50 protein-coding genes and 1 riboswitch (1 of these 51 only partly in view) are annotated in these 57,671 nt (G+C 71.7%); of the genes, 33 read left to right on the plus strand and 17 right to left on the minus strand.

Annotation, left to right across the window (positions count from 1 at the left end; all coding sequences use genetic code 11):
* Positions 1–180 precede the first annotated feature (180 nt).
* A complete protein-coding gene (locus ACFYZJ_RS04370) occupies positions 181–423 on the plus strand; it encodes a bacterioferritin-associated ferredoxin (protein ID WP_388562701.1) in 243 nt (80 codons plus the stop codon).
* Here ACFYZJ_RS04370 and bfr read toward each other — a convergent pair.
* A complete protein-coding gene (bfr, locus tag ACFYZJ_RS04375) occupies positions 420–899 on the minus strand; it encodes a bacterioferritin (protein WP_388562703.1) in 480 nt (159 codons plus the stop codon). The two genes, ACFYZJ_RS04370 and bfr, sit on opposite strands and share 4 nt — an antisense overlap.
* A 152-nt stretch (positions 900–1,051) precedes the next feature.
* Between bfr and ACFYZJ_RS04380 the strand changes: the two genes are divergently transcribed.
* Positions 1,052–1,684, plus strand: a complete 633-nt coding sequence (locus ACFYZJ_RS04380; RefSeq protein ID WP_388562705.1) for a sulfite oxidase-like oxidoreductase — start codon at positions 1,052–1,054, stop codon at positions 1,682–1,684.
* Positions 1,685–1,709: 25 nt separating this feature from the next.
* Here the strand turns inward: ACFYZJ_RS04380 and ACFYZJ_RS04385 are convergent, their stop codons facing one another.
* From ACFYZJ_RS04385 to thiO, 5 genes are all read right to left on the minus strand, one after another.
* Positions 1,710–2,609 carry a deoxyribonuclease IV gene (locus ACFYZJ_RS04385; protein WP_388562707.1) on the minus strand — a complete coding sequence of 300 codons (900 nt, stop codon included), beginning with the start codon at positions 2,607–2,609 and terminating at the stop codon, positions 1,710–1,712.
* A 69-nt stretch (positions 2,610–2,678) separates the two neighbouring features.
* On the minus strand, positions 2,679–4,592 hold the full coding sequence (pknB, locus tag ACFYZJ_RS04390) for a Stk1 family PASTA domain-containing Ser/Thr kinase (protein WP_388562709.1): 1,914 nt from the start codon (positions 4,590–4,592) through the stop codon (positions 2,679–2,681).
* A gap of 99 nt (positions 4,593–4,691) precedes the next feature.
* Positions 4,692–5,486: a thiazole synthase gene (locus ACFYZJ_RS04395; RefSeq protein WP_388562711.1), complete on the minus strand. Its 795-nt coding sequence runs from the start codon at positions 5,484–5,486 to the stop codon at positions 4,692–4,694.
* Positions 5,487–5,489: 3 nt separating this feature from the next.
* Positions 5,490–5,690, minus strand: coding sequence for a sulfur carrier protein ThiS (gene thiS / locus ACFYZJ_RS04400; protein WP_388562713.1), 201 nt, complete (start codon positions 5,688–5,690; stop codon positions 5,490–5,492).
* A complete protein-coding gene (gene thiO, locus ACFYZJ_RS04405; RefSeq protein WP_388562715.1) occupies positions 5,687–6,886 on the minus strand; it encodes a glycine oxidase ThiO in 1,200 nt (399 codons plus the stop codon). The genes thiS and thiO overlap by 4 nt, the downstream gene beginning before the upstream one ends.
* Positions 6,884–6,996, minus strand: a riboswitch (TPP riboswitch). It overlaps the preceding gene by 3 nt.
* A gap of 137 nt (positions 6,997–7,133) precedes the next feature.
* On the opposite strand from thiO, the gene ACFYZJ_RS04410 reads away from it, so the two are divergent.
* The 5 genes from ACFYZJ_RS04410 (at position 7,134) to ACFYZJ_RS04430 (ending at position 11,747) form a co-directional block, all read left to right on the plus strand.
* Positions 7,134–8,360, plus strand: a complete 1,227-nt coding sequence (locus ACFYZJ_RS04410; RefSeq protein ID WP_388562716.1) for an NAD(P)/FAD-dependent oxidoreductase — start codon at positions 7,134–7,136, stop codon at positions 8,358–8,360.
* A 136-nt stretch (positions 8,361–8,496) separates the two neighbouring features.
* Complete coding sequence (locus ACFYZJ_RS04415; protein ID WP_388562717.1) at positions 8,497–8,862, plus strand: Rv2175c family DNA-binding protein; 366 nt, start codon at positions 8,497–8,499, stop codon at positions 8,860–8,862.
* A 203-nt stretch (positions 8,863–9,065) separates the two neighbouring features.
* On the plus strand, positions 9,066–9,716 hold the full coding sequence (thiE, locus tag ACFYZJ_RS04420; RefSeq protein WP_388562719.1) for a thiamine phosphate synthase: 651 nt from the start codon (positions 9,066–9,068) through the stop codon (positions 9,714–9,716).
* Positions 9,717–9,835: 119 nt separating this feature from the next.
* A complete protein-coding gene (gene metF / locus ACFYZJ_RS04425; protein WP_388562721.1) occupies positions 9,836–10,759 on the plus strand; it encodes a methylenetetrahydrofolate reductase [NAD(P)H] in 924 nt (307 codons plus the stop codon).
* 55 nt (positions 10,760–10,814) lie between these two features.
* Entirely contained in the window at positions 10,815–11,747 is a 933-nt protein-coding gene (locus ACFYZJ_RS04430) for a hypothetical protein (protein WP_388562723.1), read from the plus strand.
* Positions 11,748–11,895: 148 nt separating this feature from the next.
* On the opposite strand, the gene ACFYZJ_RS04435 is transcribed toward ACFYZJ_RS04430, so the two are convergent.
* From ACFYZJ_RS04435 to ACFYZJ_RS04450, 4 genes are all read right to left on the minus strand, one after another.
* Complete coding sequence (locus tag ACFYZJ_RS04435) at positions 11,896–13,404, minus strand: phytoene desaturase family protein (protein ID WP_388562725.1); 1,509 nt, start codon at positions 13,402–13,404, stop codon at positions 11,896–11,898.
* A gap of 450 nt (positions 13,405–13,854) precedes the next feature.
* Complete coding sequence (locus ACFYZJ_RS04440) at positions 13,855–14,487, minus strand: TetR/AcrR family transcriptional regulator (RefSeq protein WP_388562727.1); 633 nt, start codon at positions 14,485–14,487, stop codon at positions 13,855–13,857.
* A 44-nt stretch (positions 14,488–14,531) separates the two neighbouring features.
* The gene (locus ACFYZJ_RS04445; RefSeq protein WP_388562729.1) at positions 14,532–16,616 is read right to left on the minus strand and encodes a YhgE/Pip family protein; all 2,085 of its coding nucleotides are present in this window, start codon (positions 16,614–16,616) and stop codon (positions 14,532–14,534) included.
* Complete coding sequence (locus ACFYZJ_RS04450; protein ID WP_388562731.1) at positions 16,588–17,400, minus strand: ATP-binding cassette domain-containing protein; 813 nt, start codon at positions 17,398–17,400, stop codon at positions 16,588–16,590. The genes ACFYZJ_RS04445 and ACFYZJ_RS04450 overlap by 29 nt, the downstream gene beginning before the upstream one ends.
* A gap of 226 nt (positions 17,401–17,626) precedes the next feature.
* Between ACFYZJ_RS04450 and ACFYZJ_RS04455 the strand changes: the two genes are divergently transcribed.
* The 3 genes from ACFYZJ_RS04455 to ACFYZJ_RS04465 all read left to right on the plus strand — a co-directional run bounded on the left by ACFYZJ_RS04455 (position 17,627) and on the right by ACFYZJ_RS04465 (position 19,747).
* Entirely contained in the window at positions 17,627–18,166 is a 540-nt protein-coding gene (locus ACFYZJ_RS04455; protein ID WP_388562733.1) for an SAV_6107 family HEPN domain-containing protein, read from the plus strand.
* Between the two features lie 150 nt (positions 18,167–18,316).
* Positions 18,317–19,087: a methyltransferase gene (locus tag ACFYZJ_RS04460; protein ID WP_388562735.1), complete on the plus strand. Its 771-nt coding sequence runs from the start codon at positions 18,317–18,319 to the stop codon at positions 19,085–19,087.
* A 276-nt stretch (positions 19,088–19,363) separates the two neighbouring features.
* On the plus strand, positions 19,364–19,747 hold the full coding sequence (locus ACFYZJ_RS04465) for a DUF3040 domain-containing protein (RefSeq protein WP_388562737.1): 384 nt from the start codon (positions 19,364–19,366) through the stop codon (positions 19,745–19,747).
* A gap of 342 nt (positions 19,748–20,089) precedes the next feature.
* Here the strand turns inward: ACFYZJ_RS04465 and ACFYZJ_RS04470 are convergent, their stop codons facing one another.
* The 4 genes from ACFYZJ_RS04470 to ACFYZJ_RS04485 form a co-directional block, all read right to left on the minus strand.
* The gene (locus ACFYZJ_RS04470) at positions 20,090–22,591 is read right to left on the minus strand and encodes a DUF3488 and DUF4129 domain-containing transglutaminase family protein (protein ID WP_388562739.1); all 2,502 of its coding nucleotides are present in this window, start codon (positions 22,589–22,591) and stop codon (positions 20,090–20,092) included.
* Positions 22,588–23,946 carry a DUF58 domain-containing protein gene (locus ACFYZJ_RS04475; protein ID WP_388562741.1) on the minus strand — a complete coding sequence of 453 codons (1,359 nt, stop codon included), beginning with the start codon at positions 23,944–23,946 and terminating at the stop codon, positions 22,588–22,590. The genes ACFYZJ_RS04470 and ACFYZJ_RS04475 overlap by 4 nt, the downstream gene beginning before the upstream one ends.
* The gene (locus ACFYZJ_RS04480; protein ID WP_388562743.1) at positions 23,946–24,974 is read right to left on the minus strand and encodes an AAA family ATPase; all 1,029 of its coding nucleotides are present in this window, start codon (positions 24,972–24,974) and stop codon (positions 23,946–23,948) included. The genes ACFYZJ_RS04475 and ACFYZJ_RS04480 overlap by 1 nt, the downstream gene beginning before the upstream one ends.
* A 283-nt stretch (positions 24,975–25,257) precedes the next feature.
* On the minus strand, positions 25,258–25,800 hold the full coding sequence (locus ACFYZJ_RS04485; protein ID WP_388562745.1) for a beta-class carbonic anhydrase: 543 nt from the start codon (positions 25,798–25,800) through the stop codon (positions 25,258–25,260).
* 416 nt (positions 25,801–26,216) lie between these two features.
* Here ACFYZJ_RS04485 and rsmH point away from each other — a divergent pair, with 416 nt between their 5' ends.
* From rsmH to ACFYZJ_RS04565, 16 genes are all read left to right on the plus strand, one after another.
* On the plus strand, positions 26,217–27,173 hold the full coding sequence (gene rsmH / locus ACFYZJ_RS04490) for a 16S rRNA (cytosine(1402)-N(4))-methyltransferase RsmH (RefSeq protein ID WP_388562747.1): 957 nt from the start codon (positions 26,217–26,219) through the stop codon (positions 27,171–27,173).
* A 106-nt stretch (positions 27,174–27,279) separates the two neighbouring features.
* Entirely contained in the window at positions 27,280–27,840 is a 561-nt protein-coding gene (locus ACFYZJ_RS04495; RefSeq protein WP_388562749.1) for a septum formation initiator family protein, read from the plus strand.
* 5 nt (positions 27,841–27,845) lie between these two features.
* On the plus strand, positions 27,846–29,798 hold the full coding sequence (locus ACFYZJ_RS04500) for a peptidoglycan D,D-transpeptidase FtsI family protein (protein ID WP_388562751.1): 1,953 nt from the start codon (positions 27,846–27,848) through the stop codon (positions 29,796–29,798).
* Between the two features lie 233 nt (positions 29,799–30,031).
* Entirely contained in the window at positions 30,032–31,552 is a 1,521-nt protein-coding gene (locus ACFYZJ_RS04505; RefSeq protein WP_388563371.1) for a UDP-N-acetylmuramoyl-L-alanyl-D-glutamate--2,6-diaminopimelate ligase, read from the plus strand.
* Positions 31,553–31,556: 4 nt separating this feature from the next.
* Positions 31,557–32,972 carry a UDP-N-acetylmuramoyl-tripeptide--D-alanyl-D-alanine ligase gene (murF, locus tag ACFYZJ_RS04510; protein ID WP_388562753.1) on the plus strand — a complete coding sequence of 472 codons (1,416 nt, stop codon included), beginning with the start codon at positions 31,557–31,559 and terminating at the stop codon, positions 32,970–32,972.
* The gene (mraY, locus tag ACFYZJ_RS04515) at positions 32,969–34,042 is read left to right on the plus strand and encodes a phospho-N-acetylmuramoyl-pentapeptide-transferase (protein WP_263229453.1); all 1,074 of its coding nucleotides are present in this window, start codon (positions 32,969–32,971) and stop codon (positions 34,040–34,042) included. Before murF ends, mraY begins: the two co-directional genes overlap by 4 nt.
* Positions 34,024–35,454: a UDP-N-acetylmuramoyl-L-alanine--D-glutamate ligase gene (murD, locus tag ACFYZJ_RS04520; protein ID WP_388562755.1), complete on the plus strand. Its 1,431-nt coding sequence runs from the start codon at positions 34,024–34,026 to the stop codon at positions 35,452–35,454. Before mraY ends, murD begins: the two co-directional genes overlap by 19 nt.
* Before the next feature lie 119 nt (positions 35,455–35,573).
* Positions 35,574–36,923 carry a putative lipid II flippase FtsW gene (gene ftsW, locus ACFYZJ_RS04525; RefSeq protein WP_388562757.1) on the plus strand — a complete coding sequence of 450 codons (1,350 nt, stop codon included), beginning with the start codon at positions 35,574–35,576 and terminating at the stop codon, positions 36,921–36,923.
* A gap of 6 nt (positions 36,924–36,929) precedes the next feature.
* Complete coding sequence (murG, locus tag ACFYZJ_RS04530) at positions 36,930–38,021, plus strand: undecaprenyldiphospho-muramoylpentapeptide beta-N-acetylglucosaminyltransferase (RefSeq protein ID WP_388562759.1); 1,092 nt, start codon at positions 36,930–36,932, stop codon at positions 38,019–38,021.
* Positions 38,022–38,043: 22 nt separating this feature from the next.
* The gene (locus ACFYZJ_RS04535; protein WP_388562761.1) at positions 38,044–38,829 is read left to right on the plus strand and encodes a cell division protein FtsQ/DivIB; all 786 of its coding nucleotides are present in this window, start codon (positions 38,044–38,046) and stop codon (positions 38,827–38,829) included.
* 279 nt (positions 38,830–39,108) lie between these two features.
* The gene (gene ftsZ, locus ACFYZJ_RS04540; RefSeq protein WP_388562763.1) at positions 39,109–40,296 is read left to right on the plus strand and encodes a cell division protein FtsZ; all 1,188 of its coding nucleotides are present in this window, start codon (positions 39,109–39,111) and stop codon (positions 40,294–40,296) included.
* The gene (gene pgeF / locus ACFYZJ_RS04545) at positions 40,293–41,021 is read left to right on the plus strand and encodes a peptidoglycan editing factor PgeF (RefSeq protein ID WP_388562765.1); all 729 of its coding nucleotides are present in this window, start codon (positions 40,293–40,295) and stop codon (positions 41,019–41,021) included. The genes ftsZ and pgeF overlap by 4 nt, the downstream gene beginning before the upstream one ends.
* Before the next feature lie 6 nt (positions 41,022–41,027).
* On the plus strand, positions 41,028–41,747 hold the full coding sequence (locus ACFYZJ_RS04550) for a YggS family pyridoxal phosphate-dependent enzyme (protein ID WP_388562767.1): 720 nt from the start codon (positions 41,028–41,030) through the stop codon (positions 41,745–41,747).
* 129 nt (positions 41,748–41,876) lie between these two features.
* Positions 41,877–42,518 (plus strand): cell division protein SepF, encoded by a 642-nt coding sequence (locus tag ACFYZJ_RS04555; protein WP_388562769.1) that lies wholly within the window; start codon positions 41,877–41,879, stop codon positions 42,516–42,518.
* A 52-nt stretch (positions 42,519–42,570) separates the two neighbouring features.
* Positions 42,571–42,861, plus strand: a complete 291-nt coding sequence (locus tag ACFYZJ_RS04560; RefSeq protein WP_388562771.1) for a YggT family protein — start codon at positions 42,571–42,573, stop codon at positions 42,859–42,861.
* Between the two features lie 52 nt (positions 42,862–42,913).
* The gene (locus tag ACFYZJ_RS04565; RefSeq protein ID WP_388562773.1) at positions 42,914–44,044 is read left to right on the plus strand and encodes a DivIVA domain-containing protein; all 1,131 of its coding nucleotides are present in this window, start codon (positions 42,914–42,916) and stop codon (positions 44,042–44,044) included.
* Positions 44,045–44,249: 205 nt separating this feature from the next.
* Here the strand turns inward: ACFYZJ_RS04565 and ileS are convergent, their stop codons facing one another.
* Positions 44,250–47,387, minus strand: a complete 3,138-nt coding sequence (ileS, locus tag ACFYZJ_RS04570) for an isoleucine--tRNA ligase (RefSeq protein WP_388562775.1) — start codon at positions 47,385–47,387, stop codon at positions 44,250–44,252.
* A gap of 611 nt (positions 47,388–47,998) precedes the next feature.
* On the opposite strand from ileS, the gene ACFYZJ_RS04575 reads away from it, so the two are divergent.
* The 6 genes from ACFYZJ_RS04575 (at position 47,999) to ACFYZJ_RS04600 (ending at position 54,254) form a co-directional block, all read left to right on the plus strand.
* Complete coding sequence (locus ACFYZJ_RS04575; protein ID WP_388562777.1) at positions 47,999–49,567, plus strand: TraR/DksA family transcriptional regulator; 1,569 nt, start codon at positions 47,999–48,001, stop codon at positions 49,565–49,567.
* Positions 49,568–49,644: 77 nt separating this feature from the next.
* The gene (gene lspA / locus ACFYZJ_RS04580; RefSeq protein WP_388562779.1) at positions 49,645–50,265 is read left to right on the plus strand and encodes a signal peptidase II; all 621 of its coding nucleotides are present in this window, start codon (positions 49,645–49,647) and stop codon (positions 50,263–50,265) included.
* An 86-nt stretch (positions 50,266–50,351) separates the two neighbouring features.
* Positions 50,352–51,296: an RluA family pseudouridine synthase gene (locus ACFYZJ_RS04585; RefSeq protein WP_388562781.1), complete on the plus strand. Its 945-nt coding sequence runs from the start codon at positions 50,352–50,354 to the stop codon at positions 51,294–51,296.
* A complete protein-coding gene (locus tag ACFYZJ_RS04590; protein WP_388562783.1) occupies positions 51,293–51,769 on the plus strand; it encodes a GNAT family N-acetyltransferase in 477 nt (158 codons plus the stop codon). The genes ACFYZJ_RS04585 and ACFYZJ_RS04590 overlap by 4 nt, the downstream gene beginning before the upstream one ends.
* 83 nt (positions 51,770–51,852) lie before the next feature.
* Entirely contained in the window at positions 51,853–53,439 is a 1,587-nt protein-coding gene (locus ACFYZJ_RS04595; protein WP_388563372.1) for a Na+/H+ antiporter, read from the plus strand.
* Between the two features lie 74 nt (positions 53,440–53,513).
* Entirely contained in the window at positions 53,514–54,254 is a 741-nt protein-coding gene (locus ACFYZJ_RS04600; RefSeq protein WP_388562785.1) for an SDR family NAD(P)-dependent oxidoreductase, read from the plus strand.
* 12 nt (positions 54,255–54,266) lie between these two features.
* Here the strand turns inward: ACFYZJ_RS04600 and ACFYZJ_RS04605 are convergent, their stop codons facing one another.
* Positions 54,267–55,376 carry a mechanosensitive ion channel family protein gene (locus ACFYZJ_RS04605; protein WP_388562787.1) on the minus strand — a complete coding sequence of 370 codons (1,110 nt, stop codon included), beginning with the start codon at positions 55,374–55,376 and terminating at the stop codon, positions 54,267–54,269.
* A 102-nt stretch (positions 55,377–55,478) separates the two neighbouring features.
* Here ACFYZJ_RS04605 and ACFYZJ_RS04610 point away from each other — a divergent pair, with 102 nt between their 5' ends.
* Complete coding sequence (locus tag ACFYZJ_RS04610) at positions 55,479–56,060, plus strand: dienelactone hydrolase family protein (RefSeq protein WP_388562789.1); 582 nt, start codon at positions 55,479–55,481, stop codon at positions 56,058–56,060.
* 12 nt (positions 56,061–56,072) lie between these two features.
* Here ACFYZJ_RS04610 and ACFYZJ_RS04615 read toward each other — a convergent pair whose 3' ends face one another.
* Positions 56,073–57,671: the 3' portion of an alkaline phosphatase D family protein gene (locus ACFYZJ_RS04615; RefSeq protein WP_388562791.1), read on the minus strand. 63 nt of this gene lie beyond the right edge of the window; the window shows 1,599 of its 1,662 coding nt (coding positions 64–1,662); the start codon falls outside the window, past its right edge; the stop codon is at positions 56,073–56,075.

The raw sequence follows: 57,671 nt of genomic DNA on the forward strand, positions 1-57,671 counted from the left end.
GCCCCCCCGGGGTGGGCGGGGGGGGTGGGGGGCCGGGTGTCCGCCGCGGCCCCGCGCGCGCCGGGCCGCGCCGCGTGGGGGGGGGGGGGGGGCGCCCCCCCCCCCCCCCCCCCCCACTCCGCTGTCGCGCCCCCGGCAGGGCGGGTAAGGTTAGGTTTGCCTTATTGAACCCGGCGGGAGGTGGACCGCGTGTATGTCTGCAGTTGCTTCGGCATCACCGAGCAGCAGGTGAGGCAGCACGCGGAGAACGGCGCCTGCACGCCGCGGCAGATCGCCTCCGCCTGCAAGGCGGGCACGGACTGCGGGTCCTGTGTGCGCAGGATCCAGGCGCTCCTGGGGCGCGGCGCGTGCCCTCGCCGTGAGATCGCCGAACCGGTGCTGTCCGCCCTGTCCGAGCTGTCCGGTCTGGAGGAAGCCGCCTAGCTCTCCGGCTGTTCGACGAGCTGGGAGACGTACAGGCCCTCGCCCAGCTTCTCCAGCAGCTCCAGCTGGGTGTCCAGGTAGTCGATGTGGTGCTCCTCGTCCGCCAGGATCGACTCGAAGATGTTCGCGGAGGTGATGTCACCCTTCTCCCGCATCACCTTGATCCCGCGCCTGAGCCGGTCGATCGCCTCCACCTCGATCTGCCGGTCCGCCTCGAACATCTCCCTGACGGTCTGGCCCACCCGCACATGGAAGAGCCGCTGGTAGTTCGGCAGGCCCTCGAGAAAGAGGATGCGGTCGGTGAGCACCTCCGCGTGCTTCATCTCGTCGAACGACTCCCGCCGCGTGTACCGGGCGAGCTTGTACCACCCGCAGTTCTCCTGCATCTTCGCGTGCAGGAAGTACTGGTTGATCGCGGTCAGCTCGGCGGTGAGCTGCTCGTTGAGGAATTCGATGACCTCCGGGTCGCCCTGCATCGCGGGGCTCCTTCCGGGCGGGGACAGGGGGCTGCGCCGCATGATGGCACCGGTACCCAGGGGCGTCCAGTAAGTTCACACTTAGTCTGGCTTGTCCTGAATTGAGCCGGGGCTGGTCATGTGCACCCTCCGCCGTCTGTCAGGATGGAGTCATGGGTCATCCGGTGGAGCGCGAATCTGGAGAAACGGCACGGTCACAGCTTCCGCCGGGACAGCGACTCCAGCGGGGCTGGCCGGTCACGCACTACGGTCCCGTGCCCAAGTTCCGCCCCGAGCGCTGGGAGTTCCGGGTCTTCGGCGCCACCGCGGACGGCGAGAAGCGCTGCTGGAGCCACGAGGAGTTCACGTCGCTGCCGTACGCGACCGTGGTGGCCGATCTGCACTGCGTGACGAAGTTCAGCATGGTCGGGGCCGAATGGGGCGGCATCCCGGCCCGTACGATCCTCGAGATCGCGCCGCCCGCGCCCGCCGTCACCCATGTGATGGTGTGGGCCGAGTACGGCTTCAGCTCCAATCTGCGCCTGTCCGACTTCGCGTCCGACAGCACGATCTTCGCCACGCACAAGGACGGCGAGCTGCTCACCGCGGAACACGGCTTCCCGCTGCGCCTGATCGTGCCGCACCTGTACGCCTGGAAGGGCCCCAAGTGGGTCCGCGGCGTCGAGTACATGACCACCGACCGGCGCGGCTTCTGGGAGGAGCGCGGGTACCACAACATCGGTGACCCGTGGCAGGAGCAGCGGTACTCGTACCAGGAGCAGCCCGGGGACGGCCCGGAACTCTGACGGCCCGACTCCGACGGCCTGCGGCTCAGCCGTCCCGCAGCTTCTTCAGCCGCTCCACGTCGGCGGCGTGTCCTTCCTTGCGGCCGGGTGTTTCGATGATCAGGGGCACGCCCTCGGTGGCCGGGTGCGTCATCAGCGCACGGAACGGGCCCTCGCCGATGTGTCCGGCGCCGATGTTCGCGTGGCGGTCCCGGTGGGCGCCGACCGCCTCCTGTGAGTCGTTGGCGTGGATCAGCTTGAGCCGGCCCTCGCCGACGGTCCCCACCAGCAGGTCCAGGGTCTGATGCGTGCCGTCCGGCCCGGTCAGGTCGTGTCCGGCGGCGAAGATGTGGCAGGTGTCGAGGCAGACACCGAGCTTGGGGTGGGCGTCCAGGGCCTCGAAGTACGGCCCGAAGTCCCAGGTGCGCGAGCACAGTGAGGCGCCCTGGCCCGCGGTCGACTCCAGCAGCAGCCACGGGTCGTCCTCGTGCGTCAGCTCCTCCAGCAGCGGCAGCATGCGCTCCCGTACCTGCCTCAGCGCCACGGAACGGTCCCGGCCGCCGGTCGCGCTGCCGGTGTGCACCACCACGCCCCGCGCCCCGATCGCACGGCCCCGGCGCAGCGAGTGCCTGAGCGACTCCACCGACCTGTCCACGGTCGCCTCGGCGTGCGAGCCGAAGTTGATCAGATACGGGGCGTGGACGTACACCGGGATCGATTCGGCGGCGCACGTGGCCCGGAACTCCTCGTCCTGACGCGGACTGCCGGCGGGCGTCGCCCAGCCGCGCGGGTTGGCCACGAAGACCTGCACCGTCTCGGCCCCGATGTCGCGGGCGTAGGCGAGGCCGACGGAGTTCAGCCCACCGGCCACCGGGACATGGCTGCCGATCGGGTTGCGCGAGGGGCCGAGGGCGTCGGGGGCGCCACGGGACTGCTCAGTGCTCACCCCCCAAGGGTGTCACGTGGTCCCGGGTGCCCCGTCCTCGGTCATCGGGCCATCGGTCCGGGACAGGTCCTAGCGGATCTTGATGGTGATCGTCGATCCCTTCGGTGCCTTGTCCCCGCCCTTGACCGACTGGCTCTTCACCGTGTCGCCGAACAGGCCCAGCAGACCCCGGTCCTCCTCCACCTGGAAACCCGCGGCTTCGAGTGCCTTCTTCGCGTCGTCGACGTTCTGACCGGTGACGTCCGGCACCTCGACCATCGGCCGGCCCTTGGAGATCGTCAGCGTGACCGTGTCGCCCTGGCCGGCCTGCTGACCGCCGTCCGGCGACTGCCGGGCGACCTTTCCGGCGTCGTACTCCGAGGTGACCTGCGTGTCAGCGATCTTCACCTGCAGGCCCGCCTCCTGCAACTGCGATGTCGCGTCGTCGAGGGAGGCCCCCCTGACGTCGGGCACGTCCACCGGGCTGCCCTTGCTGACGGTGAGCGCGATCGCCGAACCGCCGTGCCGCTCGGTCCCCGCTCCGGGGTCCGTGTCGATCACGGAGCCCTTGGGCACGTCCTCGCTGAACGCCTGCGTGACCATCCCCGGCACCAGGCCGTCCTTCTTCAGCCTGGCCTGCGCCTCGTCCAGCGGATCGCCCTTCAGATCGGGCACCCGCACCGTCTCGGGACCGTCCGAGAGCGTCAGCGTCACCGAGTCGTGTGAGCGGATCCGCGCCCCCGCCGCCGGGTCGGTGCTGATCACCGTGCCCCGCTTCACCGTGTCGCTGTAGGCGTGCTTGACCTGCCTGACCTCGAGACCGGCCTTCTTCAGCCGGGCCCGCGCCTCGGCCTCCGTCTTCGCCAGCAGCGGCGGGACCTTGGTGAACTGGCCGGAGTTGATGTACCAGACCCCCGTGCCGACACCGAAGACCACCAGCACGGCGAGAACCAGCGCGAGCAGCCCGCGCCGGGGCCGCGCCGAGCGCCGCCGCGGCTCGGGCGGCGGGGCCTGAAGCCGGCTGGTGCGGTTGAGGACGGCCTCCCGCTCCTCGCCCACCGGGCGGGCCGGCAGCAGGCGCGGGATCACGCTCGTGCGGTCCCCGGCGTTGTCGTGGTCCGTGGTGAGGGCGCCCGGCGGCACGGCGTCCAGCTGCTCGTCGGTCAGCGCGCCGCGGGCTTGGAGCACCTGCCCCAGCAGCGCCACCGCGTCCGCCGGGCGCAGCGCGGGGTTGCGCGCGGTCGCCGAGGCGACCAGGTCGTCGAGTTCGACGGACAGCCCGGGCACGGCCGCCGACGGCGGCGGCACGTCCTCGTTCAGGTGCTGGTAGAGCACCTGTGCGGGGGAGCCGCCGTGGTGCGGCTTGGCTCCGGTCAGCATCTCGTGGAGGACGACCCCGCACGCGTACACGTCCACCCGCGGGTCGGCCGTGCCGTGCTCGATCTGCTCCGGGGCGAGGTAGGAGACGGTGCCGAGGACGGTGCCCGTGGTGTTGGTGACGGTGTCGACGGACCGGACCAGACCGAAGTCGGCCACCTTGACCCGGCCGTCGTCACCTATGAGGACGTTCTCGGGCTTCATGTCCCGGTGCACGAACCCGGCGCGGTGCGCGGCCCCCAGGGCGGCGAGCACCGGTTCCAGGATGTCCAGGGCCGCGCGCGGCTGCAGCGCCCCGCGCTCGCGCAGCACGTCCCTGAGGGTGCAGCCGGAGACGTACTCCATGGCGAGGTAGACGTACGACCCGTCGGTGCCCTGGTCGAAGACCTGCACGACGTTCGGGTGGTCGAGGCGGGCGACCGACTTGGCCTCGCGTATGAACCGCTCGACGAAGGAGCCGTCGGCCGCCAGCGTCGGGTGCATCACCTTCAGCGCGAGCACACGGTCCAGACGGGTGTCCAGGGCCCGGTAGACCGTGGCCATCCCGCCGACCGCGATCCGCGCGTCGACGCGATAGCGGCCGTCGAGCACCTGCCCGACGAGAGGGTCCTGAAGGGTCGTATCCACGCTGGTGAGTCTACGAGGGTGCACTGTCGGCGCAGGCCGCTGCGGGGACACCGGGGCCCGACTGCAGCCGAGCTGTGACGCACGCCTGTTCGGGACCGTTCAGAATGCCGGCCGCTCCGGGTCCAGCCGGGCCATGCCTCCCGTCGGCGACGACGCCTCGGCGAAGTGACGGCGCGGAATGCGGCCCGCGCGCCGCGCCAGCCGGCCGGCCTCCACCGCGTGCCGCATGGCCTCCGCCATCAGGACCGGTTCCTGGGCCCGCGTCACCGCCGAGGCAAGCATCACACCCGCGCACCCCAGCTCCATCGCCAGCGCCACGTCCGACGCCGTGCCCGCGCCCGCGTCCAGGATGACCGGCACGCGCGCGTGCTCCACGATCAGCTCGAAGTTGTGCGGGTTGCGGATGCCGAGCCCGGACCCGATCGGGGAGCCCAGCGGCATGATCGCGGCGCAGCCGACGTCCTCCAGCTTGCGCGCGAGCACAGGGTCGTCGTTCGTGTACGGCAGCACGGTGAAGCCGTCGTCCACCAGCGTCTCGGCCGCCTCCAGCAACTCGATCGGGTCCGGCAGCAGGGTCCGCTCGTCGGCGATGACCTCCAGCTTCACCAGGTCCGTGCCGAGCGCCTCGCGCGCGAGGCGTGCGGTGAGCACGGCCTCGCCCGCCGTGTAGCAGCCCGCGGTGTTCGGCAGCACCCGGATGCCCAGCTTGTCGAGCACGGACAGGACCGAGCCGTGCACCGAGGCGTCGACGCGCCGCATCGCCACCGTCGTCAGCTCCGTACCGGACGCCACCAGCGCCCGCTCCAACACGTCCGGACTGGGCGCGCCACCGGTCCCCATGATCAGCCGGGACGAGTAGGTCGTACCCCCGAGGACGAAGGGATCGTCAGCCATGGGTCAGCCTCCTTGGACGGCGGTGAGGACCTCGACGCGGTCTCCCTCGGAGAGGGACGTCGACGCCCACTGCGTGCGCGGGACGACGGTTTCGTTGAGGGCGGCGGCCACGCCCGAGGGGGCCGCGGTCAGGCTCCGCACCACCGCGTCGAGGGCGGTACCGGGAGCGACCTCGCGGGTCTGCCCGTTGACCGAGATGTTCATGCGGGCTGCTCCGTGAGTGCGGCGGCGGTGAAACGCCGGGGGGTGAAGGGGCGGGCCTCCTCCGGGAGCTGCCCGGTGGTCAGCACATGTGCCATGACGTCACCGGTGACCGGGGTGAGCAGGACGCCGTTGCGGTAGTGGCCGGTGGCCAGCAGCAGGCCCTCCAGCTCCGTGGGTCCGAGCAGCGGCGCGTTGTCCGGGGAGCCCGGGCGCAGACCCGCCCGCGTCTCGGTGAGCGGCAGTTCGGTGATCCCGGGCACCAGCTCGTGCGCGTCCCGCAGCAGCTCGTACACCCCACCCGCGGTGACCGTGGTGTCCCAGCCCAGTTCCTCGCTGGTGGCGCCGACCACCAGCTCGCCGTTCTCGCGCGGCACGAGGTAGATGGCGCCCCCGCGGACCACGGCGCGCACCGTACGGCTCAGGAACGGCGCGTACCGCTCCGGCACGGTCAATCGCAGCACCTGTCCCTTCACGGGGCGTACGGGCGGCAGGACGTCGTCCGGGACGCCCTCGAGCCGCCCGCTGAGGCTGCCTCCGGCGAGAACGACCTGCCCGGCGGCGAGCTCGGTGCCGTCGGCGGTCCTGACCCCGGCCGCCCGGTCCCGCACCACGGTGAGCCGCTCGGCCCACACCCGGTGGAACACCACTCCGGCGCGTTCACAGGCCGTCACCAGGGCCGCGGCGAGACGGCGCGGGTCGATCTGGTGGTCGCCGTCGACCCTGAGCCCCCCGCGCACGCCCGGCGCGAGCATCGGCTCCAGCCGGCGGCACTCGCGCCCGCTCAGCCACTCCGACTCCAGCCCCGAGCGCTGCTGCAGGGCGTGCAGTTCGCGCAGCTCGGCGCGGTCGTCGGCGTCGAGAGCGACGGCGAGCGTGCCGCAGCGGCGGTAGCCGAGGTCCTGACCGGTGGCCTCGGTCAGCTCGGCGGCGAAGTCCGGGTAGCGGCGCGCGGACTCCAGGTTCAGACCGAGCAGCGTCTGCTCGCCGTAGTGCAGCTCGGTGACGGCGGCCAGCATCCCGGCGGCCACCTGCGCGGCTCCGCCGCCCGGCTCCGGGTCCACCACGGCGGTGGCGAACCCGCGCCGTGCCGCCCGCCAGGCGGTCACGAGCCCGATGATCCCGCCCCCGATGACGAGGACGTCCGACACGGTCGACGGTCCGTGGGGTGTCGACGGTTCGTCCGGTGTACGCGACATGGGCGTCCAGCCCCTCCCTTCGCCGGCATGACCCGGATCAGGTTCGTACGGTCGGAGGCCGTCCCAGCCTCCCTCTCAGCCCGGTGCGCCGGGCTCCCGCGAGTGCTTACGGTGGCCACCCTAGCCCTCAGGGCATCGGCCTTGTAAGACAGCCTCCCGCGGCTCGGCGCGCTGTGGAGGACGTCACTCAGCACGCCCCCTGACTGACAATTTGTCAGTTGTCTATGGTGATCAGGTGGGCGATCAGGTGAGCGAGCAGACGCAGGCACGGGGCGGTACGGCACGGCGCGTCGTCGTTGTGGGTGCGGGCATGGCCGGGGTGCAGACCGCGGTCGCCCTGCGCGAACAGGGCTTCACCGGCAGCGTGACGCTGATCGGGGCGGAGCCGCACCAGCCGTACGACAGGCCGCCGCTGTCCAAGGCCGTGCTGCTCGGCAAGGCCGAGGGCTCCGCCTTCGACGTGGACTTCGAGGGGCTGGGGATCGAGCTGGAGCTGGGCCGGGAGGCGACCGGCCTGCGCCCCGAGGACCATGAGCTGGACACCGAGCGGGGCCCCGTCCCGTACGACGTCCTGGTCGTGGCGACCGGTGCGGAGCCGATCCGGCTGCCGGGCGCGGAGGGCGTCCCCGGGGTGCATCTGCTGCGCACGCTCGACGACGCCGAGCGGCTGCGGCCGGTGCTGGCCCGGCAGCACGACATCGTGGTCGTGGGCGCGGGCTGGATCGGCGCCGAGTTCGCCACCGCCGCGCGCGAGGCGGGCTGTGCGGTGACCGTGGTCGAGGCGGCGGACCGGCCGCTCGCGGGGGCCCTGCCCGCCGAGGTCGCGGCGCCGATGACGGCCTGGTACGCGGACAGCGGGGCGGAACTGCGCACGCACGCGCGCGTGGAGCGCGTCGAGCCGGGCGCGGTGGTGCTGGACGACGGCTCCCGGGTGCCGGCCGGAGCGGTGGTGGTGGGCATCGGGGCCCGGCCCGCCACGGCCTGGCTGGCCGGGTCCGGAATCGAGCTCGGCGTGCACGGCGAGGTGCTGGCCGACGACCATCTGCGCACCTCGGTGCCGGATGTGTACGCGGTCGGCGACTGCGCGTCCTTCCCGTCGGGCCGCTACGAGGAGCGCCTGCTGGTCCACCACTGGGACAACGCCCTTCAGGGGCCGCGCACGGTGGCCGCGAACATCATCGGTCAGACGCCGGTGGCGTACGACCCGGTGCCGTACTTCTGGTCGGAGCAGTTCGGCCGGTTCGTCCAGTACGTGGGCCACCACGCGTCCGCCGACACGACGGTGTGGCGCGGGGACCCCGCAGGAGCGGCCTGGACGGTCTGCTGGCTGCGCGCGGGCCGCCTGGTGGCCCTGCTGGCCGTCGGCCGTCCGCGGGACCTGGCGCAAGGGCGCCGCCTGATCGAATCGGGCACCCCCATGGACCCGACCCTGTTGTCGGACCCGTCCCGTCCGCTGAAGGAGGCGACGTCGTAGGCGGCGGCGCCGGACGCCCCCGCCGCCTTCGCACCCCACGGAGCAGCACCCCGCCCGGCGGTACTCACCCCTCCGGCTAACCCCGCCGGAGGCGCCCCGCTTCCGACTGTCAGTCCCGGATGGCACGCTTGATCCCGTGACCGAGATTGACGCAAAGATCGATGCTCTCGTCCCCGCCTGGCTCACCGTGCCCGACATCGCGGAAGCCCTCGGTGTCGAGGTGACCCGCGTACGGCAGCTGGTCAAGGAGGGCCAGCTCATCGCCGTCCGCCGAGGCGAGAACAAGGCGCTGCACGTCCCCGCCGCCTTCATCGACGGGGACAAGGTGGTCAAGGGCCTGTCCGGCACCCTGACCCTGCTGCGGGACGACGGCTTCACGGTCGAAGAGATGATCGAGTGGCTCTTCACCCCCGACCCGACCCTGCCCGGTACCCCCGCGCAGGCTCTCCGCGAGAATCGCGGCACGGAGGTGAAGCGCCGCGCGCAGGCGCTCGCCGTCTGATCCGATCCAGCCCGATCGGACCTGACCCGATCGGACCTGACCCGATCGGACCTGACCCGATCGGACCGGTTCCGGTCTGATCGGGCCCGCAGACAAGAACAACCGTCCGGCGTACGGGCCGCGGGCCACCGGGACACGCCCCCGGCCCGGCCGACCGCACCCCGCCGCGGCCCGTACGCCACCGACAACGGGGGAACACCACCGTGCCCGACACCGCCCGCACCGCCCGGCTCGCCGACGCCCGCGTCTACCTGTGCACGGACGCCCGCAAGCGCCAAGGCGACCTCGCCGAGTTCCTCGACGCGGTCCTCGCCGGGGGCGTCGACATCGTGCAGCTGCGCGACAAGGGCATGGAGGCCGCCGAGGAGCTGGAGCACCTGGAGGTCCTCGCCGAGGCCTGTGCCCGCCACGGCAAGCTCCTCGCGGTGAACGACCGCGCGGACGTCGCCCACGCCGGCCGCCCCGACGTCCTGCACCTAGGCCAGGGCGACCTCCCCGTCCCCGCGGCCCGCGCCATCCTCGGCGACGACATCCTCATAGGCCGCTCCACGCACTCCGAGACGGAGGCCGAGGCCGCCGCCGTCCAGGAGGGCGTGGACTACTTCTGCACCGGCCCCTGCTGGCCCACCCCCACCAAGCCCGGCCGGCACGCCCCCGGTCTCGGCCTGGTCCGCCACACCGCCGCGCTCGGCACCGACCGCCCCTGGTTCGCCATCGGCGGCATCGACCTCGGCAACCTGGACCAGGTCCTCGATGCCGGCGCCCGCCGCGTGGTGATCGTCCGCGCGATCACGGAGGCGGACGACCCGGGCGCGGCGGCGGCCGAGTTCGCCAAGCGGCTGCGCTCCGCGTAGGGGTGCCCGGAGGCCGGTCCTGCCCCCGCGTTGTCCGAAGGGTGGACAACAAGTCGGCAATTCGGGCAAATACCCACTGTCTGGTTGGGGGACCGGCGCCCCCTGGCTAACCTGCGACTATGGCCCTCGGAACCGCATCCACGAGGACTGATCGCGCACGGACCGTGCGCGACATCCTCGCCACCGGCAAGACGACGTACTCGTTCGAGTTCTCGGCGCCGAAGACCCCTCAGGGCCAGCGGAACCTGTGGAGCGCGCTCCGAAGGGTCGAGGCGGTCGCCCCCGACTTCGTCTCCGTCACGTACGGCGCCGGCGGTTCCACCCGTGCGGGCACGGTCAAGGAGACCGAGCAGATCGTCGCCGACACCACGCTCACCCCGGTCGCCCACCTCACCGCGGTCAACCACTCCGTCGCCGAGCTGCGCAACATCATCGGCCAGTACGCCGACGCCGGGATTCGCAACATGCTCGCGGTGCGCGGCGACCCGCCCGGCGACCCCATGGGCGAATGGGTGCCGCACCCCAGGGGCCTGACCTACGCGGCCGAACTCGTCCGGCTCATCAAGGAGTCGGGCGACTTCTGCGTGGGCGTCGCCGCCTTCCCGGAGATGCATCCCCGCTCCAGCGACTGGGACACCGACGTCGCGCACTTCGTCGACAAGTGCCGGGCCGGCGCCGACTACGCGATCACCCAGATGTTCTTCCAGCCGGAGTCGTACCTGCGGCTGCGTGACCGGGTCGCCGCGACCGGCTGCGAGACCCCGGTCATCCCCGAGGTCATGCCCGTGACCAGTGTGCGGATGCTTCAGCGGCTGCCCCAGCTCAGCAACGCCGCCATCCCCGACGCCCTGAAAGAGCGGATCCTCGCGGCGAAGGACGATCCGGCGGCGGTACGCTCGATCGGCATCGACTTCGCCACGGAGTTCTGCGCGAGGCTGCTGGCCGAGGGGGTCCCCGGGTTGCACTTCATTACACTCAACAACTCCACGGCGACGCTGGAGATCTACGAGAACCTGGGCCTGCACCACCCGCAGCGGGCCTAGACCGCCGCACCCGTATGCGACACACTGCGTAGCGGCCACTGGGAGAGGGGCGTACATGGGCTGGACGGTCCTCTACATCGCGTTCGGCATCGTCGCGCTGTGGCTGCTCGGTGAGGTGCTGCTGCAGTACAAGGCACGCCTGCGCTGGCGGCTACTCGCGTTCGTCGGATTCCTCGGCGTCGTGTTGGGCGTCCTGATCCCCTCCGTGCTGGTCATCGCCCTGGGCGCGGCCGCCTTCGCGGTCGGGCAGACCTACGTCACCCTGTCGTTCCGCCGCGGGTTCGCCTCCGGCTGGGCGGTCGGCAACCGCCCGCGCGAGGGCGCGGGCACCGGCAGCAAGCGCCGCCGGGGCGAGAAGGCGCGCCAGCAGCAGGCACCGCAGGACACCGACCTGGAGCAGGCGGCCGCTACGACGACGATGCCTGCCGGAACGTACCGCCAGGACGACGCGTACGACGAGGACGACCACGACGACGTCTTCACCCGCCCGGGGACCACCCCGTCCGCGGAGACCGCGGCCGAGGCCACCGCCGTCTACGAGCCGCAGCCGCTGCCCGAGGAGACCGGCTCCTACGGCGTCTACACCGACACCGCCTACAACACCACCGCCGGACAGCCCCAGGAGCAGCAGGCCTACGCCTACGACGGCTACTCCGGATACGGCCAGGAGCAGCACTACGGGTACGGGGGCGGCCAGCAGCAGTACGGCGCCTACCCCGACCCGTACCAGGGCACGGAGACCTACGGCGGCGGCTCGTACGACGGCGCGTACGGCGGCGGGCAGCAGCAGTACGGGCAGCAGGCGTACGGTCAGGAGCAGTACGCCACCGGCACCTACGGGGAGACCCCGGCCGGCGGTGTCTGGGTGCCCCAGCAGCGCACCACCGACGACGCCCTCGGCGGCGAACTCCCGCCCGAGCAGCCGTACCCCTACCAGGACAACGGCACCGCGCACGGCAACGGCTACGACGAGCGCTACCGCTTCTAGTGCCGCGACAGGCAACGTTCGCCCCGTCGCGACGCCCGGCACGCTCCCCCAAGCTCTTCGAGCAGGGGGTACCCCCAGAGCACGCACCGGACGCCGCTCCTTGACGGGCAAACGTTGCCTGCCGCGGCACTGGAGCCGCCCGGGGCGCCTACTGCGAGCCCCGGAAGTCCGGTCCCTCCACGATGAGCCCGGCGACCAGGGCGCCCGACATCCCGGCGTGGGGAAGACCCCCGCCCGGGTGGGACCAGCCGCCCACGAGATGAAGGCCGGGGAAGCGGGTGGTGTTGGCCGGGTGCAGAAAGCGGCCGTCGCCCGCTGCGAGCGCGGGCGCGGGAACGGCCCCCCACTCGGCGCCCGTTTCCTGCTCGATGTGGCCCGGCGTGCGTATCTCCCGCCACAGGAGCCGCTCCCGCAGCCCTGGGACGGCGGCCTCCGCCACCGTGACCATCAGATCGGCGAAGCGCTCCGCGGACCCGCCCACGGCCCACTCCTCCTCGGACGGGGCAACCGCGGACAGCACCACGGACTCGTGCCCGTCGTCCGGGCGCAGCGCCGGGTCGTCCGGGCGCAGGACGGTCACCGTGGGCCGCACGCCGTCCGCGGCGACGGAGCGCAGCGAGTCCAGCTCAGCGCTCCTGTCGGGCGTGTGCACCACCGTGCGGTGCGCCGCCCCGGCCTCACGCGGACCGCGCAGCGCCAGCAGCACCGTGAACCGCGCGGGCCGTGCGGCGTCGGGCACGTGCCGTACGTCGCCCTCGTCCTGGAGCAGGTGATCCGTCAGACGGTGCAGCCGCCCGGCGTCCATGCCCGCCACGACGTGCTCCGCCTCCGCCACCGACCCCCCGGCCAGCTCCACCCCCGCCGCCCGGCCGTCCTTCTCGACGATCCCGGTGACCTCGGCGCCGAAGACGAACTTCACCCTCCGGGCCAGGCACCGCTCGTACACGGCCCGCGCCAGCTCCCGCATCCCACCGCCGACGTACCACATGCCGAAGGCGTGCTCCATGTACGGCAGTACCGCCGCGCTTGCCGGGGTGGTGCGTGGATCCAGGCCGTAGGCCAGGGCGTGGCTCTCCAGCAGGGCCGCGAGCCGCGGGTCGCGCAGCTCCCAGGCGCCGACCTCGGCGAGCGTGCCGGCCCGCCGCGTGCGCAGCAGCCGCTTGTGCGGCACCGCCGGATACGGCTCCTTCTCCGCCAGCACCTGCCAGTTGGGCCACAGCGGCTCCTCCAGCAGCGGCCGGCGGGTACGGTCCCAGGCCTCGCGGGCCCGCACCAGGAAGTCGCCCCAGCGCTCGCCCGCCCCCGCGCCCAGCGCCTCGTCCAGGGCCGCGACGACACCCGCGCGTGAGGCGTTGGGCAGCGAGACCTCGGTGCCGTCCGCGAAGATGTGCCGTGACGACGGGTCCACCTGGACCAGCTCGACGCAGTCCTCCAGCGGCTCCTTGCCGGTCTTGACGAACAGATCGCGCCAGACCGCGGGCAGCGGCAGCAGGCCTGGGCCGGTGTCGAAGGAGAAGCCGTCGCGGGAGAAACGGCGCACCGCGCCGCCGTACGTCTCCGTACGCTCGTACACCACCACCCGGTGGCCCGCGACGGCCAGCCGGGCGGCGGCCGCCATCGCGCCCATCCCGGCGCCGATCACCGCAATCCGTGCCATGCCTGCGACCTTATCGGCCGCCGCCGACAATCCGGCCGCGGGCCGGTGACCGGGGCCTTCCGGCACATCCGTGCCGTGGGGGTGAGCGCTCAGCCCTGAGTATCCGTACCTAGCCGGAGAGATGAGTATCTGCGCGGATGGGGTCCGACCTGCGCGGACGAGAGAGTGGAGGCACGGAAAGGGGCACGGCTCCGGCACCGCCGACACGGGGCGGCGGAACGGTGCCCGCCCTTGACCGCTCCTTCCGCCGGCACTTCTCCGGCGGAAGCGAGGCAGGGGGAGACCCGGGGGAAGGACCGAACGGGGGTCACGGGGGCACGACGGAGCGCCGGTTCGAGGCGGCCCGCCAAGGGCGCGGCCACCAGGAACCGGCGCTTCCGGCTGCCGAGCGCCGCGGCCGTCCGCGCCCCCACGCGCGGCCAGTCAGCCCTACCGGCCGTCCAGCAGCCCCTATCGGCCGCCGCTCACGCGCCCCTGGATCAGCCGTGACAGCGCCGCGTGCACGTCGTCCAGGGAGCGCTCCGGCTGGAACGACTGCCAGTCCAGCGCCGCCACCAGCACCATGCCGACCAGTGCCGCGGCCGTCAGCGGGACGTCGATCTCGTCGCTGAACTCGCCGCTCTCCACGCCCGCGCGCAGCACGTCCTCGATCGCCGCGACGACCTGCCGGCGGACCACCATGAGCGTGGACTGCCAGGCCCGGTTGGTGCGCCACAGCTCGGCCACGTACAGCTGGGTGAAGGACGGGTAGCGGGCGATGAAGGCGAGCCCGGCGCGGATCATGGCGTCCAGGGCGTCCACCGTGGTCCCGCCCGCCCGGTCGCTCTGCTCGGCCGCGTCCCTCAGGGAGGCGGTGAGGAGCCCCACACCGTGCCGCAGCAGCTCCTCGAAGAGGACTGACTTGCTCGCGAAGTTGTAGTAGACCGTGCCCTTCGCGACCCCGGCCCGCTCGGCGATCTCGTCGACGGTGGTCGCGGAGAACCCCTGCTCCGCGATCAGGGTGACGGCTGCCTCGTAGAGCTTCTGCCGGGTCGCCTCGCGGCGGCCTGAGCCGCCCGACGTAGCGGCGCTGCTGCGTTCCATGGCCCTGATTGTCACAGGTACGGCCCGGTGGGAGGGCCCGGACCTCACAGGTTCAGTTCCGGGTGCAGTCGGTCCAACGTCCACACCTGCCTGCGCCGGGCCGACAGGGCGGTCAGCGCGAGGGCGCCCGCGGTGAACGCGGCGAGCACGGCGGACGCCTGCCACACGGGTCCCAGGCCGCCGCCCGTGATGAGCCTGCGCAGCGCTGCGACGACGTAACTCATCGGCAGGAAGGGGTGGATGGCGTTGAAGAAGCCCGGGGACGTCTGCACGGGGTAGGTGCCGCCCGCGGACGTCAGCTGGAGCATCAGCAGGGCGAGGACGAGGATCCGGCCGGCCGCCCCGAAGCGGGCGTTCAGCCACTGGACGAGCGCCGCGAAGCACGCCGCCACCAGGAACAGGAACCCGATCGTCCCCGCCGCCCGCGTCATCTCCAGGCCGATCGCCCAGTGCAGCACGGCCATCAGGGCGGCCGTCTGCAGCACACCCACGGCGGCCACCGGCAGCCACCCCGCCAGCGCGATGCGCCAGGCGGAGGCGCCCGCCGCGAGCGCGCGCCGGTTCATCGGCGGGATCAGCATGTACGCCACCATCGCGCCCACCCACAGGGACAGCGGGATGAAGTACGGGGCGAAACCGGTGCCGTAGTTGGGCGCGTGGTGCAGGTCCCGGGAGGCCAGCCGCACCGGGTCCGCCATGACCTGGGTGCGCCGGTCGCGGTCCTGCTTGCCGTAGTCGGGGATCTTCCCCGCGCCGTCGTGCAGTCCGCCGGCGAGCTTCCCGGAGCCGTCGGCGAGCTTGTACATACCGCCGTTCAGGTCAATCGCGCCGCTCTCCAGCCTGCCGATGCCCGAGTCCAGGTCGGCCGCCCCGGACCGGGCGGTGCCGAGGCCGGTGTGCAGGGTCCGGGCCCCCTTGGCGACCTGGGCGGCGCCCTTGTTGAGCGCGTCCACCTTGGAGACCGCGTCGTCGAGGTCGTCGGACAGGTGCGGTGCCGCCTGGGCGAGCGCCCGGGCCTGCCGCTGGAGGGTCTTGAGGTCCTGCCGCATGGCGGTCATGTCGCCGTGGTAGTCCCGCACCACGGTGTTCACGTCCTCGGCGAGCCGCGCCGCGTCCGCCGCGGCGTCCTTCGCCTTCTTCAGGTCCTCGCAGGCGGGATCGGGCAGGACCTGGTTCACGCAGCGCTTCGCGTACACCGCGTCCAGCGTCTCGGACGCCTCCCGCGTGCCCTTCTCGGCGACGGGGGCCGCGGTGACGAAGGCGTCCAGGTGCTCGCTGATGACGTCGGCCGAGTCGGCCACCACGGTCGCGGTGTCGGCGATCTGCCGGCCGTCCTTCCTCAGGAAGGGCCGCACCTGGTCGGCCGCTCCGTGCACCCGGTCGGCGAGGGCCTGGGTGCCGTCCGCGACCTGCTGGGCGCCGTCCTGGAGGTCGCCCGCGCCCTGGTCGAGCTTCTTCAGACCGTTCGAGAGCTTTCCGCTGCCGTTCCTGGCCTCCTCCAGGCCGTCGGCGAGGTCCTTGGAGCCCTTCTCCGCCTTGCCGATCCCGCCGGTGAGCCGGTCGGCGCCGTCGGCGGCCTTCACGGTCGCCCCGTGGATGTCCGAGAACGAGATGAAGATCCGGTCGAGGAACGACCGCGACGCCTTGGTGGAGGCGGCCGCGCGCACCTCGGCGAACACCGTCTTGGAGATCTGCCCGACGATGTAGTTGTTGGCGTCGTTCGTCCGCACCTGGAGGGCGCCGGTCTCGGGGGAGTCACCGGAGCTGGAGGCGATCCTGGCGCTGAAGTCGGACGGCATGGTCAGCGACAGGTAGTAGGTGCCGTCCTCGACGCCCTTCCTGGCTTCGGCGGCGCTCACCCGGTGCCACTCGAAGGTGTCGCTCTTGAGCAGCCCCTTGACGAGGTCGGCGCCCGCGGTGAGCTTCCGGCCGGCCACGGTCGCCCCCTTGTCGTCGTCGACGAGCGCCACGGGGATGCGGTCGAGCCGCCCGTAGGGGTCCCAGAACGACCACAGGTACAGGGCGCCGTACAGCAGCGGCAGCAGCAGGAGCGCGACCAGCGCCGCACGGGGCAGCTTTCCCCTGCCGAACCGCCTGAGCTCAAGCGCGGCCAGTTTCGGCGAGCGCATCCGCCGTCTCCTTGTCGTCGTCACCGTCTTGGGTCGGCTCGTCGGGAGTGGTCTCGGTGTCCTCGCGCGCGTGCCGCGCGCCGGATGCCGCCGACACCACGACCGCGTCCTCGGGCGCCTCGGCACACACCGCGAGGACGGTCGTCCCGTTCTCGGTCAGCGACCTCAACAGGCCCCAGGCTTCGGCTCGTTCGGCGGAGGACAGCTTGAGGTCGGCGTCGTCGACGGCGAGCAGGCGAGGCCGGCCGATCAGGGCCAGCGCCACCGACAGCCGCAGTGCCTCAAGACGCTCCAGGTCGCGTACGGCGGTCCGGCGGCCCTTGGGCAACTGTTCCGGGTCGAGTCCGGCGGCTGCGAGGGCGGCGTCGATCCGGCCTGCCGCATCGGCCGCCCGATCACTCCTTGGCCGCAGCAGCGCGCGCAGGGAGTCCCCGAACCTGCTTTCCAGCAGGGCGCGTTCGCGCAGGTGCTCGCCGACGGTCAGGGCCGGGTCGAGGTCGGTGACGCCCGGCACGTGCGCGAGCGCGCTGATCCGGCGCACGGCGGACATCTCCTTGGGCAGCCGGTGCCCGCCGACCGTGGCCCGCCCCTCACTCGGCTTCATCCTCCCGGTGAGCGCCAGCAGCAGACAGGTGCGGCCGGAGCCCGAAGGGCCCTCGACGGCGATGAGCGAGCCGGGTTCCGCGTCGAGGGCCACGCCTTGGAAGGCCCAGCCGCGCGGTCCCTCCACCCCCAAGCCGGTGGCGCTGACGGCGACCCCTGTCGCCGTCTCCTGCATGTCCATGTCCCCCTCCATGTCCCCCTCGTTCCCCTGGGTGGGGCACCCAGTCCCGGGCTCCCGTCGCGGGGCCGGGGCTTTTGAACTGACTGGTCAGTGCAAAAACTACTCCGAACTTTTGAACGAAGCAAAAGAGCAGGTCAGAACGGATTGTCGGTGCCATACCTCACGATGGGCACATACGGCACCCCGTATCAGGGCGTGCCGTCACACAGACGACAGGAGGTTCGTCATGGCCAGTCACCACGCAGCCGCCGCACGCCGGCGCCGCGGCACCGGCCCTGCCCCCTCACTGACCGGACCGGCGAGCGACGTGCACCCCGTGCTGCGCCGCGCCACGGCCCCGCCCGCCGCCCTCGACCTGCTCGCCCAGGCCCGCGCCGCACTGGAGGAGGCCACCCTCCTCGAAACACCGAACGAGCGGTACGCGACGGCCCATCTGGCGGCCCTGCGCACCGCAGCCGCCGTGCTCGCCGCGCGCGGGCGCCCGGAGCCGACCGCACGGCGCCGCGCGAAGATCCGCAGTGCCTGGGAAGTCCTCCCCGAGATCGCGCCCGAACTCACCGAGTGGAGTGCGCTGTTCGCCTCCGGCGCCCTCCGCCGAGCCCGCGCCGAGGCCGGCATCCGGGGTGCGGCCGGCACCCGGGACGCGGACGACCTGATCCGGGACGTGGCGATGTTCCTGCGCCTGGTGGAGCGGATGCTGGTGCTCCAGCCGGTGCTTCCGCAACCGCGCCAGGAGGCCGAGCGGGAGATGCCGGACGCGGGGTGACGGATCCCGGCGGGGTGAGGGGTCCGGGTCGGGGGCCGGAGGCAATAGGGTGGAGGCGCCTGAAGTCTTTCGCCCTGGTAACGGGGGCCGGAAGGCCGTCCGATCGCTCCGCCGAACACCAGGCGGTGCCGCGCCGAGGAGTCAACTGCCGTGTCGGACCCGATGCGACCCCGCGCCTCCCTCCGTACCGCTGTTGTCTGGGAGGTCCTCCAGGACGCCCTCGAGCGCCGGGTCAAAGCCACCGGACGGCAGGCGCTCGACGTCCTCGACACCGGCGGCGGCAGCGGCCACTTCGCCGTGCCCGTCGCCCGCCTCGGCCACCGCGTCACCGTCGTCGACCCGAGCCCCAACGCGCTGTTCGCGCTGGAGCGCCGGGCCGCCGAGGCCGGTGTCGCCGACCGGGTGCAGGGCGTGCAGGGGGACGCGCACGGCCTGTTCGACGTGGTCGAGCCCGGCGGCTACGACGTGGTGCTCTGCCACGGCGTCCTGGAGTACGTCGACGACCCCGCCGAGGGCGTTCGCAACGCCGTCGAGGCCCTGCGCCCCGACGGTGTCCTCAGCCTGCTCGCCGCGGGCCTCGGCGGTGCCGTGCTCGCGCGGGCCCTCGCGGGGCACTTCAAGGAGGCCAGGCAGGCGCTCCAGGACCCGAACGGCCGCTGGGGCGAGAGCGACCCCGTACCGCACCGCTTCACCGCGCAGCAACTCACCGCGCTCGTCGAGGACGCGGGACTGCGCGTGGGTGCGGTGCACGGCGTGCGGGTCTTCGCGGACCTGGTGCCCGGAGTGCTGGTCGACACCGAGCCGGGCGCGCTGGAGGCGCTGCTCAAGCTGGAGGCCGCGGCGGCCGAGTCCCCGGCGTTCCACTCCGTGGCGACCCAGCTGCACGTGCTCGGTGAGACCGAGGAGGCCGCCAAGGCCTGAGCGGCCTGTCGTGACGCCCCGCTGATCAGCGGCTTGGTGGCGGATGGAGTACGCCACAGGCCCTCCGATCGGGCGCCCCGCGCCGTATGATCGAGGGAGACCGATCGGCATGACGGGTCAGCCGCTGGGGAATGAAGATCTCAGCGAGCCGGGACGGGCATGGCGGATTCCGGTTGGCCAATTGGCGTAGAGGGGCGGGTTTCAAGGGGGCGATTCCCTGCCTATCCTGAAGGGGACCCCCGGTCGCCCCGGCGACTGCACGATGAGGAGGACTCCGTGCCGCTCTCGGAGCACGAGCAGCGCATGCTCGAGCAGATGGAGCGAGCGCTGTACGCCGAAGATCCCAAGTTCGCGTCGGCGCTTGAGGGAAGCGGGCTGCGTACGTACACCCGGCGGCGGGTCTACCAGGCGGTCGCGGGCTTCCTCGTGGGTATCGCGCTCCTCATGGCCGGAATGGTCGCGAAGCAGATCTGGATCAGCGTGGTGGGATTCCTCGTCATGCTGGGCTGTGCGGTGCTCGTGGTCACCGGTTGGCGGAAGGTTCCCAAGCCGGGTGAGCAGGGAGCGCCGGGCATCCGCGGTCAGGTGCGTCAGCGACGCTCCATGATGGACCGCATCGAAGAGCGCTGGCAGCGCCGACGGGACGAACAGGGCCAGTAGCGGTAGCCCTCGGGCACCGGCCGAAAACGTGACGCAACAGGGGCGACCGGACGGTCGCCCCTGTTGTTGTCCCCGGGAGGGGCGCCCGACCCGGGCCGACTGTCACCGCCGCAGTTTCCCGGCGACGGGCGCCTGCCCGGGCGGGCGCAGTGCCGCAGAACACCATTACACCTGGCGCACCTGGCACCTGGCACCTGGCACCTGGCGCCGTGGTTCCGCCGGTCTCCGAAGCCGCCCCGAACCCGGACCGGACCCGTCTGCCGTGCCGCAGGCCGGCATCGTCCGTCCGGCGGGGGAGGAGCCCGTGCCGCCGGCCCGGATCCGGGCCGGCGGCACTCCGTCTCAGCTCCCTTGCTGGCCCGACGGGCGGCGCATCAGGGCGGTCCAGCGGGCCGTCCAGCGGGCCCTCAGATCGGCCCAGCGGTCCGCCGCCGCCCATACCGCGCGCATCGCCGACGGTGGCGCCACGATCGCACGGAGGCGGGTCCGCCGGTTGACCGTCGAGCGCAGGGACGCCCGCAGCTTCCGCACGTCGTCCACCAGGCCCGTCTCGGACCGCGGCTCCGGCGCGTACAGCACCTGCTCCACCGCGCCCGCCACCCGGTGCACGGCACCGGCCGTCTCGGGGTCCAGCCGGCCGAGCCGCACGATCCGCTCGGCCGCCTTGCGCGGGGTCAGCGCGTCGTCCGGCGCGATGCCGTAGTCCCACGCCGTGTCCGTGAGCTCCCGCCACACGGCCAGGGTGTGCCCCACGGCCGCCTCGGGCGCCCGGCTGGAGGCGGCCTCACCGCGCAGCACCGTCACCCCCACGTCGTCCGCGTCCCCGTCACCACCGCGATCCCCGCGGCGGACGCGGGCGAGCGGCGGCACGGAGGGGGCGTGCCGCGCGGAGGCCAGCCGCACCGACCGGCTCCTGAGCCGCCAGAGCATCGGCGTCAGCGGCACCGCCACCAGCACCAGACCCAGCAGCGTCCAGAACAGCACCCGGTACCACGGCGGACCGTCGTCCCCGGAGCCCCCCGCGACCTGCGCGGACCGGCTCGGGCACCCCTCCAGCTTCCGCAGGGCCGCCGAGCAGCTCTCGCTCGCCGACGGCGCGGCGGACGACGCCGTCGACGACGACAGCGACGGCCGCGGCACCACCGGGATCTCCCCGGTCGGCGTGTTCGACTGCGTGTAGGACGGGGTCGAGCCCCGGTTCGGGGTCGGCTCGAAACGGGTCCAGCCCACGCCCTCGAAGTACAGCTCGGGCCACGCGTGCGCGTCCCGCAGCCCCACCGACATCGAACCGTCCGCCTGCGGCGACCCCGGGGTGAAACCGACCGCGACCCGCGCCGGTATCCCCAGCGTCCGTGCCATCGCGGCCATCGCGAAGGAGAAGTGCACGCAGAAGCCCTGCTTGTCCTTCAGGAACCGGGCGATCGCGTTCGGTCCGGTGCCGACCTGCACCTGGGTGTTGTAGGTGAAGCCGCCGTCGACCGCGAAGTAGTCCTGGAGCTTGACCGCCTCCTCGTAGTGGTTCGACGACCCGGCCGTCACCCTGCGGGCCGTCTGGGCCACCACGGCGGGCAGTGAGGACGGCACCTTCGTGAACTCGCGCCTCAGCGACGCAGGCGGTTCCGGCGCCTCGGCCAGCTGCTCCGCCGTCGGCTGCACGACCAGACTCCTGACGTCGTACTGCACGCCCCGTGTGTTCTGCCCGTGGTCGCCGACGAGCGTGCGGCCCACCGGTTCGTACCGCCAGCTGCCCTTGATCTTCACGCTCGTCGCCGGGTACGGCATCGGCAGCCAGTCCTGTGCGTACCAGTCCGCCGCCGAGATCCGCGTCTCGATCTCGGTCCGTCGCACGCTGCCCGCCAGCCCTGTCGGCGTCGGGAACGTGTCCGGCACCGAGGTGATGTGCCGCTGGGCGGGCTTCCAGGTGGTGCCGTCGAAGTCGTCCAGGGCGACGATCCTCAGGTACATGTCCTGGGTGTCGTCCGTGTTGGTGCGGTACGCCATGACCTGACGGTCCTGGTCCACGTTCAGGCTGTCGCGCAGCGACACCAGCGGGTTGACCGCGGAGATCGTGTTGCCGTCGCCGAGCCCCGCGCCCACCCCGGCCCCGGTGCCGTCCAGCAGCCCACCGCGCAGCGAGGGCAGGGCCAGCGGCACCACCAGGGCGACACCGAGCGCCACCGCGCCGATCCGCCGCCCGGTGCGCACGGGAGCCACCGCGCCCCCGGAGTCCGCGCCCTGGGCGCGCGGGCCGCCGGTGAAGACCCGCCCCCACTGGGAGAGCCGGTCCCGGCCCTCGGCCAGCAGCAGCATCAGATAGCCGCCGGCGGCCACCAGGAACCACACCCAGTCGGCTCCGCCGTGCGACAGGGCCGTGGCCACCGCGTACAGCGCGAGCAGCGGGAGGCCGGCCGGGGCCGCCGCACGGAACGTCACCGCCAGCGCGTCCACCAGCAGCCCGATCAGCAGCACCCCGCCGACCACCATCAGCCGGATCCCGGGTGTCAGCGGCGCCGGGCTGGTGTACCGCCCGACGTCGTCCCTGCCCGACTGCAGCAGCTCCCCGAAGTGGCGGAACGCGTCCGGGCCGGGGACGAACCCGGCGAGGGACTGCTGCCGGGCGAAGACCAGCGTGAGCAGCAGCAGGGCGACCACCACCTGGCAGGCGAGGGTCAGCGGACGTGCCAGCGGCACCCGCCGGGTCGCCGCACCCACCCCGGTCACCACCGCCACCAGCACCGCCGCCTGGAGCAGCCAGGTCGCCGGGGACACCAGCGGCAGCAGGGCGCACGACGTCATCAGCGTCGCCGCCGCGGCACAGACCGCCAGACGTGCCCGCCCGCTCATGACCGCCCCTCCGTACCGCTCACGGCGCCCACGCCCGTGCGCTGCCGGTCCGCCTCGCGCCACAGCTCCGTCAAGGCCACGCCCCGGGGCACGCGCAGAGCGGTCCAGCCCGCCTCGCGCAGCAGCCGCAGCCGCTCCTCGCTCCGGGCGCACGCGCCCGGCACATCGCCCGTCTCGCGTCCCCAGGCGTCGCTGTCCAGCACGAACGCGAGCGCGCCGCCGCTGCGCCCGCTCATCTTGGCGGCCATCGCGGTCTGCTCCTCGTCGAGATCGCCGAAGAACGCCACCAGCAGCCCCTCGTTCCCACCGCGCAGCACGTCGTAGGCGCGCGACAGACCCGCGCCGTCCGAGTGGTCGATCACGGCGAGTGTGTCCATCATCAGGCCGGCCGCGTCCGCAGACTCCTGGCTCGCGCCCGCGAACCCGTCCGCGCCCTCACCGGGCACCGAGCTGCCCGTGTCGGTCAACAGCCGCACCGAGAAGCCTCGTTCGAGCATGTGCACCAGCGTGGACGCCGCGCCCGTCACCGCCCACTCGAACGCCGAGTCGGGGCCCGCGCCCTGGAAGGCGATCGCCCGGGTGTCGAGCAGTACCGTGCACCGGGCCCGCTGCGGCTGCTCCTCCCGGCGCACCATCAGCTCGCCGTAGCGCGCGGTGGAGCGCCAGTGCACCCGGCGCAGGTCGTCACCGTACCGGTACCCGCGCGGGATCACGTCGTCCTCACCGGCCAGCGCGAGCGAGCGCTGCCGCCCGTCGCCGTACCCCTGCGCCTCACCGGCGAACCGGACCGGCGGCAGCGGCTCCACGCGCGGGATGACCGTCAGGGTGTCGTACGTGGAGAAGGACCGGGTCAGCTCGCACATCCCGAAGGGGTCGGTCAGCCGCAGCTGGAGCGGGCCCAGCGGATACCGGCCGCGCAGGTCCGAGCGCACGCGGTAGGACACCTCGCGGCGGCCGCCCGCCTCCACCCGGTCCAGGACGAACCGCGGGCGCGGCCCGAGGACGTAGGGCACCCGGTCCTGCAGCATCAGCAGCCCGGTGGGCAGCCGCGAGACGTTGTCCATGCGCAGATGGACCCGCGCCTCGGAGCCCGCGGGCACCCGCGAGGGGGACAGGCGGCGGCTGCCGGCGACCCGGTAACGCGTGCGGTACAGCACGGTCGCGCACGCCAGGGGCAGTACCGCCAGCAGGAGCCCGACCCGCAGCAGTTCGCCCTGGCCGAGGACGTAGGCGCAGATCGCGGCGGCCACACCGGCGGCGAGGAACGACCGGCCGCGCGTGGTCAGCCCGGCGAGCGCGGTGCGCAGCCCGCCCCGGGCCTCCTCGGCGGTGCGCGCCGTCCCCCCGTGGGTCATCACAGGCTCCGGGACGGCTGCTCGCCGAAGCCGCGACCCATGGTCAGGCCGGACTGCTGCTGGGGCGTCGCGGGCACGGGGGTGCTCTGCAGGATCTCCTGGACGACCTGCTCCGCCGTACGGCGGTTGAGCTGGGCCTGGGCGGTGGGCAGCAGTCGGTGGGCCAGGACGGCCACGGCGAGCGCCTGCACGTCGTCCGGCAGCGCGTACTCCCGGCCGGCCAGGGCGGCGGAGGCCTTCGCCGCGCGCAGCAGATGCAGCGTGGCGCGCGGCGAGGCGCCGAGTCTGAGGTCGGGGTGCGTGCGGGTGGCGGCGACCAGGTCCACCGCGTAGCGCCGGACCGTCTCCGCGACGTGGACGCCGCGGACGGTCTCCACCAGCTTCACGATCTCGTGCGCGTGCGCCACCGGCTGGAGGTCGTCCAGCGGACTGACCCCGCCGTGGACGTCGAGCATCTGCAGTTCGGCCTCGGGGCTGGGGTAGCCGATGGAGACACGGGCCATGAAGCGGTCGCGCTGGGCCTCGGGCAGCGGATAGGTGCCCTCCATCTCCACCGGGTTCTGGGTGGCGACCACCATGAAGGGGCTGGGCAGTTCGTAGGTCTGGCCGTCGATGGTGACCTGCCGCTCCTCCATCGACTCCAGGAGGGCGGACTGGGTCTTGGGCGAGGCGCGGTTGATCTCGTCGCCGATCACGATCTGGGCGAAGATGGCCCCCGGCTTGAACTCGAAGTCCCGCCGCTGCTGGTCCCAGATGGACACGCCCGTGATGTCCGAGGGCAGCAGGTCGGGCGTGAACTGGATGCGTCGCACCGAGCAGTCGATGGACCGGGCCAGTGCCTTGGCGAGCATGGTCTTGCCCACGCCGGGGACGTCCTCGATCAGCAGGTGCCCCTCGGCGAGCAGCACGGTCAGCGAAAGCCGTACGACCTCGGGCTTGCCCTCGATCACTCCTTCCACCGATCTGCGGACGCGCTCCACAGTGGCGGTCAGATCAGTGAGGCTCGCTCGATCGTCATAGGTCGTCACCCGGCCCTCCTCGGCCCGTTCTTTCTCCGGGCCGACGCTCTGCTGTGCGGACCGGCCCACCCCGAATCACGGACACCACGCGAGAGAAGTTCCGCGTGACGTCACAACCCGCATTCTTGCCGCCGTTACCGATTCGTGTCACTCGGCTGTGGATAACTGGCCGCGATATGTCGGCCTTACGGGCTTTCTGGCGCACCGGAGCCGGGATCTTTGTCCGAATGGACTTTTCCCGGCGCCCTGCTGACGGCGGGTGGAGTACGGGGTGGGCGCCCGGAACGTGCCGTTACGCCGGGTCGATCTCCCGCAGCAGGCCCGTCTTCACATCGAACACGAAACCGCGCACGTCGTCCGTGTGCAGCAGGAACGGCGAGCTGCGCACCCGCTGCATCGACTGGCGCACGTCCTGGTCGACGTCACGGAAGGACTCGACAGCCCAGGAGGGCCGCTGGCCGATCTCCATCTCCAGCTCGTGCCGGAACTCCTCGGTCAGCGACTCCAGGCCGCAGCCGGTGTGGTGGATGAGCACGACGCTGCGGGTGCCGAGCGCCCGCTGGCTGATGGTGAGGGAGCGGATCACGTCGTCGGTGACCACGCCGCCCGCGTTGCGGATGGTGTGACAGTCGCCCAGCTTCAGGCCGAGCGCGGCATGCAGGTCGAGCCGTGCGTCCATGCAGGCCACGACGGCGACGCCGAGCACGGGACGGGCGTCCATCCCGGGATCGGCGAACGCGGCGGCGTAGCGCTGGTTGGCCTCGACGAGTCGATCGGTGACGGAGCCCACTATGGCGCCTTCGGGACCGGCGGGTACGGATGCGGAAGTCGTCATAACCATGACGTTACTGGTCACGGGCGCTCTCGGCCTGCTGTGAGACGGGACAAAGAACGCCGCAGTGGCTTGTTGTGAGGTAATCCACACGGGACGGGAAACATCCACCGGACGGGTGAATCCTTTCGAATCCCGCTCCCGAGGCGGGCCGGTGGCGCCACGCGCGGCCCGTTGATTGACCGCGCGACAGGGTGGACTAAAGTGACGCGAAGCGGGAGGCGAGACGCTCTCCCCGCCCCCTGTTCACCCCGCAGACGCCGGCGGACGCCGACGACTCCCCGCGTGCGCGGCGCGTACGTACGGCTCGGCCTCCTCCCGCTCCCGGTCGGCTGACGCTTCCGGCGCCGGCAGGCCGCCTTGTGAGCGGGCGGGAACCTGGCGGTGCGATGCGGCCGCGCCGGATCTGAGAGGCCCCCTTGTCCGAGAGTCGACACGTGCCCGTCATGCTCCGGCAGTGCCTGGACATGCTGGCCCCGGCCCTCGCCCGGCCGGGAGCCGTCGTGGTCGACTGCACCCTCGGGCTCGGCGGCCACAGCGAGGCGCTGCTCGCGCGGTTCCCCGAGGCCCGCCTCATCGGGCTGGACCGGGACAAGGAGGCGCTGCGCCTGTCCGGGGAGCGCCTCGCCCCGTTCGGCGACCGCGCCACGCTGGTGCACGCGGTCTACGACGAACTGCCCGACGTGCTCGCCCGGCTCGGTGTTCCCCGCGTCCAGGGCGTGCTCTTCGACCTCGGCGTCTCCTCCATGCAACTCGACGAGGCGGAGCGCGGTTTCGCCTACGCCCAGGACGCCCCGCTCGACATGCGCATGGACCAGACGACGGGCATCAGCGCCGCCGAGGTCCTCAACACCTACCCGGCCGGCGACCTGGTCCGGATCCTGCGGACCTACGGCGAGGAGAAGCAGGCCAAGCGGATCGTGTCCGCGATCGTGCGCGAGCGCGAGAAGGAGCCGTTCACCAACAGCGCCCGGCTCGTGGAGCTGATCCGCGACGCGCTCCCGCAGGCGGCCAAGCGGACCGGTGGCAACCCGGCCAAGCGCACGTTCCAGGCGCTGCGCATCGAGGTCAACGGCGAACTCGCCGTCCTGGAGCGGGCGATCCCCGCGGCCGTCAAGGCGCTCGCCGTCGGCGGCCGGATCGCCGTCCTCTCCTACCACTCGCTGGAGGACCGCCTGGTCAAGCAGGTGTTCGCGGCCGGCGCGGCGAGCACTGCGCCCCCCGGGCTGCCGGTCGTCCCCGAGCGCTACCAGCCCCGGCTCAAGCTCCTCACCCGCGGTGCCGAACTTCCCACCGAGGAGGAGATCGCCGAGAACCGCCGGGCGGCCCCGGCACGCCTGCGTGGTGCCGAGCGCGTCCGTGAGGACGTCGAGTGAGCGAGGGCACCGAGTGAGTCGTACGACAACCGAGTGAGCCGCACGAAAGGGGTGGGCGAGTGAGCAGGAGGCGCGAGGAGGGTGTGGAAGCGCGCCGGGAGGGCGTGTGAGCGGCAAACCCGAACTCAAAGGCCGGGCCGCCCGGCTCGCACGGCTGATCCCCGCCGGCGGCAACCGGGCCGCCCGTACCCCCTTCGTGCTGCTCGTCGTCCTGCTGCTCGGCGGCGGCCTCATCGGGCTCCTCATGCTGAACTCCGCGCTCAGCGAGGGCGCGTTCAAGCTCGACGACCTGCAACGGCAGACCAAGAGCCTCACCGACGAGGAGCAGGCCCTCCAGCGGGACGTGGACGCCTACTCCGCCCCCGACGCCCTCCAGCGCCGGGCCCGCGAACTCGGCATGGTCCCCGGCGGCGACCCCGCCTTCCTGAGCCCCGACGGCACCGTCAAGGGCGTCCCCGGGCCCTCCGGTCAGCAGGCCTCGGTGAGCAGCGCCGCCGTGCGCCCGCCCGAGGCGCTCGCCACCGCCCCCAGCCCGGCGGCACCGCCGTCGCCGTCCCGCTCCACCCGCCCGGCGGCCACCCGCTCGGCCGCGTCCCCGACACCGGCCGCCCGTACGGCCGCGTCCCCGACCCCGCCCGTACGCCCCTCCCCGACCCCCGGCAGGTGACGGAAGTGTCCGACAGGGAACCGCCGCGCCGTCGCGTACCCGGCCCCGCCAGGCCCGTGCGGCCCGACGCCCGGCGCCGCCCGGGCCCCGGTGCCCGCCCGGCACGCCGCCCGGCCCCGGGCCGCCGCCCCGCCCCGCGCACCATCCGGCTCGGCAGCCCCCGCCCCCGGCTGCGCCTGATCGGTCTCGCACTGACCCTGGTGATGTCCGCCTTCGTCGTACGGCTGCTCCAGGTGCAGGCCGTGGACGCGAGCACGTACACCGCCAAGGCCGACCAGAACCGCTACGTCGGCCGCACCCTGGCCGCCGTCCGCGGCGAGATCACCGACCGCAACGGCGTCGAGCTGGCGAGCAGCGTGGACGCGTACGACATCACGGCCGACCCGACGCTCTTCACGCCCAAGGCCACCAAGGTCGCGGACGCCCCCGAGCAGGCCGCCGCGCTGCTCGCCCCGATCATCGGCCAGGACAGCGCCGAGATCGCCAGGAAGCTCAGGACCCCGGACACCCAGTACGTACTGCTCGCCCACCGCCAGACCCCTCAGGTGTGGAACCAGATCAAGGATCTGAAGAACACCCTCGCGGCCAAGGCGAGGACGGACCCGCACACGGCCAACGTCCTCGCCGGGGTCCTCGCCGAGCCCACCAACAAGCGCGTCTACCCCAACGGCGACCTCGCCGCCGGGGTGCTCGGCTGGGTCAACGCCGACGGCAAGGGCGCCGGCGGCATCGAGCAGCAGCTGAACCAGGAGCTGGCCGGCAAGGACGGAAAGATCCGCTACGCCCAGTCCGGCGGGCGCCTGGTGCCGACCGCGGGATCCGCCGAGACACCGGCCGTGGCCGGTTCCGACATCGAACTGACCATCGACCGCGACATCCAGTGGGCCGCCCAGAGCGCCATCACCGATCAGGTCAAGAAGTCCAGGGCGGACCGCGGTTACGTCGTGGTGCAGGACACCCGGACCGGGCAGATCCTGGCCCTCGCCAACTCGCCCGGCTTCGACCCCAACGACCTCTCGCACGCCAACTCGGCGGCCCTCGGCAACGCGGCCCTGCAGGACGCGTTCGAGCCCGGCTCCACCGCCAAGGTCATGACCATGGCGGCCGTGCTCCAGGAGAACGCCGCGACCCCGCTGACCCACGTCACCGTGCCCAACCGGCTGCACCGCGGCGACCGGCTCTTCGCGGACGACGTCGACCACGCGACCTGGTACCTGACGCTCAACGGCGTCCTCGCCAAGTCCAGCAACATCGGCACCATCCTGGCGGCCGGCCAGCTCGGCAGGACGCAGGCGCAGGCCAACCAGGTCCTGTACTCCTACCTGCGCAAGTTCGGCATCGGCCGCCCCACGGGGCTCGATTTCCCGGGTGAGACCGCCGGCATCCTCGCGCCGGCCGACAAGTGGTCGACCTCCCAGCAGTACACGATCCCCTTCGGCCAGGGCGTGTCGATCAACGCGGTGCAGGCCGCGTCCGTCTACTCGACCATCGCCAACGGCGGCGTGCGCGTCGAGCCCTCCCTGGTGCGCGGCACGAAGGGCCCCGACGGCCGCTTCACCCCGGCCCCCAAGCCCAGGACGACCAGGGTCGTCAGCGACAGGACGGCGAAGACGCTCGCCCAGATGCTGGAGGCCGTCGTGGACGACGGGCAGGGAACCGGCAACAAGGCGCGCATCCCCGGCTACCGGGTCGCGGGCAAGACGGGTACGGCCAACCGCGTGGATCCGGCCACCGGCAGGTACCGCGGCTACACGTCATCCTTCGCCGGGTTCGCCCCCGCGGACAACCCGCGTGTCACCGTCTACTGCGCGATCCAGAACGCCACGAAGGGCAGCTACTTCGGCGGCGACATCTGTGGCCCCGTCTTCAAGCAGGTGATGGAGTTCGCCCTGAAGACCCTCCAGGTCCCGCCCACCGGAGCCGCTCCCGCGAACCTGCCCGTCACGTTCACGCCATGACAAGCACAACGAAGCACTGACGAGCACTGACGAGCACCGACGAGCACCGACCAAGCACCGACGAAGCACTACGGGAAAGACCGACCAGGAACCAGCTCGTGACGACGATCACCCCCGATCCCGGGAACCACTCCCCCTCCACGCCCTCGCTTCGCTCCCGCGGGGGTGCGCCCGGTACGCTCACCGCCGTGCCACACGCTGATCAGTCCCCCATCACTCAGAAGGGCGCTTCCGTGACATATCCGGGACCGCCCAGGCCGCATCACGTCTCCGCCACACCCCTCGCGGAGCTCGCCGGTCAGCTGGGTGTCACCGCGCCGGAGGGCGCCGCCGAGGTCACGGGCATCACCCACGACTCGCGCGCCGTCCGCCCCGGCGACCTGTACGCCGCCCTGCCCGGCGCCCGAGCGCACGGCGCGGACTTCGTCGCCCAGGCCGCCGGCCTCGGCGCGGCCGCCGTGCTGACCGACCCGGCGGGCGCCGAGCGCGCCGCCGCGACCGGCCTGCCGGTCCTGGTGGTGGCCGACCCGCGCGGACGGATGGGCGAGCTGGCGGCCACGATCTACGGCCACCCCGGCCGTGACCTGCTGCAGATCGGCATCACCGGCACCTCCGGCAAGACCACCACCGCCTACCTCGTCGAGGGCGGCCTGAAGACGGTCCGCTCCACCGGGCTGATCGGCACGGTCGAGATGCGCATCGGCGAGACCCGCATCAAGTCCGAGCGCACCACCCCCGAGGCCACCGACCTGCAGGCCCTGTTCGCGGTCATGCGTGAACGCGGGGTCGAGGCCGTCGCCATGGAGGTCTCCAGCCACGCGCTGGTCCTCGGCCGCGTCGACGGCTGCGTGTTCGACGTCGCCGTCTTCACCAACCTCAGCCCGGAACACATGGAGTTCCACTCCGACATGGAGGACTACTTCCGGGCGAAGGCGCAGTTGTTCACGGAGAAACGCAGCAGGCTCGGCGTGGTCAACATCGACGACGAGTACGGCCGCAGGCTGGCCAAGGAGGCCGGCGTCCCGGTCGTCACGTACTCCGCCGAGGGCCACCCCGACGCCGACTGGCGTGCCGAGGACGTCCACATCGGCCCGCTGGACTCCACGTTCACCGTGATCGGCCCCAAGGAGCAGCGGATCGCCGCCAGGTCGCCGCTGCCGGGCCCGTTCAACGTGGCCAACACCCTCGCCGCCGTCGTCGCCCTCGCCGAGGCCGGGCTGGACCCGCAGACCGCCGCCGACGGCGTCGCCGCCGTGCCGGGCGTCCCCGGGCGCCTGGAGCGCGTCGACGCGGGGCAGCCCTACCTCGCGGTCGTCGACTACGCCCACAAGACCGACGCCGTCGAATCGGTGCTGCGCGCCCTGCGCAAGGTCACCGAGGGCAGGCTGCACGTCGTCATCGGCTGCGGCGGCGACCGTGACACCACCAAGCGCGCGCCGATGGGCGCCGCCGCGGCCCGGCTCGCCGACACCGCCGTACTGACCTCCGACAACCCCCGCTCCGAGGACCCCCTCGCGATCCTCGCCACCATGCTCCAGGGAGCCGCGTCCGTGCCCGCGCACGAGCGCGGCGAGGTCCAGGTCTTCGAGGACCGGGCCGCCGCCATCGAAGCCGCCGTCGCCCGCGCGCGGCCCGGGGACACCGTGCTCGTTGCGGGCAAGGGCCACGAACAGGGCCAGGACATCGCCGGAGTGGTCCGTCCCTTCGACGACCGCCAGGTGCTTCGCGAAGCTATCCAGAAGACCCAGGGATGAACTTGTGATCGCCCTCTCCCTCGCCGAGATCGCAGCAGTCGTCGGCGGGCAGACGCATGACATACCGGACCCGTCCGCCCAGGTCACCGGGCCGGTCGTCCGGGACTCCCGCGAGGTGGGGCCCGGCTGCCTCTTCGTCGCCTTCGTCGGCGAACGCGTGGACGGCCACGACTTCGCGCAGGCCGCCGTCGAGGCGGGCGCCGCCGCCGTCCTGGCCTCGCGCCCCGTCGGTGTGCCCGCGATCGTCGTGGACGACGTCCAGGCCGCCCTCGGTGCCCTCGCGCGGCACGTCGTCTCACGGCTGGGGGCGACCCTCGTGGCCCTCACCGGTTCCGCGGGCAAGACCAGCACCAAGGACCTCATCGCCCAGGTGCTGCAGCGCAAGGCGCCGACCGTGTTCACACCCGGCTCGCTCAACAACGAGATCGGGCTGCCGCTGACCGCCCTGAGCGCCACCGAGGACACCAGGTTCCTCGTCCTGGAGATGGGCGCCCGCGGTATCGGCCACATCCGCTACCTCACCGAGCTGACCCCGCCGAAGGTCGGTGTCGTGCTCAACGTCGGCTCCGCCCACATCGGCGAGTTCGGCGGCCGCGAGCAGATCGCACAGGCGAAGGGCGAACTCGTCGAGAGCCTGCCGTCCTCGGACGCCGGCGGCATCGCGGTCCTCAACGCCGACGACCCGTACGTGCGTGCCATGACCTCCCGTACGAAGGCGAAGGTGATCCTTTTCGGAGAGTCCGACGAAGCGGACGTACGCGCCGAGAACGTGAGACTCACGGACAGCGGACAGCCCGCCTTCAGGCTTCACACACCCTCCGGTGCATCCGATGTGACCATGCGCCTGTACGGTGAGCACCACGTGTCGAACGCGCTCGCCGCGGCCGCCGTCGCCCATGAGCTGGGCATGTCCGCAGACGAGATCGCCGTCGCGCTCTCCGAGGCGGGCTCCCTGTCCCGCTGGCGGATGGAGGTCACCGAGCGCCCTGACGGCGTGACCATCGTCAACGACGCCTACAACGCCAACCCGGAGTCCATGAAGGCCGCCCTGCGCGCGCTGGCCGCCATGGGCCGGGGACGGCGGACCTGGGCGGTGCTCGGCAAGATGGCCGAGCTCGGGGACGAGGCGCTCGCCGAGCACGACGCGGTCGGACGGCTCGCCGTCCGGCTCAACGTCAGCAAGCTCGTCGCGGTCGGGGGCAGGGAAGCGTCCTGGCTGCAACTGGGCGCATATAACGAGGGTTCGTGGGGTGAGGAGTCGGTGCACGTGTCCGACGCACAGGCGGCGATCGACCTGTTGCGCAGCGAGTTGCGCCCGGGAGACGTCGTACTCGTGAAGGCGTCCCGGTCGGTCGGGCTCGAGAGCGTGGCGCAGGCGCTGCTCGAGACCGGTGCCGAGGGTGAGGTTGCCGCCCGATGATGAAGCAGATCCTGTTCGCAGGAGTCATTGGCCTCTTCCTGACACTGGTCGGCACCCCGCTGCTGATCAAGCTGCTGGCCCGCAAGGGCTACGGCCAGTACATCCGCGACGACGGACCGCGTGAGCACGCCAGCAAGCGCGGTACGCCGACCATGGGTGGCATCGCCTTCATCCTGTCGACGATCGCCGCGTACTTCCTGTCGAAGCTGATCACCGGCTACCCGCCGAACTACTCCGGGCTGCTGGTGCTCGCGCTGATGGCGGGCATGGGCCTGGTCGGCTTCCTGGACGACTACATCAAGATCGTCAAGCGTCGGTCGCTCGGTCTGCGCGCCAAGGCCAAGATGGCCGGACAGCTGATCGTCGGTGTCGCCTTCGCGGTGCTGGCGCTGCAGTTCGCCGACAGCCACGGCAACACCCCGGCCTCCACCAAGCTCTCCTTCGTGCAGGACTTCGGCTGGACCATCGGCCCGGTGCTGTTCGTCATCTGGGCGCTGTTCATGATCCTCGCGATGTCGAACGGCGTGAACCTCACCGACGGTCTCGACGGCCTGGCGACCGGCGCCTCCGTGCTCGTGTTCGGCGCGTACACCTTCATCGGCGTCTGGCAGTTCCAGGAGTCCTGCGCCAACGCCATGACGCTGACCAACCCGTCGGCCTGCTACCAGGTGCGCGACCCCCTCGACCTCGCCATCGTCGCCTCGGCGCTGATGGGCTCCTGCCTGGGCTTCCTGTGGTGGAACACCTCACCGGCCAAGATCTTCATGGGCGACACCGGGTCGCTCGCGCTGGGCGGTGCGCTCGCCGGCCTCGCGATCTGCTCGCGTACCGAGCTGCTGCTCGCGCTGCTGGGCGGTCTCTTCGTCCTGATCACCATGTCCGTCGTGATCCAGGTCGGCTCGTTCCGTCTCACCGGCAAGCGGGTCTTCCGGATGGCGCCGCTCCAGCACCACTTCGAGCTCAAGGGCTGGTCCGAGGTCCTGGTGGTGGTCAGGTTCTGGATCATCCAGGGTATTTGCGTGGTCGTCGGACTGGGCATCTTCTATGCAGGATGGGCAGCGGAAAAGTGACCGACTGGCAGGGCAAGCACGTCACCGTCGCCGGGCTCGGCGTCTCGGGCGTCCCGGCGGCCAAGGTGCTGCACGGGCTCGGCGCGATCGTGACCGTGGTCAACGACGGTGCCGACGAGCGGGCCCGGGCGCAGGCCGCGGAGCTGGAGGCGCTCGGGATCACGGTCCGGCTGGGAGACGGCGCGACCCTGCCCGAGGGCACCGAACTGATCGTCACCGCACCCGGCTGGAAGCCGGACAAGCCGCTGTTCGCCGCCGCCGCGGAGGCGGGCGTGCCGGTCTGGGGCGACATCGAGCTGGCCTGGCAGTTGCGCGGCCCCGACGCGGCCCCCTGGCTCGCGGTCACCGGTACCAACGGCAAGACCACGACCGTGCAGATGCTCGCCTCCATCCTGGAGGCGGCGGGGCTGCGCACGGCCGCCGTCGGCAACATCGGGGTCTCGCTCCTCGACGTCGTCCTCGGCGAGGAGAAGTACGACGTGCTGGCGGTGGAGTTGTCGAGCTACCAGCTCCACTGGGCCCCGTCGCTGCGCGCCCACTCCGCCGCCGTACTGAACCTGGCGCCGGACCACCTCGACTGGCACGGCTCCATGGAGGCCTACGCCAAGGACAAGGGCCGTATCTACGAGGGCAATCGGGTCGCCTGCGTCTACAACGTCGAGGACAAGGCCACCGAGGACCTGGTGCGCGAGGCGGACGTCGAGGAGGGCTGCCGGGCCGTCGGCTTCACGCTGGGCACGCCCGCGCCGTCCCAACTCGGCGTCGTGGACGGCATCCTGGTGGACCGCGCCTTCGTCGAGAACCGGCAGAAGAACGCACAGGAGCTGGCGGAGGTCTCCGACGTCAACCCGCCCGCCCCGCACAACATCGCCAACGCCCTTGCGGCGGCGGCCCTCGCGCGCGCCTTCGGCGTGCCCGCCAAGGCCGTACGGGACGGCCTGCGCGCCTTCCGGCCGGACGCGCACCGCATCGCGCACGTCGCGGACGTGGACGGGGTCGCGTACATCGACGACTCCAAGGCCACCAACACGCATGCGGCCGGGGCCTCGTTGGCGGCCTACGAGTCGATCGTGTGGATCGCGGGCGGGCTCGCGAAGGGAGCCACCTTCGACGAGCTGGTCGCGGGGGCGGCGAAGCGGCTTCGGGGTGTGGTGCTCATCGGCGCGGACCGGGCGCTGATCCGTGAAGCCCTCGCGCGACACGCGCCGGAAGTACCCGTGGTGGACCTCGAACGGACCGACACTGGGGCGATGCGGGCGGCCGTGGCCGAGGCGCGGAAGCTGGCGCAAGCGGGTGACACTGTGTTGTTGGCCCCTGCCTGTGCCTCGATGGACATGTTCGCCAACTACAACAAGCGTGGGGATGCGTTCGCGGAGGCCGTTCGCGAACTCGGTGCGGGCGCGGGCGCCTGACGGCGGCTCTCGGCCACCGCCGGTGGCCTGGGGACCCTTGGAGGGACGGCGTGAGTCTTGTGTGGCTGATGTTTCGTCGGCGTCCGTCCGTCGGTGACACGGCGACGATGAGGTGAGCGGTGGCATCGAGTAGCCGTACCACGCCGCGCGCACCCAAGCGTCCCCCCACCCCCCCGCCGCCGCGCGACAACGCCCTCACCCGGCTCGTGGCGCGGGCCCGCCGGGCCTGGGACAGGCCCCTCACCGCCTACTACCTGATCCTCGGCAGCAGTCTGCTGATCACGGTGCTGGGTCTGGTGATGGTCTACTCGGCCTCCCAGATCACGGCGCTGCAGATGTCGCTGCCCGGGTCGTACTTCTTCCGCAAGCAGTTCCTCGCGGCCGCGATCGGCGCCCTGCTCATGCTCGTCGCCTCGCGGATGCCCGTGAAACTGCACCGGGCGCTGGCGTACCCCATCCTGGCCGGGGCCCTCTTCCTGCTCGTCCTGGTGCAGGTGCCTGGGGTGGGCATGGCGGTCAACGGCAACCAGAACTGGATCTCGCTGGGCGGCTCCTTCCAGATCCAGCCCAGCGAGTTCGGCAAGCTGGCGCTCGTGCTGTGGGGCGCCGACCTGATCGCGCGCAAGCAGGACAAGCGGCTGCTCACGCAGTGGAAGCACATGCTGGTGCCGCTCGTTCCGATGGCGTTCCTGCTGCTGGGGCTGATCATGCTGGGCGGCGACATGGGTACGACGATCATCCTGACCGCGATCCTGTTCGGGCTGCTGTGGCTGGCCGGCGCGCCCACGCGCCTGTTCGCCGGCGTGCTGAGCGTCGCCGTGGTGCTCGGCGCCCTCGCCATCGAGAGCAGCCCGCACCGCCTGAACCGGCTGGCCTGCATCGGCGCGACCGACCTGGGCCCGAACGACATCTGCTGGCAGGGTGTGCACGGCCTCTACGCGCTCGCCGCGGGCGGAATCTTCGGTTCCGGGCTCGGCGCAAGTGTGGAGAAATGGGGACAACTCCCCGAGGCGCACACGGACTTCATCTTCGCCGTCACCGGGGAGGAACTGGGCCTCGCGGGCACGCTGTCGGTACTGGCCCTCTTCGCGGCTCTAGGCTATGCGGGTATCCGCGTGGCCGGACGCACGGAGGACCCCTTCGTGAGGTACGCCGCGGGAGGCGTGACCACCTGGATCATGGCCCAGGCCGTGATCAACATGGGTGCGGTGCTCGGCCTGCTGCCGATCGCCGGCGTCCCGCTCCCGCTGTTCTCCTACGGGGGATCCGCCCTGCTGCCGACCATGTTCGCCATCGGGCTGCTGATCGCCTTCGCGCGCGACGAGCCCGCTGCGCGGGCGGCGCTTGCGATGCGGCAACCCCGCTTTGGTAGAAAGCGGGCGGGAGGCTCTGTGTCTGACCGGGGGCCTCGGAGATGGAACACGATGCGACGGCGTGCCTCGGCGGCGCGTTCGTCCGGAGAGCGGTGAATTTCGGTGCATGTCGTACTCGCCGGTGGGGGGACCGCCGGCCACATCGAGCCCGCGCTCGCCCTCGCGGACGCCCTGCGCAGGCAGGATCCGACCGTGGGGATCACGGCCCTGGGCACGGAGCGCGGGCTGGAGACCAGGCTCGTCCCCGAGCGGGGCTATGAACTCGCGCTGATCCCCGCCGTCCCCCTGCCGCGCAAGCCGACCCCCGAGCTGATCACGGTCCCCGGGCGGCTGCGGGGCACCATCAAGGCGGCCGAGCAGATCCTCGAGCGGACCAAGGCGGACGTCGTCGTCGGCTTCGGCGGCTATGTCGCCCTGCCCGGCTACCTGGCCGCCAAGCGCCTCGGCGTGCCGATCGTCATCCACGAGGCCAACGCGCGCCCCGGCCTCGCCAACAAGATCGGCTCGCGGTACGCCGCCCAGGTCGCCGTCTCCACCCCGGACAGTAAGCTGCGCGGCGCCCGCTACATCGGCATCCCGCTGCGGCGCTCCATCGCCACCCTGGACCGCGCCGCCATGCGGCCCGAGGCCCGCGCCGCCTTCGGCCTGGACCCGAACCTGCCGACGCTGCTGGTCTCCGGCGGCTCGCAGGGCGCCCGCCGACTCAACGAGGTCGTCCAGCAGGTCGCCCCGTACCTCCAGCAGTCCGGCATCCAGATCCTGCACGCGGTCGGCCCGAAGAACGAACTGCCACAGGTGCACCAGATGCCGGGGATGCCGCCCTACATCCCGGTAAGTTATCTGGACCGGATGGACCTCGCGTACGCGGCGGCCGACATGATGCTCTGCCGCGCGGGCGCGATGACCGTCGCCGAACTCTCCGCCGTCGGGCTGCCGGCCGCGTACGTTCCGCTGCCCATCGGCAACGGCGAACAGCGGCTGAACGCCCAGCCGGTGGTCAAGGCCGGCGGCGGACTGCTGGTCGACGACGCGGAGCTCACGCCCGAGTGGGTCCAGCAGAACGTCCTGCCGGTGCTCGCCGACCCGCACCGGCTGTACCAGATGTCCCGTGCCGCCGGCGAGTTCGGCCGCCGTGACGCCGACGAGCTGCTGGTCGGCATGGTGTACGAGGCGATCGCCTCGCGCCACCAGTAACACCTGAGGGAAGGCAGGAGCCGTGGCCGGACCGACGACCGCCGAGCGCGGTGAGCGGAAGCAGGTTCGGCCCGGCCCGCCCCGGCCGCCCCGCCTCCGGCGACTGCTCACCCTTCGTATGCTCATCGTCCTTTCGTTGGCGGTGGTGTTGGCGGGCGGCGGCTCGCTCTGGCTGCTCTACGGCTCCCGGTGGCTGCGCGTGGATCACGTCTCCGTCTCCGGAACCCAGGTGCTGACGCCGGCGCAGGTGCGCGAGGCGGCCGGAGTGCGGATCGGATCGCCGCTGATTTCCGTCGACACCGATGCGATCGAGGCGCGTGTGCGCCGGAAACTGCCCAGAATTGACGCGATTGACGCCGTGCGCTCCTGGCCCCATGGAATCGGGCTCAAAGTGACCGAACGTACTCCCGTTCTGGTCGTCAAAAACGGCGGAAAGTTCGTCGAAGTGGACAGGGAGGGTGTACGGTTCGCCGCGGTTTCGCAGGCTCCCGGCGGCATCCCGGCTCTGGAATTGGCGGTGTCCAACTCGGCCAGTTGGCGCCGATTCGGGACCGACCGGATGGCCCGCGAGGCCGCACGCGTGACCCTGGACGTACCGGCCGCCGTCAAGCGGGACATCCGGACCGTCAGAGTCCGCTCCTACGACGCCATCTCGCTGGAGCTGAGCGATGGCCGGACCGTGATGTGGGGCAGCAGCGAGAGGGGCCGCGCGAAGGCCGCCGCACTGACCGCGCTGATGAAAGCCGCCTCCGGCGCGCGGCACTTCGACGTCAGCGTTCCCACCGCCCCGGCGTCATCGGGGAGTTGACGCACATCCGCGCAGGCCAGCACCCTGGTTGGGCACTGCTACGGCTGATCACATAGGGTGAAAAGAAAAACGGGAGGTTCGGCGTGTTCGTTGAACGGGCGCCACTTGTCGACTTAGTGTCCTGTTCGGAAGAGTCCAAGGAACAGACACACTGGTAACCCTAAACTTCAGGGTTAGGGTTCGGGTCGGCGTTCGGACCGTCCCATTCGGCATCCGCCGTCGGGCCGCGGGTCACCCGCGGGGCGACGGCAACGTAATTCGAGGCGAGAGGCCTTCGACGTGGCAGCACCGCAGAACTACCTCGCAGTCATCAAGGTCATCGGTGTCGGCGGCGGTGGTGTCAATGCCATCAACCGGATGATCGAGGTCGGTCTCAAGGGCGTCGAGTTCATCGCCATCAACACCGACGCGCAAGCTCTGTTGATGAGCGACGCCGACGTCAAGCTGGACGTCGGCCGGGAACTCACGCGCGGACTCGGCGCCGGGGCCAACCCGGAGGTCGGCCGCAAGGCCGCCGAGGACCACCGCGAGGAGATCGAGGAGGTCCTCAAGGGGGCCGACATGGTCTTCGTGACGGCCGGTGAAGGCGGCGGCACCGGCACCGGCGGGGCGCCCGTCGTGGCCAACATCGCGCGCTCGCTCGGCGCGCTCACCATCGGCGTGGTCACGCGCCCGTTCACCTTCGAGGGACGGCGCCGCGCGAACCAGGCGGAGGACGGCATCGCGGCCCTGCGCGAAGAGGTCGACACCCTCATCGTCATTCCGAACGACCGGCTGCTGTCGATCTCGGACCGCCAGGTCTCCGTCCTCGACGCCTTCAAGTCGGCGGACCAGGTCCTGCTCTCCGGTGTCCAGGGCATCACCGACCTCATCACCACGCCCGGCCTGATCAACCTCGACTTCGCCGACGTGAAGTCGGTCATGTCCGAGGCCGGTTCGGCCCTCATGGGCATCGGCTCCGCCCGCGGCGACGACCGCGCGGTGGCCGCGGCCGAGATGGCGATCTCCTCACCGCTGCTCGAGGCGTCCATCGACGGCGCCCGCGGTGTGCTGCTGTCCATCTCCGGCGGCTCCGACCTCGGCCTGTTCGAGATCAACGAGGCCGCCCAGCTGGTGAGCGAGGCCGCACACCCCGAGGCCAACATCATCTTCGGCGCGGTGATCGACGACGCCCTCGGCGACGAGGTCCGCGTCACCGTGATCGCCGCCGGCTTCGACGGCGGCCAGCCCCCGGCCAAGCGGGAGAACGTCCTCGGCTCGTCCTCGCTCAAGCGCGACGAGCCGGTCCGCCCCACCGAGAGCCGCCCCACCTTCGGCTCGCTCGGCAGCGTCACCCCGAAGGAGGCCCCGGAGCCCGCCCCCGAGCCCGTGGCCGACATCCCGGTCCCCCCGCCGTCGGTCCCGCCGTCGCGGACCTACTCGGACAGCGCGGCCGAGGAACTGGACGTGCCGGACTTCCTCAAGTGATAGGACAGCGCGAGACCGTGAGCGGCGCGCACTTCGCCTTCACCGACCGGTGGGGCGGGGTGAGCGCCGCTCCGTACGAGGAGCTCAACCTCGGCGGCGCGGTCGGTGACGACCCCGGCGCCGTACGCACCAACCGGGAGCTGGCCGCGAAGTCGCTGGGCCTGGACCCCGCCCGGGTGGTGTGGATGAACCAGGTGCACGGCGCCGACGTGGCCGTCGTGGACGCCCCCTGGGGTGAAAATCCGGTGCCCGAGGTGGACGCGATCGTCACCTCCCGGCGCGGTCTCGCCCTCGCGGTGCTCACCGCCGACTGCACCCCCGTCCTGCTCGCCGACCCGGTCGCGGGGATCGCGGCCGCCGCCCACGCCGGCCGGCCCGGCATGGTCGCCGGAGTCGTCCCCGCCGTGGTCCGCGCGATGATGGAGCTGGGCGCCGACCCCGCCCGGATCGTCGCCCGCACGGGACCCGCGGTCTGCGGCCGGTGCTACGAGGTGCCGGAGACGATGCGCGCCGAGGTGTCCGCCGTCGAACCGGCGGCGCACGCCGAGACGAGCTGGGGCACTCCCGCGGTCGACGTGACCGCCGGCGTACACGCGCAGCTCGACCGGCTCGGGGTGTGCGACCGGGCGCAGTCGCCGGTGTGCACGCTGGAGTCGGGCGACCACTTCTCGTACCGCCGTGACCGCACGACCGGGCGGCTCGCGGGCTATGTCTGGCTGGACTGATGGGGCATGACGGAGCGTAAGGATCAGATCGCCGCGAACCTCGCGAAGGTGGAGGATCGCATCGCCGCCGCGTGCGCGGCCGCCGGACGGGGGCGCGAGGAGGTGACCCTGATCGTGGTCACCAAGACCTACCCCGCCTCCGATGTGCGGATTCTGTCGGAACTCGGTGTACGCCACGTCGCCGAGAACCGCGACCAGGACGCGGCACCGAAGGCGGCGCAATGCTCGGATCTGCCGCTTACATGGCATTTTGTCGGCCAGTTGCAGACCAACAAGGTGCGATCCGTGGTCGGTTACGCGGATATCGTGCAGTCCGTCGATCGTTCCAAGCTGGTGACGGCCCTGTCCAAGGAGGCCGTACGGGCCGGGCGCGAGGTGGGCTGTCTCCTCCAGGTCGCACTCGACGCGGGGGAGAGCGGCCGAGGAGAGCGCGGAGGTGTGGCGCCCGAAGGAATCGAAGAGTTGGGCGACCTCGTCGCGAGCGCGCCGGGGCTGCGGCTGGACGGTCTCATGACGGTCGCGCCGCTCACCGGCGAGTACGCGGGGCGTCAACGGGCGGCGTTCGAGCGGCTCATGGATTTGTCGACCGACCTGCGCAGGGCCCATCCGGCTGCCACCATGGTCTCGGCAGGAATGAGTGCGGACCTCGAGGAAGCCGTTGCGGCCGGGGCGACACATGTGCGCGTCGGCACTGCGGTACTCGGAGTCCGCCCCAGGCTCGGGTAACGTCGCCAGGAAGTCGGACCACAGCAGAAAATATGGTCATTACCGCTGCCAGGCGGGCGTAACGACCTCGTGGATCGCGGGCACTTGGCAGTCGTCAGCCGATCCACCACAGAGCGGAGGACTCAGAGCATGGCCGGCGCGATGCGCAAGATGGCGGTCTACCTCGGCCTCGTGGAGGACGATGGGTACGACGGCCGGGGGTTCGACCCCGATGACGACTTCGAGCCCGAGCTCGATCCGGAGCCGGAGCGGGACCGCAGGCGGCACGAACCGACTCACCAGGCGCACCAGGCGATTCAGTCCCAACGGGACGAATCGGTACGCGTGGTGCAGCAGCCGGCGCCACGCGATCCCGTGTCCCCTTCCGCTTCGCTACCCGCGGAATCCGGGCGTCCGGCCCGCATCGCGCCCGTGGCATCCATCACACAAGAACGCCAGAGTCTGGAGAAGAACGCACCGGTGATCATGCCCAAGGTCGTGTCCGAACGAGAGCCGTACCGGATCACCACGCTGCACCCCCGGACCTACAACGAGGCCCGTACCATCGGGGAACACTTCCGTGAGGGCACTCCTGTGATCATGAATCTGACTGAGATGGATGACACAGATGCGAAGCGACTTGTCGACTTTGCGGCCGGTTTGGTGTTTGGTCTTCACGGCAGCATCGAGCGGGTGACGCAGAAGGTGTTCCTGTTGTCGCCTGCTAACGTCGATGTCACGGCGGAGGACAAGGCCCGCATCGCAGAGGGCGGGTTCTTCAACCAGAGCTGAGACGCACGACCGGAAAGACGGCACGGGAGCAGGGGAGAGGGAAGCGCGGACCATGAGCGTGTTCCTACAGGTTGTCTACATCGCGCTGATGTGCTTCCTCGTCGTGCTGATTTTCCGATTGGTCATGGACTACGTCTTCCAGTTCGCCCGCTCATGGCAACCCGGCAAGGCGATGGTGGTCGTTCTGGAGGCCACCTACACTGTCACCGATCCACCGCTGAAGCTTCTGCGGCGGTTCATCCCGCCGCTGCGTCTCGGGGGCGTGGCGCTCGACCTGTCCTTCTTCGTACTGATGATCATCGTCTACATCCTGATCTCGATCGTGGGCAGCTTCGCGAGGTGAATGTGGACGATACGGTCTTGCCGACTGCCGATGACTACGTTGAGGTGAAGACATGCCGCTGACCCCCGAGGACGTTCGGAACAAGCAGTTCACGACCGTCCGCCTCCGAGAAGGCTATGACGAGGACGAGGTCGATGCCTTCCTCGACGAGGTCGAAGCCGAACTGACCCGCCTGCTCCGGGAGAACGAGGACCTGCGCGCCAAACTGGCCGCCGCCACTCGTGCCGCCGCGCAGAACCAGCAGAACATGCGCAAGCCCCCGGAGGGCCAGGACCAGCAGCACCAGCAGCAGGGCATGCGTGGTCCCGGGGCTCCCGTCCCCGCCGGGATATCGGGCCCGCCGCAGCAGCAGATGGGCGGCCCCATGGGTGGCCCGCCCCAGCTGCCGAGCGGTGCCCCGCAGCTGCCGGCCGGCCCCGGCGGCGGTCAGGGTGGTCCCCAGGGACCGGGCCCGATGGGCCAGGGTCCGATGGGTCAGGGGCCGATGGGTGGCCAGCCCCCGATGCAGCAGCAGATGGGTGGCCCCATGGGCGGTCCGATGGGCGGCCCCATGGGTGGTCCGGGCATGCCCGGCCAGGGTCCCGGCGGCGACAGCGCCGCGCGTGTCCTCTCGCTGGCCCAGCAGACCGCCGACCAGGCGATTGCCGAGGCCCGCGCCGAGGCCAACAAGATCGTCGGCGAGGCCCGCAGCCGCGCCGAGGGTCTGGAGCGCGACGCCCGCGCCAAGGCGGACGCCCTGGAGCGGGACGCGCAGGAGAAGCACCGCGTCGCGATGGGCTCCCTGGAGTCCGCCCGCGCCACGCTGGAGCGCAAGGTCGAGGACCTGCGCGGCTTCGAGCGCGAGTACCGCACCCGCCTGAAGTCGTATCTGGAGTCGCAGCTGCGTCAGCTGGAGACCCAGGCCGACGACTCGCTGGCCCCGCCGCGCACCCCGGCCACGGCCTCCCTGCCGTCGCCGTCGGCGCCGTCGATGGCCCCGGCGGGCGCGAGCGCCCCGTCGTACGGCGGCAACCAGACGATGGGCGGCGGCCCGGCTCCGTCCGCTCCGTCCTATGGCGGCCAGCAGCAGATGTCCCCGGCGATGACCCAGCCGATGGCGCCGGTCCGCCCGCAGGGCCCGTCGCCGATGGGCCAGGCGCCCTCGCCGATGCGCGGGTTCCTCATCGACGAGGACGACAACTGAGGGTCGTGAAGACGCCGTAGGCGTCGGCAGCGTTCAGGGCGGGGCCCCGGATCTCGATCCGGGGCCCCGCCCTTTCGTGTGGCATCTCTTTCGTGCGAAGCGTTGGCTCCCGTGTTCGGAGCGGGGAGCGGCTGTGCGTACGGACGCAACGCCGAAGGCCCGGGCCCACCAAGATTCTTGGCGGGCCCGGGCCTTGGGGTGTGCCTTACGCCTTGCGCAGGCGGAAGGTCAGGGACAGGCCCTCGTCGGTGAACGGCTCACCGTAGGTCTCGTCCGCCTCGCCCTGGGCGAAGTCCGTGGCGAGGACCTCCTCGGCGATCAGACCGGAGTGCTCGGTCAGGGCCGCGATGACGGCCGGGTCCGTCGCGGTCCAGCGCAGCGCGATGCGGTCGGCGACGTCCAGGCCGCTGTTCTTGCGGGCCTCCTGGATCAGCCGGATCGCGTCACGGGCGAGGCCCGCCTGCCGCAGCTCCTCGGTGATCTCCAGGTCGAGGGCGACCGTGGCACCCGAGTCGGACGCCACCGACCAGCCCTCGCGCGGGGTCTCCGTGATGATCACCTCGTCGGGGGCGAGGGTGACGGTCTCGCCGTCGACCTCCACCGACGCCGTGCCCTCGCGCAGCGCCAGGGACAGCGCCGCCGCGTCGGCGTTCGCGATGGCCTTGGCCACGTCCTGGACGCGCTTGCCGAACCGCTTGCCCAGCGCCCGGAAGTTCGCCTTCGCCGTGGTGTCGACCAGGGAACCGCCGACCTCGGAGAGGGACGCCAGGGACGAGACGTTCAGCTCCTCCGTGATCTGCGTGTGCAGTTCCTTGTGCAGGGATTCGAAGCCGGCCGCCGCGACCAGCGCGCGCGACAGCGGCTGGCGGGTCTTGACGCCCGACTCCGCGCGCGTGGCACGGCCCAGCTCCACGAGCCGGCGCACCAGCACCATCTGCTGCGACAGCTCCGGGTCGATCGCCGACAGGTCGGCCTCCGGCCAGGTGGCCAGGTGCACCGACTCCGGGGCGCCCGGGGTCACCGGCACGACCAGGTCCTGCCACACCCGCTCGGTGATGAACGGGGTGATCGGCGCCATCAGCTTGGTGACCGTCTCCAGGACCTCGTGCAGCGTGCGCAGCGCGGCCTTGTCACCCTGCCAGAAGCGGCGGCGCGAGCGGCGGACGTACCAGTTGGAGAGGTCGTCGACGAACGCGGACAGCAGCTTGCCGGCGCGCTGGGTGTCGTACGCCTCCAGCGCCTGCGTCACCTGGTCGGTGAGCGCGTGCAGCTCCGACAGCAGCCAGCGGTCCAGGACCGGGCGGTCGGCCGGGGCCGGGTCCGCCTCGCTCGGCGCCCAGTTGGAGGTGCGGGCGTACAGGGCCTGGAAGGCGACCGTGTTCCAGTAGGTGAGGAGCGTCTTGCGGACGACCTCCTGGATCGTGCCGTGGCCCACGCGGCGCGCCGCCCACGGGGAGCCGCCGGCCGCCATGAACCAGCGCACCGCGTCCGCGCCGTGCTGGTCCATGAGCGGGATGGGCTGCAGGGTGTTGCCCAGGTGCTTGGACATCTTGCGGCCGTCCTCCGCGAGGATGTGGCCCAAGCAGACGACGTTCTCGTACGACGACTTGTCGAATACCAGGGTGCCGACCGCCATCAGCGTGTAGAACCAGCCGCGGGTCTGGTCGATGGCCTCGGAGATGAACTGCGCCGGGTAGCGGGACTCGAACAGCTCCTTGTTCTGGTACGGGTAGCCCCACTGCGCGAACGGCATCGAGCCCGAGTCGTACCAGGCGTCGATGACCTCGGGCACGCGCGTGGCCGTCTTCCCGCAGCCGTCCTGCGGACAGGCGAAGGTGACCTCGTCGATGAACGGGCGGTGCGGGTCCAGCTCCGACTGGTCGGTTCCCGTCAGCCCGGTCAGCTCCGCGCGGGAGCCGACGCAGGTGAGGTGACCGTCCTCGCAGCGCCAGATCGGCAGCGGGGTGCCCCAGTAGCGGTTGCGGGACAGTGCCCAGTCGATGTTGTTGTTCAGCCAGTCGCCGTACCGGCCGTTCTTGACGGTCTCCGGGAACCAGTTGGTCTTCTCGTTCTCCTCCAGGAGCCGGTCCTTGATCGCCGTGGTGCGGATGTACCAGGACGGCTGCGCGTAGTAGAGGAGCGCGGTGTGGCAGCGCCAGCAGTGCGGGTAGCTGTGCTCGTACGGGATGTGCTTGAAGAGGAGGCCGCGCTGCTGCAGGTCCTCGGTGAGCCGTTCGTCCGCCTTCTTGAAGAAGACACCGCCGACCAGCGGGACGTCCTCCTCGAAGGTGCCGTCGGGGCGCACCGGGTTGACCACGGGCAGGCCGTACGCGCGGCACACCTTGAGGTCGTCCTCACCGAAGGCGGGGGACTGGTGGACCAGACCCGTACCGTCCTCCGTCGTGACGTACTCGGCGTTCACCACGTAATGGGCCGGGGCGGGGAACTCCACCAGCTCGAAGGGACGTTGATACGTCCAGCGCTCCATCTCGGCGCCGGTGAAGGTCCGGCCCGTTGTCTCCCAGCCCTCGCCGAGAGCCTTGCCGACGAGCGGCTCGGCGACGACGAGCTTCTCCGCGCCGTTCGTCGCGACGACGTAGGTGACCTCGGGGTGGGCGGCGACCGCGGTGTTGGAGACCAGCGTCCAGGGGGTCGTCGTCCACACCAGGAGAGCGGCCTCGCCGGCCAGCGGACCGGAGGTGAGCGGGAAACGGACATAGACCGACGGGTCCACGACCGTCTCGTAGCCCTGCGCCAGCTCGTGGTCCGACAGGCCCGTGCCGCAGCGGGGGCACCAGGGGGCGACGCGGTGGTCCTGGACCAGGAGCCCCTTGTCGAAGATCTGCTTGAGCGACCACCAGACGGATTCGATGTAGGTCGGGTCCATCGTGCGGTAGGCACCGTCGAGGTCCGTCCAGTAACCCATGCGGGTCGTCAGCTCGGCGAAGGCGTCGGTGTGGCGGGTCACGGATTCGCGGCACTTGGCGTTGAACTCGGCGATGCCGTACGCCTCGATGTCCTTCTTGCCGCTGAAGCCGAGTTCCTTCTCGACCTCCAGCTCCACCGGGAGGCCGTGGCAGTCCCAGCCGGCCTTGCGGGCCACGTGGTAGCCGCGCATGGTGCGGAAGCGCGGGAAGACGTCCTTGAAGACGCGGGCCTCGATGTGGTGGGCGCCCGGCATGCCGTTGGCCGTGGGGGGGCCCTCGTAGAACACCCATTCGGGGCGGCCCGCGGACTGCTCCAGGCTCTTGGCAAAGATCTTCTGCTCGCGCCAGAAGTCGAGCACCGCGTGCTCGAGCGCGGGCAGGTCGACCTGGGCGGGCACCTGGCGGTACTGCGTCATCGATCTTCCTCCGGCGGACGTGCTGCCTTCCGTCGGAGGGACGAGAGCCGGGAATTCCGAGAATCCTCCGTACGCCGTGTGCGGCGCGCTCCCGCGGTACCACCCTCCTTGGCTCCCCGGTGCGCCGTACGCACCAGCGAGCCCCCTCATTGGGATCGCGAAGCCGGTTCTACTGACCCCTGGGCTCGCGCTGGGGCGTTCTTCCGGCGGCTCCGGGGTGATCTTCACGTCGCGCTCGCCCCCGGGCTCACACCGTCCCCGGGTCGCTCTGGGCTGCCTACGCCGCTACTCGTCCCCATCCACGCTTTTCGCTCCGCCCAGTGTACGGCGCCGCACGGACAGCGGCCGACCGGATTTCCCGCTCCGGCGGCCGTGGGCGCGGCGGACCCTCGGGTGACCCGAACGGCGAGACGTCGACCTGCGGATTCGGGGAGCCGGGGTCCGGCGGATTACCGGGCGGAGAGCTGGGCACAACGGATGCAGGCTCGCCGCGGGGCACGCGCGTGGCGGGCGATTCGCAGACGTGCCCCGTTGCCGCGGGCAAGAAGTCGATTTATCGTCCCAGTCACGATTTCGCGCGCAAGATCACAATATGTGAAGGGGCCGCGGCCATGGTGGCGAAGAAGACCGCCGTACAGCAGTCGGCGTCCGGCAGAACCACGGATGCGGCTGCCTCCGGTGGTGTGGCGGCCAAGGGCGTGGACGGCAGGAGGACCACCCGTGCGGCGGGGGCGAGGCGCACGGTCGGGAGGGCCGGGCGGCTGGGCCTCGCGGGCGCCTCGGAGGGACCGGGTGCGATGCGGGCGACGCCTGCCGGGACGGGCGGACGGACCGGAGGCAGGGCGGCCTCCCGCAGGGCGACCGCCGAGCAGGTCGGCGCCCGGCAGACGGCGTCGAAGGCGGCACCCTCGAAGAGGGCGGCGAGGAAGGAAGGCGACCCCGAGCGACCGGCGGCGAAGAAGTCCGTCCCGAAGAAGGCCGCGGTGACCGGCACCGGCGCCGAGGAGGAGGCAGGGAGCCCCGGCGCGGCCGCGAAGAAGACAGCGGTGAAGAAGATGGCCGCGAAGAAGAGCGCCACCGCGAAGAAGACGGCGGCGAAGAAGAGCGCCACCGCGAAGAAGACGGCGGCGAAGAAGAGCGCCACCGCGAAGAAGACGGCGGCGAAGAAGACCACCGCCCAGAAGGCACCGGCCAGGAAGACCGTCGCCAAGAAGGCGGCGGGCACGAAGAAGGCGGCGGTCACCAAGGAGGCGGCGGCCGGGAAAGCCGTCCCGAAGCAGGCGGCAGCCAAGAAGTCCGTCACCAAGAAGGCGGCAACCAAGGGTGTCGCTGCCAGGAAGGCGGCAGCGCCCGGCACTGTTCCCGACAAGGCGGCGGCGAAGAAGGCGGCGCCCGGCAAGGAGGCTGCGGTGACCAGCACCGTCGCGAAGAAGGCGGCAGCGAAGAAGGCCGCTGCCGAGAAGACGGCAGCCAAGAAGGCCGCTGCCGAGAAGACGGCGGCCAAGAAGGCCGTCACCCCCAAGACGGCGGCCAAGAAGGCCGCTGGGGAAAAGGCGGCCCCTTCCAAGGCCGCTGCCGACAAGAGCGCCGCGAAGGGCGGCACCACGAAAAGCACCCCCACGAAGAGTGCGGCCAAGAAGAGCACGGCCAAGAAGGCGAGCGAGGTCGAGGCCGCGAAGCAGACGGGAGCCACGACGGTGGTTGCGAAGAAGACCCCTGGGACGGCCACGGCGGACACGGGCCCCACCGCGGTCCCCAAGGCGAGGATCGCCGCGGCCGAGCCCGGCGAACTGGCGGTGCGCCCCGGAGAGGACCCGTGGACCCCGCAGGAGGTGGCCGAGGCGCGCGCCGAGCTGGAGTCCGAAGCCCTGAGGCTGCGCGGCGAGATCGACGCCTCCGAACAGGCGCTGGTCGGCCTGATGCGCGACTCCGGGGACGGTGCCGGCGACGACCAGGCGGACACCGGCACCAAGAACATCACCCGTGAGCATGAGATGGCGCTCGCCCACAACGCCCGCGAGATGCTCGAACAGACCGAACACGCCCTGGAACGTCTCGACGCCGGCACCTACGGCCTGTGCGAGAGCTGCGGCAACCCCATCGGCAAGGCCCGTATGCAGGCCTTTCCACGCGCCACCCTGTGCGTGGAGTGCAAGCAGAAGCGGGAACGCCGCCCATGAGTCCCGCCTGAACGCGTGATCCGGCGCGGTGGTGTCGTAGTCTCGTCCAGTCAGGGCACCTAGGTTGAGGGATTCACGTGGCAGAGGCGGAGCGCATCATCGGTACGCCGGACATCCCAGACGCGGCCGGCCCGGAGCGGTCCGACGGGCGGGCCCCCGTCGAGGGCGCCGGAGCCCAGGGGCCGGGTTCCGGCGCCGCCGAGCGCCCGAGGGGCAGGCGCCGGATCGCCGTCCTGTTCGCGGTGGCCGCCTTCGCGTACGCCCTCGACCTGGTCAGCAAGCTGATCGTGGTCGCCAAGCTGGAACACCACGAGCCGATCGAGATCATCGGGGACTGGCTGAAGTTCGAGGCGATCCGCAACCCGGGTGCGGCCTTCGGCTTCGGTGAGGCCTTCACCGTCATCTTCACGGTGATCGCGGCCGCGGTGATCGTGGTGATCGCCCGGCTCGCCCGCAAGCTCTACAGCCTGCCCTGGGCGATCGCCCTCGGCCTGCTCCTCGGTGGTGCGCTCGGCAACCTCACCGACCGGATCTTCCGCTCGCCGGGGCTGTTCGAGGGCGCGGTGGTCGACTTCATCGCGCCCAAGCACTTCGCCGTCTTCAACCTGGCCGACTCGGCGATCGTCTGCGGCGGCATCCTGATCGTGCTGCTGTCCTTCCGCGGTCTCGACCCGGACGGCACCGTCCACAAGGACTGACATCACCGTCCCCCAGAACTGAGGTCGCCGGGGGTTGTCCACAGGCTCGTAGCAGGGTGCGGGGACCCGTCCGGCATACTCGACGGGTGAGCACGCTTCCCGAGATCCGTACCCTGCCCGTGCCCGACGGCCTGGAGGGCGAGCGCGTCGACGCCGCCATCTCCCGCATGTTCGGCTTCTCCCGCACCAAAGCCGCGGAGCTGGCCGCGGCGGGCAAGGTGCAGGTCGACGGTGCGGTGGTCGGCAAGTCGGAGCGGGTGCGTGGCGGTGCCTGGCTCGAGGTCGAGATGCCGCAGGCGCCCGCTCCGGTGCAGGTGGTCGCCGAGCCGGTCGAGGGCATGGAGATCGTGCACGACGACGAGGACGTGGTCGTGATCGTCAAGCCGATCGGCGTCGCCGCGCACCCGAGCCCCGGCTGGACCGGCCCGACCGTGATCGGCGGCCTGGCGGCGGCCGGCTACCGGATCTCCACCTCCGGCGCCGCCGAGCGCCAGGGCATCGTCCACCGCCTCGACGTCGGCACGTCCGGCCTGATGGTGGTGGCCAAGTCGGAGTACGCGTACACATCGCTCAAGCGCCAGTTCAAGGAGCGCACGGTCGACAAGCGCTACCACACGCTCGTCCAGGGCCACCCCGACCCGACCAGCGGCACCATCGACGCCCCCATCGGCCGCCACCCCACTCACGACTACAAGTGGGCGGTCACGGCCGAGGGCAAGCCCTCCGTCACGCACTACGACCTGCTGGAGGCCTTCCGCTCGGCCTCCCTGCTCGACGTCAAGCTGGAGACGGGGCGCACCCACCAGATCCGCGTCCACATGGCCGCCCACCGGCACCCGTGCGTCGGCGACCTGACGTACGGGGCGGACCCGACGCTCGCCAAGCGGCTCGGCCTGACCCGCCAGTGGCTGCACGCCGTACGGCTCGGCTTCGAGCACCCGGGGGACGGGCGGTGGGTCGAGTTCGAGAGCGCCTACCCCGCCGACCTGCAGAAGGCGCTGGACAAGGTGCGTGAGGAGAGCTGGGCATGAGCGCCGGGAACGCCGGGTACGCCGTGCGGATCGCCGAGGAACCCGCCGACCGCGAGGCCTGCCTCGCGGTCCGCAAGGAGGTCTTCGTCCGCGAGCAGGGCGTGCCCGAGGACATCGAGTACGACACCTACGACGCCGGTGCCGTGCACGTCCTTGCCGTGCGGGAGGACGGTGTCCCGCTCGGTACGGGCCGGCTGCTGTACGGGGAGGCGGCAGCCGCCAAGAACGGCGGCGACGCGTCCGTGGGCTCGCTCGGGCGGCTCGCGGTGACGCGGGAGGCGCGCGGGCTGGGGGTCGGCGCGGCTCTGGTGCGGGCCATCGAGGACGCGGCACGCGCCCGTGGTCTGACGGCGGTGGACCTGCACGCGCAGACCCAGGCGCTGGGCTTCTACGAGCGGCTGGGCTACGTGGCGTACGGGCCGGAGTTCCCCGACGCGGGGATACCGCACCGATCGATGCGGCGCTCTCTGTAGTGAAGCGGGAAAACGGGTGAGAAGGGTGGCGTGGCAGGCTTGAGACCTGCTGTGTGAACGTCGAACCTCCCGGAGCGCTCACCGTGGACCAACTGGCCCTGTTCCTGCTGCTGTTGCTCGGGGCCGTGGTGAGCGTCCCGGTCGGGGACCGGCTCCGGCTGCCGGCGCCGGTGCTGATGACCCTGCTCGGGATCGTGCTCGCCCTGCTCGACTTCGTGCCCAACGTCAACATCCCGCCCGGGCTGATCCTGCCAGCGCTGCTGCCGCCGCTGCTGTACGCGGCCGTGCGCCGCACCTCGTGGCGGCAGTTCGCGGCCAACAAGCGGCCCATCTTCCTGCTGGCCGTCGCGCTGGTGTTCGTCACCACCGTGTGCGTGGCCGCCGTCGCCCACGAGGTCGTGCCCGGGCTGCCGGTAGCCGCGGCCGTGGCCCTCGGTGCCCTGGTCGCCCCGCCGGACCCGGTCGCGGCGACCGCCGTCGCGGGACAGCTCGGGCTGCCCCGCCGTCTGGTGTCGATCCTGGAGGGCGAGGGCCTGTTCAACGACGTCACGGCGATCGTGCTCTACCACGTCGCGATCGCCGCCGCCGTCAGCGGCACGTTCTCGCTGCCGCACGCCCTGCTCGAACTGGCGCTCTCCGCCGTCGTCGCCCTCGCCGTCGGGCTCACCCTCGGCTGGGCCGCCAACAAGCTGCTCGACCTGCTCGGCGACGCCACCCTGCAGATCGGGCTGACGCTCCTCGTGCCCTATGCCTCCTACGTCCTCGCCGAGGAGCTGCACGGCTCCGGTGTGCTGTCCGTGCTGATCACCGCACTGTTCCTGGCGGAGTACGCCACCGATCCGGACGACGTGATGATGCGGCTCGCCGGGCACACGTTCTGGGACGTGGTGGACACCCTGGTCACCGGGATCGCGTTCGGGCTGATCGGGCTCGAACTGCACCACGCGATCCGGACCGCGTCCGGGCGGTGGGGCGAGATGCTCGGCTGGGCGGCCGCGATCGTGGCCGTCGTGGTGTTCGTCCGCCTCGCGTGGCTGCTGCCCGCGACCTGGCTCACCAAGCGGCTGCACGCCAAACGGGACTACGACGAGGAGATCCCGGTGTCCTGGCGGGAGACCGTCGTCATGTGGTGGTCGGGGATGCGGGGCGTGGCGTCGGTGGCGCTGGCCCTGGCCGTTCCGCTGACCATGGGCGACGGATCGCCCTTCCCCGGCCGGAACGAGATCGTCTTCATCGCCTTCGGGGTGATCATCGCCACGCTCGTGCTCCAGGGGCTCACACTGCCCTGGCTGGTGCGGAGGCTGAACGTGCGGTCCGACACGGAGAGCGAAAAGGAGTTCGAGCATGCGCTGGCGGTCCGCGCGGCCAAGGCGGCCAAGCGCAGGCTGAAGGAGATCGAGCAGGTCGAGGAACTGCCGGACGAGCTGTCCGAGCAGTTGCTGCGGCGCGCCTTCGACATCGGTGCCCGCATCAGCCCCGACCTCGGGGACGAGGAGCGGCGCGAGGCGTACGAGCAGCGGGCCCGCCGCATCAAGCGGCTGCGCAGGATCCACGGGGAGATGCTGAGCGCGGCACGCCACGAGGTGCTCGCGGCACGCAGCGAACCGGGTGCGGACCCGGAGATCGTCGACCGGGTGCTGCGCCACCTGGACGTCCGCAGCCTGCGCTGACACCGGCCTCCGGGGCCGCGACCCGCCCGGCAGACCAACCGCCCCATCGCAAGCGGCTTTTGTACGATCGGATCATGACGCGCAACGTGGTGATCAGTGGCGGTGGCACGGGAATCGGGCTCGCGGCGGCGCGGGCCTTCGCGGCGGACGGGGACCGGGTGCTGCTGCTCGGACGCCGGGCCGAGGTGCTCGAGAAGGCCGACGTGCCCGGGGCGCTCACCTACGCGGCCGACCTGAGCGATCCGCACGCCGTGCGCGGGGCGGCCCGGTTCGTGGCCGACGAGCTGGGCACCGTGGACGTCCTCGTGAACAGCGCGGGCGGCAGCGGACTCCTGGAGCCGAAGGCCGACGCGGAGGACCCGCTCGAAGCCGTGGCGCACACCTGGACCGTCAACTTCCGGCTGAACGTGCTGACGGCGGCCCTGCTCACCGAGGCCCTGCGGGATCGGCTCGCCTCCCCCGGAGGCCGCGTGCTGTTCCTCAGCTCCATCGCCGCCTACCGGGGTTCCGGCAGCGGCGCGTACGCCGCCTCCAAGGCCGCCCTGCACCCCTATGCGTTCGATCTGGCCCGGGAGCTGGGGCCGCGGGGCATCACGGTGAACGTGGTCGCGCCCGGCTATGTCGAGGACACCGAGTTCTTCGGCGAAGCGATGGACCCGGCGCGGCGGGAGCGGCTCATCGCGGAGACGTCCATCGGCCGTGCCGCCACGCCCGGCGACGTCGCCGCGACCCTGCACTGGCTGGCCTCCCCCGGCGCCCGCCACATCACCGCGCAGGTCATCCAGGTCAACGGCGGTGCGGAACGCGGACGCTGACGCGGGCGGGGGTCAGCCCCGGCCCGCCCGCTGCCGCTCGTACGCCTTGTGGAACTGTCCGTCGCGCATGGATTCACCGTTCCAGCCGGGCGGAGGTATGGCGCCCGCAGTGTTGACCCGTGGCAATGCGTAGGGATGCTCCTCGGCCAGCCAGCGGATGAGCTCCTCACGCACCGTGACCCGGACCGTCCAGATGTCGTCCGCGTCCTTCGCGGTGACCAGCGCGCGCACCTGCATGGTGTTGGGCGTCGAGTCGGTGACCTGGAGGCCGTAGGCGCGGCCGTCCCACGCCGGGCAGTGGCGCAGGATGTCACGGAGTTTGTCGCGCATCGCCTCCACGGGCGCGGTGTGGTCGACGTGGAAGTAGACGATGCCGGTCATCTGGGCGCTGCCGCGCGACCAGTTCTCGAAGGGCTTGGAGGTGAAGTACGACACCGGCATGGTGATCCGCCGCTCGTCCCAGGTGCGCACGGTCAGGAACGTCAGGGTGATCTCCTCGACCGTGCCCCACTCCCCGTCCACGACCACCGTGTCGCCGAGCCGCACCATGTCGCCGAACGCGATCTGCAGCCCGGCGAAGAGGTTGGACAGCGTGGACTGCGCGGCGACACCGGCGACGATGCCGAGGACGCCGGCCGAGGCCAGCAGTGAGGCGCCGGCCGTCCGCATCGCGGGGAACGTCAGCAACATCGCACTGGCCGCCACCACCCCGACGATCGCGTACACCACCCGCATGATCAGCGTGACCTGGGTGCGCACGCGCCGGACCCGGGCCGGGTCGTGGTGGGCGCGGGCGTAGCGGCTGTACGTCGTCTCGACCACGGCCCCCGCGATGCGGATCACCAGCCAGGCCGCGGAACCGATCAGTACCAGGGTGAGCGTCCGGCCGATGCCGACCTGCTGGGCCTGGAGCACCTTCGCCTGGTCGTAGGAGCCCCTCAGCAGGGCCGTGCCGAGCACCAGCTGGTAGGGGATGCGGCCGCGGCGCAGCAGACCCCACAGGGGTGTCTCGGGGTGTCGGGCGTTCGCCTTGCGCAGCAGGACGTCCGTGCCCCACCCGATGAGCAGGGTGAGTCCGACCGTGCCACCGAGGACGATCACTGGGCGCAGTACGTTCTCCATCCCTGGAACGTAACCAGTGGGGCGCGCCGTGAACCTGTGGCCAAGAACACCCGGGAACGCGCAGCGTACGGCGTTGTCCGTCACGGCTGGCACGATGGGCTCATGAACATCATGCTCTTCCACTCGACGTACGGACTGCGGCCGGCCGTCCGGGCCGCCGCCGACCGGCTCCGCGCCGCGGGGCACGAGGTGTGGACACCCGACCTGTTCGACGGCCGGACCTTCGGGACCGTCGAGGAGGGCATGGCCTTCAAGGACGAGATCGGCAAGGAAGAGCTGCTCAAGCGGGCCGTCCTGGCCGCCGCGTCCTACTCGGAGCGAGGGCTGGTGTACGCCGGGTTCTCGCTCGGCGCGGCCACCGCGCAGACTCTGGCGCTCGGTGACCACAAGGCGCGCGGGCTCCTGCTGCTGCACGGCACCTCGGACATCGCGCCGAACGCCTCGGTGGACGACCTGCCGGTCCAGCTGCACGTCGCCGAGCCGGACCCGTTCGAGACGGACGACTGGCTCAGCGCCTGGTATCTGCAGATGGGCAGAGCGGGCGCGGACGTGGAGATCTACCGCTACGCCGGCGCGGGCCACCTGTACACCGACCCGGAACTGCCGGACTACGACGAGGAGGCGGCCGAGGCCACCTGGCGGGTGGCGCTCGGCTTCCTCGACAGCGTGGAGACGGCCCCGTAAGACGTTAAGGCGTTACACCGGGTCGTACGTCCGCTCCACCTGCTGCGTGCCGCTGAGCGTGCGGTAGGACCGCACCCAGGACGAGCCGGCGCTCGCGCTCGTACGGTCGGACAGGACGTAGTAGTCCATCTGCGCGCGCTCGGCGGTGATGTCCAGCACGCCGTATCCGTGGCGGTCGGTGTCCACCCAGTGGACGTGCCGGTTGGCCGCCCGGATGAGCGGCGCGGCCACCGCCGAGACGGTGCCCTCGGGGACCTTGACGATGTCGTCGAGGTTGTCGGAGGTGACCGAGGTGACCACGAACTCGGTGGCGGCGGACGGGGAGAGCGGGTAGGTGCCGGCGTCGACGGGGACGTCGTTGGCCCAAGCCATGTGGATGTCGCCGGTCAGGAACACGGTGTTCCTGATCGCGTTGCTCCGCAGATGGGCGAGCAGTTCACGACGGTCGTCGGTGTAGCCGTCCCACTGGTCGGTGTTGACGGCGATGCCCTCCTGCGGCAGCCCCAGCAGCTTGGCCAGCGGCTTCAGCAGGTCGGCGGAGAGCGAGCCGATGACGAACGGCGCGATCATCACGGAGTTGCCGACCAGCCGCCAGGTGGTGTCGGAAGCCGTCAACCCCGCCTTGAGCCAGTCGAGTTGGGCGCGCCCGGTGATCGTGCGGTCCGGGTCGTCGACGGAACCGCTGCCCGTGGACGCCTGCTGCGAGCGGAAGGAGCGCAGGTCGAGGAGGGTGAGGTCGGCGAGCCTGCCGAAGCGCAGTCGGCGGTAGGTGGTGCCCTCGATCGCCGGGCGGACCGGCATCCACTCGAAGTAGGCCTGCTTCGCCGCCGCCTTGCGAGCGGTCCAGGTGCCCTCGGCGCCCTCGGTGTGGTTGACCGCGCCGCCCGACCAGGCGTTGTCGGCGAACTCGTGGTCGTCCCAGATGGCGACGACCGGTGCCTTGGCGTGCAGGGCCTGCAGGTCGGGGTCGGTCTTGTACTTCGCGTGCCGGATCCGGTAGTCGGCGAGCGTGATGGTCTCGTTCGCCGGGGCGTGCGGACGCACCACCGAGCCACGGGCCGCGTACTCGCCGCTCTTGTACTCGTAGATGTAGTCGCCGAGGTGGAGCCACGCGTCCAGGTCGCTGCGGGCGGCGAGGTGCCGGTACGCCGCGAAGTAGCCGGCCTCCCAGTTGGCGCAGGAGACCACGCCGAAACGCAGCCCGGACACGGCGGCGTCGGCGGCCGGCGCGGTGCGGGTACGGGCGACGGGGGAGTCGGTGCCGCCCGCGGAGAAGCGGAACCAGTAGTCCGTGGCCGGTTCGAGCCCGCGGACGTCGGCCTTCACGGTGTGGTCCGAGGCGGCGGTCGCGGTGACGGACCCCTTGGCGACGACGGTCGTGAACGTCTTGTCCCTGGCGAGCACCCAGTTCACCTCGGTGTCGGGACCGAGCCCGGAGCCGGGAGTCGCCTCGGCGGTGGGTGTCACCCGGGTCCACAGCAGGATGCCGTCGGGCAGCGGGTCACCGGAGGCCACGCCGTGCAGGAAGGCGGGGGTGTCGGTGGCGGCACGGGCGGGAAGGGCGGCGGCGAGCGGGGCGCCCAGGACGGCCGTCGCCGCCGCGGCCTTGAC

The sequence above is a fragment of the Streptomyces sp. NPDC001848 genome (assembly GCF_042891915.1).
GTDB lineage: Bacteria > Actinomycetota > Actinomycetes > Streptomycetales > Streptomycetaceae > Streptomyces.

Excerpts from the sequence above, each read along its gene's own strand:
- ACFYZJ_RS04395 (WP_388562711.1), bottom strand. The coding sequence starts at position 5,486 with ATGGCTGACGATCCCTTCGTCCTCGGGGGTACGACCTACTCGTCCCGG.
- ACFYZJ_RS04550 (WP_388562767.1), top strand. The coding sequence starts at position 41,028 with ATGACGGAGCGTAAGGATCAGATCGCCGCGAACCTCGCGAAGGTGGAG.
- ACFYZJ_RS04445 (WP_388562729.1), bottom strand. The coding sequence starts at position 16,616 with ATGCGCTCGCCGAAACTGGCCGCGCTTGAGCTCAGGCGGTTCGGCAGG.
- ACFYZJ_RS04575 (WP_388562777.1), top strand. The coding sequence starts at position 47,999 with ATGGTGGCGAAGAAGACCGCCGTACAGCAGTCGGCGTCCGGCAGAACC.
- ACFYZJ_RS04430 (WP_388562723.1), top strand. The coding sequence starts at position 10,815 with ATGGGCTGGACGGTCCTCTACATCGCGTTCGGCATCGTCGCGCTGTGG.
- thiO (WP_388562715.1), bottom strand. The coding sequence starts at position 6,886 with ATGTCGCGTACACCGGACGAACCGTCGACACCCCACGGACCGTCGACC.
- ACFYZJ_RS04555 (WP_388562769.1), top strand. The coding sequence starts at position 41,877 with ATGGCCGGCGCGATGCGCAAGATGGCGGTCTACCTCGGCCTCGTGGAG.
- ACFYZJ_RS04455 (WP_388562733.1), top strand. The coding sequence starts at position 17,627 with ATGGCCAGTCACCACGCAGCCGCCGCACGCCGGCGCCGCGGCACCGGC.
- ACFYZJ_RS04475 (WP_388562741.1), bottom strand. The coding sequence starts at position 23,946 with ATGACCCACGGGGGGACGGCGCGCACCGCCGAGGAGGCCCGGGGCGGG.
- ACFYZJ_RS04485 (WP_388562745.1), bottom strand. The coding sequence starts at position 25,800 with ATGACGACTTCCGCATCCGTACCCGCCGGTCCCGAAGGCGCCATAGTG.
- bfr (WP_388562703.1), bottom strand. The coding sequence starts at position 899 with ATGCAGGGCGACCCGGAGGTCATCGAATTCCTCAACGAGCAGCTCACC.
- murD (WP_388562755.1), top strand. The coding sequence starts at position 34,024 with ATGGGCAGCGGAAAAGTGACCGACTGGCAGGGCAAGCACGTCACCGTC.
- ACFYZJ_RS04565 (WP_388562773.1), top strand. The coding sequence starts at position 42,914 with ATGCCGCTGACCCCCGAGGACGTTCGGAACAAGCAGTTCACGACCGTC.
- ileS (WP_388562775.1), bottom strand. The coding sequence starts at position 47,387 with ATGACGCAGTACCGCCAGGTGCCCGCCCAGGTCGACCTGCCCGCGCTC.
- ACFYZJ_RS04590 (WP_388562783.1), top strand. The coding sequence starts at position 51,293 with ATGAGCGCCGGGAACGCCGGGTACGCCGTGCGGATCGCCGAGGAACCC.
- ACFYZJ_RS04560 (WP_388562771.1), top strand. The coding sequence starts at position 42,571 with ATGAGCGTGTTCCTACAGGTTGTCTACATCGCGCTGATGTGCTTCCTC.
- ACFYZJ_RS04610 (WP_388562789.1), top strand. The coding sequence starts at position 55,479 with ATGAACATCATGCTCTTCCACTCGACGTACGGACTGCGGCCGGCCGTC.
- ACFYZJ_RS04450 (WP_388562731.1), bottom strand. The coding sequence starts at position 17,400 with ATGGACATGCAGGAGACGGCGACAGGGGTCGCCGTCAGCGCCACCGGC.
- ACFYZJ_RS04600 (WP_388562785.1), top strand. The coding sequence starts at position 53,514 with ATGACGCGCAACGTGGTGATCAGTGGCGGTGGCACGGGAATCGGGCTC.
- metF (WP_388562721.1), top strand. The coding sequence starts at position 9,836 with ATGGCCCTCGGAACCGCATCCACGAGGACTGATCGCGCACGGACCGTG.
- ACFYZJ_RS04435 (WP_388562725.1), bottom strand. The coding sequence starts at position 13,404 with ATGGCACGGATTGCGGTGATCGGCGCCGGGATGGGCGCGATGGCGGCC.
- thiS (WP_388562713.1), bottom strand. The coding sequence starts at position 5,690 with ATGAACATCTCGGTCAACGGGCAGACCCGCGAGGTCGCTCCCGGTACC.
- ACFYZJ_RS04440 (WP_388562727.1), bottom strand. The coding sequence starts at position 14,487 with ATGGAACGCAGCAGCGCCGCTACGTCGGGCGGCTCAGGCCGCCGCGAG.
- mraY (WP_263229453.1), top strand. The coding sequence starts at position 32,969 with ATGATGAAGCAGATCCTGTTCGCAGGAGTCATTGGCCTCTTCCTGACA.
- ACFYZJ_RS04470 (WP_388562739.1), bottom strand. The coding sequence starts at position 22,591 with ATGAGCGGGCGGGCACGTCTGGCGGTCTGTGCCGCGGCGGCGACGCTG.
- ACFYZJ_RS04605 (WP_388562787.1), bottom strand. The coding sequence starts at position 55,376 with ATGGAGAACGTACTGCGCCCAGTGATCGTCCTCGGTGGCACGGTCGGA.
- ACFYZJ_RS04380 (WP_388562705.1), top strand. The coding sequence starts at position 1,052 with ATGGGTCATCCGGTGGAGCGCGAATCTGGAGAAACGGCACGGTCACAG.